This window comes from Sphingomonas sp. CFBP9019 (assembly GCF_034045155.1).
Lineage (GTDB): Bacteria > Pseudomonadota > Alphaproteobacteria > Sphingomonadales > Sphingomonadaceae > Sphingomonas > Sphingomonas aerolata.
Genome location: NZ_JAXCWK010000004.1, coordinates 390,862 through 445,733 on the forward strand (window position 1 = coordinate 390,862; position 54,872 = coordinate 445,733).

The following is a 54,872-nucleotide window of genomic DNA, read 5'->3' on the forward strand; positions in this document are numbered from 1 at the left end:
GCGTCGCGATCGACGGATTCACCGATTCGCGCGGGTCCGATGCGCATAACCAGGACCTGTCCGAGCGCCGCGCGGCGAGCGTCCGCCAGGCATTCGACGACATGGACGTCGTCCGCGCACGCTTCAGCGTCGTCGGCCACGGCGAACGCCAGCCGGTCGCGACGAACGGGACCGCCGCCGGCATGCGCCTCAACCGCCGGGTCGAAGTCACCCTGCTCGGCCAGCGCGTCGACCACTTCTGAGCGCAAGCTCCCTCTCCCCCGGGGCGAGAGGGAAGGGCCAGGCTCCTCCCCGGCGAAGGCCGGGGCCCAGGTGGGGGACGTCTCTGACGGAAGGGGTCGCTGCGTTACGACCACCTTTCCAACTGGGCCCCGGCCTCCGCCGGGGAGGCGACGTGTTTGGAGCGAGGCTAGAGCCGAACGCTGTCCTACGCCTCACGACCCGACCCCCGGCACTACAGGCCATTTCGCTTCCGTTTCGGGCGTGCGATGCCTATATGCTGGGCATGGCATCCAACCCTGAATCCAACAATCCCAACCTGCCCAACCAGGGCGACTATGGCGCAGACTCGATCAAGGTCCTCAAGGGCCTCGACGCGGTCCGCAAGCGCCCCGGCATGTATATCGGCGACACCGACGACGGGTCGGGCCTCCACCACATGGTGTTCGAGGTCAGCGACAACGCGATCGACGAGGCGCTTGCCGGGCATTGCGACCGGATCGACATCGTCCTGAACGCCGACGGTTCGGTCAGCGTCACCGACAATGGCCGCGGCATCCCGACCGGCATCCATACCGAGGAAGGCGTGTCCGCAGCCGAGGTCATCATGACCCAGCTCCACGCCGGCGGTAAGTTCGAGAACACCAGTGACGAGAACGCCTATAAGGTCTCGGGTGGCCTGCACGGCGTCGGCGTCTCGGTCGTCAACGCGCTCAGCGAATGGCTTGACCTGACGATCTGGCGCGACGGCAAGGAGCATTACATGCGCTTCGCGTTCGGCGACGCGGTGCTCCCGCTGAAGATCGTCGGCGACGCGGCCGAGGGCCAGAAGGGCACGCGCGTCACCTTCTTCCCGTCGCCCGCCACCTTCAAGATCACCGATTTCGACTTCGACAAGCTCGAACATCGCTACCGCGAACTCGCCTTCCTTAATTCGGGCGTGCGCCTGTTCCTGACCGACGCACGGCATGAGGAACTGAAGACCGTCGAGCTCTATTACGAAGGCGGGATCGCCGCGTTCGTGAAGTATCTCGATCGCGCCAAGCTGCCGCTGATGCCCGAGCCGGTCGCGATTTCGGGCACGCGCGACGACGTCACGATGGACGTCGCGCTCCAGTGGAACGATTCCTATTACGAGAACGTCCTCGCCTTCACGAACAACATCCCGCAGCGCGACGGCGGCACGCACATGGCCGCGTTCCGCGCCGCGCTGACGCGCACGCTCAACAACTATGCCGAGAAGTCGGGCCTGTTGAAGAAGGAAAAGGTCCAGCTCACCGGCGAGGACATGCGCGAGGGTCTGACCGCGATCGTCTCGGTCAAGCTGCCCGATCCGAAGTTCAGCAGCCAGACCAAGGACAAGCTCGTCTCGTCCGAAGTCCGCCAGCCCTTGGAAAGCCTGATGGCCGACAAGATGGCCGAATGGCTCGAGGAGAACCCCGCGCACGGCAAGGCGATCGTCGCCAAGATCATCGACGCCGCCGCCGCGCGCGAAGCCGCCAAACGCGCGCGCGAACTGACGCGCCGCAAGGGCGTGATGGACATCGCCTCGCTGCCCGGCAAGCTCGCCGACTGCCAGGAGCGCGATCCCGCCAAGTCCGAGCTGTTCCTGGTCGAGGGTGACTCGGCCGGCGGTTCGGCCAAGCAGGGCCGCGATCGCCATTTCCAGGCGATCCTCCCGTTGCGCGGCAAGATCCTGAACACCGAGCGCGCGCGCGAGGATCGCATGTTGTCGAGCCGCGAGATCGGCACGCTCATCACCGCGATGGGCACCGGCATCCGCGACGACTTCAACGCGGACAAGCTGCGCTACCACAAGATCGTGATCATGACCGACGCAGACGTCGATGGCGCGCACATCCGCACGCTGTTGCTGACGCTGTTCTACCGTCACATGCCCAAGATCATCGAGGGCGGCTATCTCTACATCGCGCAGCCGCCGCTCTACAAGGCGACCAAGGGCCGGTCCGAGATGTACCTGAAGGACGATGCCGCGCTCGACGAATATCTGGTCGATGCGGGCGTCGGGTCGATGGTCCTCGAAGGGCCCGGCGGCGCCCGCTCGGGTCGCGACCTAAAGGATCTGGTCGATCACGCGCGGCGGATGCGCACGCTGATGCGCTACGTCCCCAAGCGCTATGACGCGGGCATGATCGAGGCGCTGGCGCTGGGCGGCGTGTTCGATCCCGAGGCGTCGGTCGCGGACCGCACGTCGCGGCTCGAGATCGTCACGCGGCGGCTCGAACTCGACGACGGCGATGCGCGCTGGACCGCCGAGCTGACGCAGGATGGCGGCATCCATTTCCAGCGCGCGTGGCGCGGGGTGACCGATCACCACATCATCGAGGCGAGCTTCCTCGTCTCGGCCGAGGCGCGCAAGCTGCACGCTTTGTCGGCCGAGCAGTCGGACAGCTATGCGCGCACCTCGAACCTCGTCCCCGCGAGCAAGGCAGCGCACGCCGACGAGCCCGAGGCGGAAGACGCCGCAGAGACCGGTGCCGGCGTGATCGGGTCCGCCACCGCGGTCGCGACGCGCGGCTCGACGCAGGTGTCGCGCCCGAGCCATCTGCTCGACGCGATCCTCGCCGCGGGCCGCAAGGGCCTCGCGATCCAGCGCTACAAGGGGCTGGGCGAGATGAACGCGGAACAGCTGTGGGAAACCACGCTCGATCCGTCGGTCCGCTCGATGCTGCGCGTCACCGCGGTCAATGCCGAGAGCGCGAACGAGATCTTCACGCAGCTGATGGGCGAAGTCGTCGAACCGCGGCGCGAGTTCATCCAGGACAACGCGCTCAACGTCGCCAATCTCGACGTCTAGGGCGCGTTTCGCTTCCGCGGACCGACGCGCAGGGATCGTCCGATCCGGGTGCGTCAGTCCGGTTTGGCAAGGCGTGGCGCGTCGGTTTTGCGGATGATCGCGCCGAAATGCGTCTGGCCGTCCTCGCGCCACATCGACAGCGACAGGGTGACGGCCAGTTTCGACCCGCCGCGGTGCGTCGCCTCGAGGGTGACGGTCGTCCCGACCAGATGCGCAGCGCCGCGGGCCGCGAGTTGCTGAAGGCTCAGGGCGTTACCTCGTTCTCGCGGATCGATGATGGCGATCGTCTGACCCAGCGCCTGGTCGGTGCTGAAACCGAACAGCGTCTCACATGCCGCGTTCCAGACGATGATCCGGCCGTCATGATCCGCACATAGAATGCCATCGGGAGAGGTCGCGGCGAAATTGTCGAAGCGGGACCGGCCCGGGTCGGGCAGCTGTGGCACGTGGTTCGTCAGCGGCGACCCCTCACGCAGGCTGCGCGCGAGTTCGGGCGTGTCGAGCCAGCGTTCGCGGGGCGCAAGCCCGCCATCGACCGCGACATAGACCATCTCCGCCACGCTGCTGACGTTCAGCTTGCGCAGCGCCTGTGCGCGGTGCCCCTCGACCGTGCGCGGGCTGATCGCCATCGCCTGCGCGATCGCCTTGTTGGTCTGGCCGACGATCATCGCGCGCACGACATTGCGCTCGCGCTCGGTCAGCAGGTCGAGACGCGCGCGCGCCGCGCCGCGCTGCAGCGTCCAGTTCACCAGCGTCGCGACCCGTTCGAACGCGCGGTCCAGCGCGGCCGCCAGCGTTTCGGGCTCGAGCGGCATGTCGAGCACCTCGGTCGCGCCCAGTTTCATCGCCTCGACGGTGACCGTCGCATCGGTCCGCGCCGTGATCGCGATCGCCGGCCAGCGGATGTCGCGTTGTGCCAGCGCGGAGAGCAGCCCCAGGCCGTGCGCCGGCGGCGTCCGCAGCTCGATCAGGATCGGCGCAGGCTTGAGCGTGGGCAATTGCTCGAGGAACAGGTCGGCATGGGCAAAGGGCCAGACCGTGATGCCCGACGGCTTCAGACAGGCCTGCAGATGCCGCCGCGTGCCGCTGTCGTCGTCGATGACGTATAGGATCATGGCTGCTCCGGTCGGTGGCGGTGCCAGGGGCCCGAGGATGGTGCCGCGGCCGGGACGATGAAATTCGGCGTTACACGGTAAAGTCCAAGAGTTCGAGGGGGCTGTCGCGCGCGTTCAATAGGTGATGCTGACCCAGAGGATGTCGCTGTAGGATCCCGGCTTCAGCTGCGTCTGGCGGGCCGGTGCGCGCGCATAGACGGGAATCGCGGTGCTGGTCGCGACCGCGGTGCTGCTGACGGTGCTGCTGCCATTGGTGCCGTCACCCCAGACTCGGGAGTGCGCAGGATCCATATAGAGATTGTAGAGCAGCGCCTGGGCGCCGCCGGTCATGGTGCGCGCGCCATAGTCGCCATTGCCCGGGCCGATCGCGATGACGACGCTGGTTTCGACGTCGCAGCTGATCGCGATGCTGGTGACGGCATCCTGTGGCGCCGATGCGAACGGATCATAGTGGCCCAGACTCAGTTGCTGCGGACTGACGCTGCAACTGGCTGCCGCTGCCGGTGCCGCGGTCGCGAGTAGCGCGAAGACAAACGCGGCGGCGATCGCGCTGCGACCGATCATGAGGTGCATGTGAAGGTTCCGAGATCGGGTTGGGTCTGTCCGGCGGGGACGAAGTCGAAGGCGAAAGCGCACCCGCCGCCGGCAAAGGTGGCGGACACGCGATTGCGCGTGGCCAGCCCGGTCAGATAGGCGTCGCCGCCGGGCGCCAGCAGAAAGGCTTCGCCCGCGCCGTTCAGGTGAAGCACGGTGCCGGCGGGAAGCGGGTTGCCGTCCGCACCGACCACCCGGAGCCGCGCATCGCTTGCCGCGCGTGCGCCGAACCGTACCGCGACGCCGCTGCGATCATAGGGCCGCACCGTACGCTTGGTCTCGTCGATGATCGCGTCGAGCGGCAGGTCCTCGGCCTCGATCCGGATATGATTGTCCTGAAACGGCAGCAGCCGCGGGATGACCAGCACGCCCGCCGCGTTCGTGCGGCCGACCAGCTGGTTGTCCGAATAGACGCGGACATTGGCGTAGGGGCCGACGCGCACGGTCCCGAAGCTCTGCTCGATCCGACGCGCGGCGAACACCGCGCCATCGACCGTCGCGACCGATCCGACCAGCTGCAGCCGCCCGCCCGACGCACCGTTCAGCCGGGTCACCTGCGCATCGATACGGCCGATGCCGCTCTGGGCATTGACCTCTGCATCAAGCCGCTCGATCGCCCCGGTTTCCGCCTGCAGCCGGTATCCGACGCCGTCTCCATAAGGGAGGTTGCGTTGCAGCGTCGTCGTCGCGCCGAGCTCGCCGTCGCGCAGCTGCACGCCGGCGGTGGCGCTGGTCCGCTGGCCGAACGGGACGGTGAGGCGGAACTGCACCGTCGTGTCACGCGCGCCGGCAAAGCTCCGGCTCGCATTGAGGCTGAGCGCGCCGATCCGGCGGAGCCGCATCGACGCATTGGCATTGCCCGACAGGATATCGCCCCGCTGGTCACGGCTGCGGCGCCACAGGAGAGAAGCTGTGACCGACCCATAGGGCGTGGGCGTGCCGATAAAGCCGGTCACCGTGCTGCGCGCGCGCCGATAGGCGGTCGAATCGCCGACCGTCGCATAGTCCGCGGTGGTGATCTCGCCATTGCCGCCCAGCGACAGGCCGCGCGTCTGGCGTTCGAACCCGATTCCGAACAGGCCGCCGCCGCCCCGGTCCGAATGGCTGCCCGCGGCCGAGAGCGAGAAGATCCCGACCGCGGGCCACAAGGCGCTGACCTGCATGCTGGTCGCCTGCATCCTGCGGGTGGTTTCGCCATGCGCCTCGACCGTCAGCCGCTCGGTCACACCATAGCGATGCGTCGCCGACAGGATCGGCGTGCCATAGTCGAAGCTCGCCCGCGTGAAATTGCGCCGCAACACGCCGATCTCGTACGAGAAATCATGCAGGCCCCGGCGCAGGATCTGCGGCGCGGCATAATAGGATTGCGTCACCCGCGTCTCGCGACCCAGCGCATCGCGCACCACCAGCTGGATATCGCCGCTGCCATTGACCACCGGGACGTCGGTCAGCGCGAACGGTCCGGACGCGACGCTCTGGCGGTTCTGGAGGATGTTGTTGACATAAAGGTCGACGACCGAGGGGACGGCGGCGCTGCCGTTCAGCGTCGGCAGCGCCATCGTCAGATAGCCCGGCTGCGTCGCGAAATTGGTCGCGAGCTGAAGGCCCGCGAACCGCAGCGCACCGGTCCCGGTGCTGCCGCGAGTCACGCCGTCACCGATCCGCAGCGATCGCAGCCGCGCCGGGTCGTCGATCGTCCAGTTGGTATCCAGCCTGACGAGGCTGCGTCGCCCGTCGCCACTGTTCCCCGTGCCGGCGATGAAGCCCGTCCCCATCGTCCCCGCGCCGCTGAACGCGCCCAGCTCGAACAGGCCGTCGAGCGAGGACGCGCCGGACGCGGTCTGTGCGGACAGGTCGTAATTGAGGAAGCCGCCGATCCCGCTGCGCGTCATCGGCCCGTCGGTCCGGCCCGACAGCAGCGCGCTCGACGGCATGAACAATGCCGCCGGCGCGGTGATCGACAATGTCTGCGTCGCATCGTCGAGGCCGGCGACAAGCCCTTCCGCCGTGTCGAGCCGAAGATAGGTCTCGCCCTCGAACAGCCGCGTATCGTCCTCTTTCAGCACCAGCCGCCACGCGCGTGCCGCGTCTCCGGTGACGTACAGCGCGTCCGCATCGTACAGCACCCAGACCGGATCGGGCTGATCGATGCCGTTGATCCGGATCGCGAGCAACGCCAGACGCAGGTCCGCCGGCGCCGCAGCCTGCCCCGCCGCCGGGATGGGCGCGGGGTCGGCTGCGATGCCGGGCGAACCCGCGGCCAGAAGCACGATTGCCAGACTAGCGCGCGGCCAGATTCGCCGTGACTTCGTGCTCGCCATCGGCGGTGCGGATCGCGAGCGTCAGCGGCGTCCCGTTCGGGAGTTCGGGATGCTTGCCGATCTCCCATTGGCGCATGCTCTGCGGCAGGACGACGCCCATCGCGTTGCTCAGCACGGTCGATGTGCCGCCCGTCCCCATCCCCGTCCCCGCCCGATGTGCGATGCCGGTGACCTGCGCGATCGCGCCGCCGGTGTTGCGCGCTTCGAGGACGATATTCCCGGCCGGGCGCCGCCAGGCGGTCCAGGCGACGGCGGCCTTGGCGGCCGGATCGGCGACGATATAGAGCGGCAGGTTCAGCTTGACCGCGATGCGCACGCCGTTCGCCGTCGCCGGCCCGGGGATCTCCTGCAGCATCACGCGATAGGCGGCATTGGGCATGCGGTGCCGCACGCCGATGCGGACGAGTTGCGGTGCCCGCGTCGCAGCGGTGAAGATGGGTGGCGACGCGATCAGGTCGTCGGTCGGCGTATAGACGTCCTTGCCGTCGACCTGGGTCCAGCGAAAGGCGGACACCCGGATCGATACCGGTACATCCTCGCCATTGGTGATGGTCAGCGATCCGATCGGGCGGTTGGCGGGCAGGGTGAGCGTGACCGGGCTGACGCGGAAGTTGCTCGCGACCGCATCGCCGGGCAGGGCGATGGCGGCGGCCATGCAAAGACCGGCCGCCGTGAGGCGACCGGTCTGCAAGAGGCTCATAAAGCGCATTGCTTGAAGAGCTTAGTAGTTAACCGTGACCTGGACGACATCCGCATAGGTTCCTGCTGGTATGCCCGTCTGGCCAGCCGGGATGCTGCCGGCCAGCACGATCGGCACAATGGCGCCGGTGCCGGTGCCGGTGATCGGCAAGGTGCCGCCCGTGCCATCACCCCATGGGCTGGTCGTGGTGTTGTCATTGTACAGGACGTAGTTCAGCGGCTGGCCGCCCCCGGCGGTCGAGGTCATCCCGCGCAAGGCTATTGTTGCGCCGGTGCCGGTGCCGATATCTGCCGTTGCGGTCCATCCTGTGTCCATCGTGCACATGACGTTCAGACCACCGGTGCCCGCATGCGCGGCGCCATCGGTCACATCGGCGCCGCCGAACTGCAGCGCGGTCGAGGTGACCACGCAGCTCTCGGTGACTTCGGCGTTGGCGGCGATCGTCGTGCCGGTGGTCTGCGCCGATGCCGGAAGGCCGACGAAAGCGGTCAGGCCGAGCGCGGACGCCAGCGCGAATTGGACGCGCATGTTGTTGATAGCCATTGGTAATTCCCAGGACTGGGCGCAGCAGGACATACCTTGCGCCACTCATGTCGAGCCGTATCTGTCATCAAGAGGCTTCTTGAAAACATGCCGCCTCATCGATGCAGTTCTACGCCAATGGCATTGCGAAGACCTGAACAAATGTACAATATCTCCCACGTAGATCTACGTGGACATGCATGGTCTTGACTTGGGATGGTCGTCGATCATTGCCGTACATCATGACGAATCATGGTAAACGGAATGAGTTTCGATGGTTAATACTAGGTGAAAGACTGAATGCTGGCAAGGCGTGCAGTGCGCAGGGGCGTCACATGCCCCGGGATTGTGAAGATCGCGGCCCGGGCACCGGCTCATCGGGCTGGCTATCACTGTCGCGTGGCCATTCCTATAGCGCCAACGCCCCCTATATCCCGTCGGCACCCTGCTGACCGGACGCAGCTTTCGCGCATCCCGGCCGGCCAACCGACGCGGATCGCCGCGTGAGAGGACAGCATGACAGAGTATAAGAAGACCGACGCCGCGCTCGCCAAGCTGACGCCCGAGCAATATTACGTCACGCAGGAAAGCGGCACCGAGCGGCCAGGGACGGGATCCTATCTCAACACCCGCGAACCCGGGCTCTATGTCGACATCGTGTCGGGCGAACCGCTGTTCGCGTCGGCCGACAAATTCGACTCGCACTGCGGCTGGCCGAGCTTCACCAAGCCGATCACCCCCGCGCATGTCGCCGAGCTGCATGACCGCAGCCACGGCATGGTCCGCACCGAGGTCCGCTCGGCGGGCGCGGACAGCCATCTGGGGCATGTCTTCGAGGATGGGCCGCGCGACCGCGGCGGGCTGCGCTACTGCATCAACTCGGCCGCACTCCGCTTCGTCCCGCGCGACGCGATGGAAGCCGAGGGGTATGCGGACTATCTCGACCAGGTCGACGCCGCAGGCGCGTGACGGAACGGCCGGCCGCTCGCGCGGCCGGCCACCCCGTGGGTCAGGCGAGCGTCAGCCCGACATCGACATTGCCGCGCGTGGCGTTCGAATAGGGGCAGATCTGGTGCGCGGTATCGACCAGCTTCTGCGCCTGCTCGCGGTCGAGACCCGGCAGCGCGACGGTCAGATCGGTGGTGATGCCGAACCCGCCCGCATCGCGCGGACCGATGCCGACCTTGGCCGTCACCGACACATCGTCGGGCAGCTTCATCTTCAGCTGCTGTCCGGCGACCTTCAGCGCGCCGATGAAGCAGGCCGAATAGCCCGCCGCGAACAGCTGTTCCGGGTTGCTCCCGTCACCACCTGCGCCACCAAGCTCCTTGGGCGTCGACAGGGCCACCGCGAACCGGCCGTCCTCCGACCGTGCCTGACCGTCACGACCGCCGGTGGCGGTTGCCGTGGTGCTGTATTTCACATCGACCGACATGCTGAATCTCCTATCTGTTTATCGCGATAACTAAATAGGAGTGCGTGTCGGCGCTGTCCAGAGCCGCGCGCTCTGACCAGCATCGACAATCCTGCTCGTAACTGATGGAGGTCAGCGCACCTCGGCGCGGAGCGTCGCGCGAACGCCGCGATGCGCGCGGTCATATTCGACGATCGAATGCAAGCTCTGCGCCATCGCGCGGATCAGCTTGGTGCCGAGCCCCGTACCCCGCGGCGTGGCGTCGGCGGGCATGCCGCAGCCATCATCCTCGACCGCCAGTAGGAACTGGCCGTCATCGGTCTGCGACAGCGTCACGCGGACCTCGCCCGATCCCGCGGGATAGGCGTATTTGCAGGCATTGGTGACGAGTTCGGTGACGATCACGCCCAGCGACACCGCGCGGTCGGTCGCCAGCCGGATCGGTTCGGCGACCAGCCGCAATGCGCGTGGCAGCGCCTCGCTCGACCAGGTCTCCGCCAGTTCGTCGACCAGCGCGCCGAGATATTCGCGCATGTCGACGCTCTCGACATCGTTGCTCGTATACAGGCGGCGATGGACCTGCGCGATCGCCTGGATCCGCCGCTGCGTATCCTCGAGCGCCTCGCGCGCGGCCGGGTCGGTCAGCGCCCCCGCCTGCAGGCTGACCATCGCCGAGACCAGCTGCAGCGAATTGGCCACGCGGTGGTTCACCTCGCCGAGCAGCGCCTCGAGCCGTGCGTTGGTCGCGCGCAGATCGGCCTCGACGACGGCCTTGGCCTGTTGCAGCACCGACCGCGCGCCGACCTGTTCGAACGCCGCATCGAGCAGCTCGAAAAACTCCTCGCCGACGGTCTTCACGACATAGTCGGCCGCGCCCGCCTTCAGCGCGGCGACCGCGATCCGTCCCTCGTCTGACCCGGTGACATAGACGACGGGGGGCGCATCGGGCAGCGCGCGCAGCACGTTGAGCGTCTCGAGCCCGTCCATCCCGGGCATGTAATGGTCGACCGCGATCAGGTCATACGGTTCGGCGCGCACCATCGCGATGCCGTCCGCGCCCGACTCGGCCAGCGTCATATGGTACCCGCGACGCTCCATCGCGCGCCCAACCAGCCGCCGGATACCCGCATCGTCATCGATATAGAGAACGCGTTTGCCGGTCATTCAACTCTCGGCCGAGGGGACCTGGATCACCGACAGGAACAGGCCGAGCTGGCGGATCGCCTGGGCAAAGCTCTCATAATTCACCGGCTTGGTGATATAGACGTTGCAGCCGAGATCATAGCAGCGCTGGATCTCGACCTTGTCGTCGGTGGTCGTCAGCACAACGACGGGCGCGCGTCGCAACGGGCTGCCCTCCGCCTTGATCCGCGCGAGGATGTCGGTGCCGCTCATGTCGGGCAGGTTGAGGTCGAGCAGGATCAGCGCGGGGCCGCTCTTCGCCGGACCGTCGGCCGCATCGAACAGGAAGTCGAGCGCGGTCGTGCCATCGGTGAAATGGCGGATATCGTTGAGGATGCCCGCACGGCGGATGTTCTTCTCGATAAGGCGCGCATGGCCCTCGTCGTCCTCGATCATCACGATGCCGACGGATTTGTGATCGTTCATGCCACGGGATCCTGTAACCTGAGGTCGAAGGGGAGATTGAGCCGGAAGGTCGCGCCTTCGCCGAGCGTCGAGACCACGTCGATCGTCCCGCCCAGCCGATAGGCCAGCGCGCGGACATGCGCGAGGCCGATGCCCTCGCCGGGCTGGTCCTGCGGCCCGGCACGCCGGAACAGGTCGAAGACGCGCTGGTGATCGCCCGGCGCGATCCCGCGGCCATTGTCGATGACCGACAGGATCACGCGGTTGCGCTCGCGCGTGCCGGCAAGCCGGATCACGCCCGGCCGTCCGGGCTGGAGATATTTGGTCGCATTCTCGATCAGGTTCGACAGGATCTGTTCGAGCGCGAGCCGGTCGGTGACGAGTGCGGGCAGCGGGCGGTCGATCGTGACGGTCGCGCCGCGATCGTCGATCAGATGCTGGATCGACGCGACGATCGCGTCCCCGACGGCGGCCGGGTCGACCGGTTCGGGGGTGATCGACCGCCGCCCCTCGCGCGACAGCTTCAGGATCGCGTTGATCAGCCGGTCCATCTTCTGCGTCGAGGCGCGGATGAAGCCGATCGCCTCGGGCAGATCCTCCCGCGCGGCGATCCGCGCCTCGGGCGTGACGATCTCCGGGGCGATCGCCTCCGCACGGTCGATCAGTGCGGCCAGCGGCGCGGCGGCCTCGGCCAGCTCCGCGGTAAAGCCCATCACGTTGACGAGCGGCGAGCGCAGGTCGTGGCTGACGATATAGGCGAAACGCTGGATCTCGTCATTCGCCCGGCTGAGATCCGCGGTCCGTTCGACTACCTGATCCTCGAGCGTCTCGTTGAGCAGGTGCAACCGGTCGCGCGACGCACCGAGATCGGCGGTGTAGCGCCGGATCACCAGGATCGCGAGGATCGCCACGACGAGGAGGAGCAGCGCTGCGAGGCCCGCCACCGACAGGAACAGCATGTTCGACCGCTGCTGGCGGTCACTGCGGATCTCGAGCAGGCGAACTTCCTCGGCAGCCATCGCCCGCAGCCGGTAGCGGATGCTGCGCATCAGCGGGACGCTCGCATCGACCGCGAACCGGCGTTGCGCCTCGCCGATCCGGCCCGCGTCGACCAGCGCGATCGACTGGGTCCGCAGGCTGCGCAACTGGCCCACCCGCGGTTCGATCAGGTCGAGCCGCGCGGTCTGGCGTGGATTGTCGTGGGTCGAGGAGCGCAGCGCCGTCAGCGCCGGCGCGAGCCGTTGGGCCGTCGTCTCATAGGCCGTCGAGAACAGGGGCAGGCCGGTGAGAAGATAGCCGCGCCGCGCGGTTTCCGACTGCTCCATCTCGACCTGCAACGTGGCGATCGCCTGGCGGACGTCCTGCGTATGAAGAATATCGGCGGTGTAGCGCGCGTTACGCACCGTGATCCAGCCGATCGCGACCGCGGCAGCGGCCAGCGCGACGAAGCCGAGCGTCATGAACGCGACCAGCCAGCGGGCGATGCGCCCTTCCGACTGGGGAAGTTTCAAGCTGATACGCGCCATATGCGACCCGTCTAGGATACCGCCTATCGTTACGCCAGCGATACTGACGGACGGCGGCCGGAGAGGGTGGATACCGGCGGCTGCGCGACGGCGATTGCGAGGATCGGGGCGTCTGGCCGCGCCGGATGGGCATCGACACCGGCCCGCCAGGGTGGGGCCGGCGCCAGCGCCGACCCCGTTATGTCTTAGTTGCTGTCGGAGTTGTTGTCGTCGTCGATCGCGAGATACAGCGCGCCGCCCACGGCGACGGCAGCGACGGCGACGATGACCAGACCGGCACCGGCAACCTTGTTCTTCTTGGCAGTCGGCGATGCAGCGCGCACCGACTTGGCGACCGACAGCGACGCTGCGGAATTTGCAGCAGCATTTGCCGCGACGGGCATGGCCGAGACGGCAACGGCAGCAGCCGTGAGAAGGATCTTACGCATGAGAACAACTCCGTAACTTTATGAGAAGAGCGCACAGTATAGGCGTTTGTATTAAAAATGAAGCAACGTCTAAACCGATCGGGGGCAATTATCGGTCGCCGACCGTGACCCTAGGGCAACAGTTTTCGGGTGCTGGCCTTGCCAACGCGGCGGTCGCCACTGTGCCGCATCGATCGCGGGATTGGCCGAGACCCGGAGATCGCAATCGCGATCGGTCGGGATGGCCATCAAGATCACGGATCATCATGACCCGGTGATATCGTCGTCATGGTTCGACTTTGGCAGGGCCTCTAACCCGCCCGACAAGGCGAGACCGCTGCCGTTCGAGCGGATGACATCGCTACGCCGTTCGTTTGCTCAGTTGCTGTCCGAATCCTCGTCGTCGCTCGAGGCGAGCAGAATGGCGCCGCCCACGATGACAACCGTTGCGAGCAGGGGGACGATCAGGCTCGGACCGGCAAGCTTGGTCTTCCTGACGGTCTGCGTCGATACACGCACCGACTTGGCGACAGACAATGGCACCGCTGCGTTGGTGGCTGCATTCGCGGTGGCCGGCATCGTAGCGATTGCAAATGCTGCAGCAATGATGATGAACTTGCGCATGAAGGGGTCTCCACTTCACCGAAGGAGACACGATCATAGTTCAATTCACGAATAATATAAACGCGCGCAATGTTTTGGTACGTATTATATGTATCCGCCGCGAAGTCGCTCTAGAGCAACAGTTCCTGCGCGCTCGCCTTGCCGACACGGCCGCCACCACTTCGCCGATCCATCTCGTGATTGGCGGTGAAGCGGATATCGGGATCGCGATCGGTCAGGAACGCCATCAGGGTCTCATGATCCAGTTCGGACCATTCCTTGCCGCGGTCGGGGCCATAGCGCACGCGCGGGATCAGGCCGGGATCACGCGACCATTCGATCAGCTGCGCCAGGCTCGCCTCGTTGAGCATGTCGCGCAGATGGAAGGCGGTGACATAGGCGTCGGGGAAGGCGCGATGCGCGGGCAGGCCGCGCTCATGCTCCATCCCCGCGGGCTTGCGCCAATAGCGCAGCACCTGGTTCGAGAAGCTCGGCGAATCGGGCCACAGCCGAAGCGCGCATTTCCAGGTACAGATCCATTCGGCATCGCGGGTCAGCGCGGGGGTGCAGAATTTCTGTTCGAAATCGGCACGGTGCGCCGCCAGCGCGAGCCGTCGCGGCCAGGGATCGAGCACCTGACGCGCGCAATCATGCCACCAGGGCGCATCGGCGACATGCTCGTCGAGAATATGGTGGATCGCCTGCGTTACCGGCGGAATCAGCCGGCCCGGATTGACCAGCAGACTGCCGCCCTCGCCGTAGATTTCCCAGCGCCCGTCCTCACCCAGCGCGACGTCCTGCCAGCCGATCTCGCACACGCCATGCGCGGGGGGAGCCGATCCGGTGGTCTCGAGGTCGATGACCCGGATCATCTGCGGCTGGGGTTTGGGCTTTGCATAAGATGGCGCCATGACTGCCATGTGGGGACAAAAGCGCGGCTAATCCAGCGCGTATGCACCATCCCGGTCGATATCGACCTCGCGCACGCCGCGCCGCTGGCGCGCACGGTCGACGAGCGTGCGCAGCCCTTCGCGCCGGTCGCGCGCCATCGGCACGTCGCGCAGGACGAATTCGCCGCCGCCGGTCGTGCGATCGGTCGACGTCAGCACGATCGTGCCGATGTCGGTCATCTGGTTGAGCAGCGAATAGCCGAGCCGGACGTCCTTGATCCGGTAGAGCTCGATCTCGTCGATCGTCTTGAACAGGATGCCGCGCTTCACGATCAGCCGCTGGTCGGTGATCTCGAAGGTCGTGCTCCGGTTCCGGAGCCAGCGCAGCCCGATCAGCACGAAACCCACGCCGACCAGGCAGGTCAGCAGCGTTCCCCAGCCGGCAAAGCTGCCGAGCAGCCAGCGGCGCGTGCTGGACCGGAATTCGTCGATGGGTCGCTCCACGCGGCACTCCTTGGGATGATGGCGGAGGGTAGGGTAGCCCGGCCCCGAGTCAATCGCCGCGCGCGGGGCGGCACGCGGATCAGGCTCGCGTCACCCCGCAGGCCGCGAGGTGCGCATCGACCGCGGCGAGCAGGCTGGCCAGCGCGTCGTCGGTGCGTGCCTCGGCGCGCACCGTCAGCATCGCCTGCGTGTTCGACGCGCGCAGCAGCCACCAGCCATCGGGCGTGGTGACGCGCGCGCCGTCGGTCAGGTCGACCACCGCGCCCTCGCGCGCCAGCCGTGCGACGACCGCGTCCACCACCGCGAATTTCTCCGCATCGTCGACCGGGAAGCGCAGATCGGGCGTCGCGACCAGCGCCGGCATCGCATCGTGCAGCGCGGTCAGCGACTGTCCCGACAGATGCACCGCGCGAATGAGGCGGACCGCGGCATAGGCGGCGTCGTCGAACCCGTAATAGTCACCGGCGAAGAACAGGTGCCCGCTCAGCTCGCCGCCGAGCGGGGCGCCGGTGCGCGTCATCGCCGTCTTCATCAAACTGTGCCCGGTCGGCGCCATCACCGCCTTGCCGCCAAGCGCGGTGATCCGGTCGAACAGCGCCTGGGACGACTTCACGTCCGCGACGATCGATGCACCGGGATGCTCGCGCAGCGCGGGCTCGACCAAGATGGACAGGATCTGATCCCCCCAGATCACCCGCCCGAGCGCGTCGACCGCGCCGATCCGGTCGCCATCGCCGTCAAAGGCCAGTCCGAAGTCGAGGTTGTTTTCCGTGACGAGCCGCTTCAGATCGGCAAGGTTCGATTCTTCGGTAGGATCTGGATGATGATTGGGAAAATTGCCGTCGACTTCGGCGAAGATCACATGATGCTCACCCGGGAGGAGCTTGACCAGCGCCTCGATCACCGGGCCCGCGGCGCCGTTGCCGGTATCCCAGCCGATTCGGTACGCGCCGCCGGCATAGCCCGCCATCAGCCGGCCGACATAGGCGTCGCGCAGGTCGACGGTGGTAACCACGCCGGCGCCTTCGCTCCACGCGCCCGACGCGGCAAGCGCGGCAAGATCCTGGATGTCGTCACCGAAAAATGGGGCGTGACGCAATACCATCTTGAAGCCGTTATACTCGGCGGGATTATGGCTGCCGGTTACGTGGATGCCGCCATCCACTTCTAGCGTCGCCTCGGCATAATAGAGCATCGGCGACGGGCCGAGACCGATCCGGACGACGTCGACCCCGCCCGCGACCAGCCCGGCGACCAGCGCCGCCTCGAGCGCGGGGGAGGACAGGCGACCGTCATAGCCGACCGCCACGCGGGTGCCGCCGACGCTGCGGACGCGCGTCGCGAACCCCCGGCCGATCGCGGTGGCATCTGCAGGACCGAGGCTTTTGCCGACGATCCCGCGAACGTCATATTCGCGCAGCGCGCTGGGGTCGAACTGGTGCGTCATACGTCTCTGTGTCGGCTTATCGCGTGCGTTTGAGCAGCAGGTCGCGCGCGGCATTCACCCGCCGCGTCAGGTCGGTCGAGCCGCCGCGGTCGGGATGGACCGAGGCGATCAGCCGCCGGTGCGCGCTGCGGACCGCGTCGGCATCCGCACGCGCGTCGATCCCCAGGATCGCGCGCGCCTCCGCCTCGTCGGTCACCACCCGCTGTTTCGGCTTGGGGCGCAGATACCGCCAGGCCAGCCAGATCAGCAGTGCGGTGGCGATCCACGTCACGCCGCGGCCCTGCGGCGGACCGTGGTGCGGTCCGTCATGCAGCGACATCCGACACGGGGCCGGGCGACGCCGGCGCAGCGGCGCGCGGCGCGGTTTCGGCGACCAGCTCGGGCAGCTGCAGCGCCGCCATCATCTCGCGCAGTTCCTGGCGCGCGGCGACGTGTGCCAGCCCCATGCCGCCGAATTCCTTCGCATCGATCATCGTCAGCCCGGCGGGGAACATCTCACGGTAGATGACGCGCTCGCCGAGCCCCGGAATGATCCGGAATCCGACCCGCTTCGACAGCTGGACCAGCGCATCCGAGACGCGGCGCATGTTGCGCGCCTCGATATGCTGGAGGCGGTTGCGCAGCACGACCCAGTCGATCGTCGTCCCGTCCGCGCGGGCGCGCTGCTTGCGCGCATCCCAGATCAGCTCGGAATAGAAACTCGGCCGCGTCACCTGGAAGGTTTCGGGATCGACCTGCCCGATCAGATCGAAATCGACGAAGCTGTCGTTCATCGGCGTGACCAGCGTGTTCGAGAGCGCGGCGGCGGTGCGCGCAAACGGATCGTCGCGGCCGGGCGTGTCGACGACGAGGAAATCCGAGTCCGCGCACAGCGAATGCCACAGATCCTCGAACTGGTCCTCGGTCTGCGCCGACAGCGTCGCGTGACGCGGCATCGGCAGCGCGGAGCCGGTGCGCTTGATCGTCTCGGCGCGGTTGTCGAGATAGCGGCCGACGGTGCGCTGGCGGTGGTCGAGGTCGAGACAGGCGACGCGCGCGCCCCTGGCGGCCAGCGCGATCGCGACATGGACCGCGGTCGTCGATTTGCCCGTGCCGCCCTTCTCGTTGGCGAACACGATGACGTGCGTCGAAGCGTGAGGGGAATCCGGGCCCGTGGCCAACGCGCGTTTCCTTATTGATCGTGAGTGACGCCCTTCATAGAAGCCGCGACCGTACTTATCGAGTGGGAGTTTCACGTGGACACCGTCAGGGACCTGAATATGCTGCGCGAAAGCGTCGCCGCGTTCCGCGCGGCCGGCCAGCGCGTTGCGCTCGTCCCGACGATGGGGGCGCTCCACGCCGGCCATGTCGCGCTGATCGAGGCGGCGAAACGCCCAGGCACGAAGGTCGTCGCGTCGATCTTCGTGAACCCCAAACAGTTCGGCCCGAACGAGGATCTCGCGCGCTATCCGCGGCGCGAGATGGCCGACATCAGGCTGCTGAACGAGGTCGGCTGCGACCTGCTCTGGGCGCCGGGCGTCGAGGTCATGTATCCCGAAGGCTTTGCCACCAACGTCAGCGTCGCCGGGGTGAGCGAGGGCTTTGACGGGGCCGCGCGCCCCGGCCATTTCGACGGCGTCGCGACCGTCGTCGCCAAGCTGTTCAACCAGGTCGGCGCGGATGCCGCCTATTTCGGTGAAAAGGACTTCCAGCAGCTCGCCGTCATCCGCCGGATGGTCACAGATCTCGACTTCGCGATCGAGATCGTCGGCGTCCCGACGCAGCGCGACGATGACGGCCTCGCCATGTCGTCGCGCAACATCTATCTCGACGACGACCAGCGCCGGCAGGCGGTCGCGCTGCCGCGTGCGCTCGGCGTCGCCGCGCGTGCGATCGCCCGCGGCGAGGATGTCGCCGCCGTGCTCGACGACGCCCGGACCGCGCTGGTCGGCGCGGGCTTCGCGATCGACTATGTCGCGCTCGCGGATGCCGAGACTCTCGTCGAGCAGACGGGTGCGGAACAGCCCGGCGCGGCCCGCCCCCGGCGGCTGCTCGCGGCCGCGCGGATGGGCACGACCCGGCTGATCGACAACATCGCGGTCGACTAGGCAATCCTACGGAATGCCCCGTTAACCATTGAGCAGGCCGAGTCGGTCCAGTCTGTCGGCAGGAACAGCGGGGACCGACAATGGCTGGCAGGCTCAAGACCAAGAATTTCCTGATCGAACGGCGCCTCGCCGATGCCGCGCGCGGCGACGAGCGCGCCTGCTACGAACTCGGGATGGTGTATTCGACCGGCACCGCGGGCGTCGTGCTCGACCTGATCGAGGCGCATAAATGGTTCAACCTGGCGGCGGTGTCGGGCAATCACGCGGCGCAGGAATGCCGCGCGCAGATCGCCGAGGACATGAGCCCGCGCGACATTGCGGTGGCGCAGCGCGCCGCGCGCGACTGGATGCAGTTGACGCAACGCCGCGCGGCGTAAGCCTTCTGTCTGTATCCTCCCCCCTGACGGGGGAGGATCAGGGCGTCATTCCGCTGCGGCCTTCTTCTTCGGCGCTGCCTTTTTCGCAGGCGCCTTCTTGGCCGGAGCCTTCTTAACCGGCGCCGCCGTCGCCTCCCCGTCCTTGGCCGCCGCGGCCTTGGCCGGTGCCTTCTTCGCCGCGGGCTTCTTGGCGGGCGCCTTCTTCTTCTTCGTCGCAGGCGCCGCCGCGGCCCGCGCGTCGACCAGCGACGCGGCTTCCTCCAGCGTCAGCTGGTCCTTCTCGATCGACTTGGGCAGGGTCGCATTGGTCGTGCCGTCGGTGACATAGGGACCGTAACGCCCCTCCATCAGCTTGATCTCCGCCTCGGTGCGCGGATGGTTGCCGAGCACCTTGAGCGGCGCCTGCGCCCCGCGCGCGGTGCGACCGCCGCCGGCCGCCGCTTCGGCCAGCTTCACGACCGCCGCGTTCATGCCCGTCTCGAACACGTCCGCGGTCGTGGTGAGACGCGCATATTTGCCCTGATGCTTCAGATACGGCCCGAACTTGCCGATCGTCGCGATGATCGGCTCGCCGGTCTCGGGATGATTGCCGACCGTCCGCGGGAGCGAGAGCAGCTTGACCGCCCATTCGAGGTTGAGCTCGCCGATGTCCTTCGGGATCGACGCCATCTTGCGATCCTCGCCCTCGCCGATCTGCAGATACGGGCCGAAGCGTCCCGACTTGCGCTCGATCGGCTGGCCGGTGTCGGGATGCGTGCCGAGCGTCGACGGACCCGCATCCGTCTCGGCGTCACCGCCGGGCTGCGCGAAGCGGCGGGTGTATTTGCACTCGGGATAGTTGGAGCAGGCGATGAACGCGCCGAACTTGCCGCCACGCAGCGCGAGCTGCCCCTCGCCGCAATTCGGGCAGAGCCGCGGATCGCCTCCATCCGCCTTGGCGGGGAACAGGTACGGCGCGAGGAAGGTGTCGAGCTCGGCGGTGATCGCGCTGGGCTGCTGCTCCATCACCTCGGACGTGCGCGGCTTGAAATCGCGCCAAAACGCGTCGAGCACCGACTGCCACTGCGCGCGGCCGCCCGACACGTCGTCGAGCTCCTCCTCGAGTTCGGCGGTATAGTCGTAGCCGACATATTTCTCGAAGAAGCGTTCGAGGAACGCCGTCACCAGCCGCCCGCTCTCCTCGGCGAAGAAGCGGTTCTTCTCGATCCGGACGTACGCGCGGTCCTTCAGCGTCTTGATGATCGAGGCATAGGTGGACGGGCGACCGATGCCCAGCTCCTCCATCCGCTTGACGAGGCTGGCCTCCGAGAAGCGCGGCGGCGGCTGCGTGAAGTGCTGCTCGGCGTCGACCTTCTTCTTGGCGGGCGCATCGCCCTCCTTCATCCGCGGCAGGCGGCGTGCGTCCTCGTCCTGCGTGTCGTCGGCGCCTTCCTCGTACAAGGCGAGATAGCCGGGGAAGAGCACGACCTGACCGGTTGCGCGCAGGATGTTGCGACCCGTGCCGTCGGCCATCTCGACCGTCGTGCGTTCCATCCGCGCCGACGCCATCTGGCTGGCGAGCGCGCGCTTGAAGATCAGGTCGTAGAGGCGCGCATGATCGCCGCCGCCGGCCTTGTCCTTGGAAAAGTCCGTGGGGCGGATCGCCTCATGCGCTTCCTGCGCGTTCTTCGCCTTCGACTGGTACTGGCGCGGCTTGTCGGGGACGTAGCTCGCGTCGAAGCGGTTCGCGACCGCGAGGCGCGCGGCTGAAATCGCGCTGCCGTCCATCTGCACGCCGTCGGTACGCATATAGGTGATCGCGCCGTCCTCGTAGAGGCCTTGCGCGATCCGCATCGTGTGATCGGCGGAGAAGCCGAGCTTGCGCGACGCTTCCTGCTGGAGCGTCGAGGTCGTGAACGGCGGCGGCGGGTTGCGCGTGGCGGGCTTGGTCTCGACCGTCTGGACCGAGAAATTGCCGTCGAGCACCGCCTGCTTGGCCCGCAGCGCGTCGCCCTCGTTCCCGATCGACAGCCGGTCGAGCTTGTTGCCCTCGAACTGCGTCAGGCGCGCCTGGAACGCGGTGCCGTCATGCTCCATCTCGGCGGTGACGGACCAGTATTCCTGCGGCTTGAACACGTCGATCTCGCGCTCGCGCTGGACGATCAGGCGGAGCGAGACCGACTGGACGCGGCCGGCGGACTTGGCGCCGGGCAGCTTGCGCCACAGCACCGGCGAAAGCGTGAAGCCGACGAGGTAATCGAGCGCGCGGCGGGCGCGGTAGGCGTCGATCAGGTCGTCGTCGAGCTCGCGCGGGTTCTTCATCGCCTCGGTGACGGTGGCCTTGGTGATCGCGTTGAAGGTGACGCGCTCGACCTCCTTCGGCAGTGCTTTCCGCGCACGCAGCACTTCGCGGACGTGCCACGAAATCGCCTCGCCCTCGCGATCCGGATCGGTCGCGAGGATCAGGCGGTCGGCCGTCTTGGCGAGGTCGGTGATCGCTTTCAGCTGCTTCGACTTGTCGGCGTAATTCTCCCACGTCATCGCGAACTGGTCGTCGGGATCCACCGAGCCGTCCTTGGGCGGCAGGTCGCGGACATGGCCGTAGCTGGCCAGCACGCGATAGTCGCTGCCGAGATACTTCTCGATGGTTTTGGCCTTGGCAGGCGATTCGACGATGACAAGCTGCATGGGGAAACCGGGATCCTTACGTGTACGCGTACGAGGGTGACGGCGTTCGGGTGGTGCCGTCAAGCAGGCGCTTGGTCGGCATGAATGCGCCAGATAGGGCGCCCGCGCCCGTTTGTCAGAGGCAGGGCGGGCGCGGTGGCAGCATCGCGGTGCGCGATCGCGGGCGCGCATCGTGCAGACCGGATGGCGTCCCCGCCCGGGACGGATCGAAGTGATGTCGATAGAGCATATGCTGGATAGTTGATCCAAATCAGGTTAATTGTTGGTGTAAGATCGCATCGATCGGCGCTCATTTCGGCGGATTGCATGACATATCAGGGCCCTCTGCCACGCTGCACCGCCCCCGACCGGGAAAGCGCGTCCTGTCGCGCCGGGACGTCGATCACTGTCCGGGTGGATCCGGCGGGTGTCGCATGACCCCCGCGGCACTCGTCCTCGCGCAACGCAAATGCACGGTGCTGGCGCGACGGATCGCGACGCTGCGCCGGGCCGCGCTGCGCACGACCACGCCGCTCCTGATCGAGGACGATCAGCGCGAGCTCGACGGATTGATCGCGACGATCGAGCGGGCCTGCGACGATGCGGACGCGCTCGCCCGGAAACAGCGTGCGGCGATCGCGCTGGCGCTGGCGACCACCGGCGTTGCGCCTAGCCGGCGGGCCCGGCCCAGATCAGGCTGACCCGCCCGCCCGCATGCCGTTCCAGCCGGCCGGCCAGTTCGAGCTCGAGCAGGATCAGCTGGACGATCGCCGGCGCCCGGTGCGACTGGCGGACGAGTTCGTCGATCCCGACGGGGACGGGGCCGAGCAGGTCGGCAACCGCGCGCCGGTCGGCCTCGCTCGCATCGTCCGGATACCCACCGCCGGTGTCCTGCCCGGTATAGGCGTCGACGGGGGAACGGACCGAGCGGCTGTCGAACGGACGGATCTGTTCGAGAATGTCCGCGGCCGACTGGACGAGCGTCGCCCCCTCGCGGATCAGCAGGTTGCACCCCTGCGCACGCGGATCGAGCGGGCTGCCGGGCACCGCCATCACTTCGCGTCCCTGCTCGGCGGCGAGCCGCGCGGTGATGAGCGAGCCCGATTTGGGCACCGCCTCGACCACCACCGTCCCGATCGAGAGCCCTGCGATGATGCGGTTGCGCGACGGGAAGTTGCGCGCCTTGGGTTCGGTCCCGGGCGGCTGTTCGGCGAGCAACAGCCCGTGCGTGGCGATCGCGTCCTGCAGCGCAGCGTTGTCGGGCGGGTAGGCGATGTCGATACCACTCGCGATGACGCCGATCGTGCCGCCGGATCCGGTTCCCGTGCCGTTCTTCCCGAGCGCACCGACATGTGCGGCGGTGTCGATCCCGCGGGCGACGCCCGACACGACCGTCGTGCCCGCCTCGGCGAGCGCATGCGCGAGTTCGCGCGCGAAGCGGCACGCGGCGGCAGAGGCGTTGCGCGCGCCGACCATCGCGATGCACGGCCGGGTTGCATGCGCGATGTCGCCGCGCAGGATCAGCACCGGCGGCGCGGTCTCGGTCTCGGCCAGCAGGCGGGGGTAATCGGGGTCGTCGACAAAGAGGTAGCGGGCGCCGAGCCGCGCCGTCACCGCCATCTCGCGGTCGACCAGCGTCCGGTCCGCGACCCGCGGGACGCGCCCGCCGCCGCGTGCGGCCAGCGTCGGCAGCGCGTCGATCGCGGCCTGCGCACTGCCGAAGCGGGCGATCAGCTGGCGATAGGTGACCGGTCCGATCCCGGTCGTACGGATGAGCCGAAGTCTGGCGACCGCGGTGTCAGCCACCACGCGGCCGGCTGGTGCCACCGATCCGCGGCTCGGTCCCGGCGAGCAACCGCTGGACATTCTCACGGTGTTTCCACCCGACGATCAGCGCAAGCGCGAGGAGCAGCAGGACCAGATCCATGCGCCCGAACAGCGCGGCGGCGAGCGGTGCGCTGAACGCCGCGGCGATGCCCGCGACCGACGAGATCCGCAACGTGCCGAGCAGGCCGAGCCACACCGCCGCATAGACCAGCCCGAGCGGCCAGTGGAGCGCGACGACGATTCCCATCAGCGTCGCGACGCCCTTGCCGCCGCGGAACCGCAGCCAGACCGGGTAGCAATGGCCGATAAAGGCGCCGGCCGCCGCGAGCAGCGCGTTGCCGGGGAACAGATGCGCCACCAGCAGCACCGCGACCAGACCCTTGGCCATGTCGAGCAGCAGCGTCGCCGCGGCGAGGCCCTTGCGCCCGGTCCGCAGCACGTTGGTCGCGCCGATATTGCCCGATCCGATCGTCCGCAGATCGCCCGCGCCGCCCAGCCGCGTGAGGATGACGCCGAACGGGATCGACCCCAGCAGGTAGCCGAGCGCCAGCGACAGCGTCGGCGCGACCCAGAATATGTCCGTCTGCAAGAAAGCTCCCCCGTTCCGCCCCGCTATAAACGACCCGGGGCGGACGGCAAATGCCGCGTCCGTGGGCGTCGCGGGGCGCGCCCGGGCACCTCCACCCCGTCATCCTGACGAAAGTCAGGATCCAGAGCCAGGTAGGACGACGCTCGCAACTCTGGATCCTGACTTTCGTCAGGATGACGGAAGAAGGGGGGGCGGATACCGTAAGGCGCGGGCGGCGGAAGCGCCGTGCGGGCGACGGGCGACACCCCTGCCAACCTTCGGCCCTCCCGGCAGGCTGTCACCCGCCATCGATACCGCCTAAGGCGCGGTGATGGACGTTCGCCCCATCCTGTTCTTCGATTCCGGCGTCGGCGGCTTGTCGATCGTCGGCCCCGCGCGCGCTGCCCTGCCGGACGCGCCGTTCGTCTATGCCGCCGACTCGGCCGGCTTTCCCTATGGCACCAAGAGCGAGGCGGAGATCGCCGCGCGCGTGCCGGTGCTGCTCGGGCGGCTGGCGGAGCGGTATCGGCCGCGGCTGATCGTGATCGCGTGCAACACCGCGTCGACGATCGCGCTGCCGGTGGTGCGCGCCGCGCTCGATCTGCCGGTGGTCGGCACGGTCCCCGCGATCAAGCCCGCCGCCGCGCTGTCGGTGACGCGGACGATCGGCGTGCTCGGCACCGAGGCGACGGTGCGCCAGGCCTATGTCGACGATCTCGCGGCGCGGTTCGCGGCCGACTGCACCGTCCTGCGCCACGGCTCGGCGGCGCTGGTCGAGATGGCGGAGGCCAAGCTCCACGGCCGCGCGGTCGCGCCCGACCGCTATGCCGCCGTCCTCGACGGCCTGTTTGCGCAACCCGGCGGCGAGGCGATCGACGTGATCGTCAACGCCTGCACGCATTTTCCGCTGGTCGCCCCCGAGCTGGCCGCCGCCGCCGGGACGCGGGACATCCGCTTCGTCGATGGCGGCCCCGGCATCGCGCGCCGGATCGTCCACCTGATGCAAGGGGAGTCTTGGGCCGGTGGCGGCGAAGGGGTCGCGGTCTTCACGCGACTCGGCCCCGACGAACAGGCGCTCGCCCCCGCACTCGCCCGGCACGGGTTCACCCGGATGGAGCAGCTCTGACGCAAGGCTTGGGACAATATGCCCGCTTGCGTCATGCGCGCAGCATGGCAATGTTCTACAAGGACGAGGAAAGCGATCACCGTAACAACGGTATTGCGCTGGATTAGACGGAAAGCGAGGCGTAGTGCCCCAGGTCATGATTACGGATGTCTCCACGACGGCCGACGGCATTGCGGGCCCACGAGTCGATTATTCGCGCGTCTTCACGCAGGCGATCGACCGCCTCCATGCCGAGGGCCGCTACCGCGTCTTCATCGATATCCTGCGCAACAAGGGCGCGTTTCCGAACGCGCGCTGCTTCGCCGGACATAACGGCCCCAAGCCGATCACCGTCTGGTGCTCGAACGATTATCTCGCCATGGGTCAGCACCCCAAGGTGATCGCGGCGATGGAAGAGGCGCTGCACGATGTCGGTGCGGGCTCGGGCGGCACGCGCAACATCGGCGGCAACACGCATTACCATGTCGACCTCGAGGGCGAACTCGCCGACCTGCACGGCAAGGAAGCGGCGTTGCTGTTCACCAGCGGCTATGTCTCGAACGAGGCGACGCTGGCGACGCTCGCCAAGGTCCTGCCGGGCTGCATCATCTTTTCGGACGAGCTGAACCACGCGTCGATGATCGCGGGCATTCGCAATTCGGGCTGCGAGAAGCGCGTGTTCCGGCACAACGACCTCGCGCATCTCGAGGAGCTGCTCGCCGCCGAGGATCCGAGCGCACCGAAGCTGATCGCGTTCGAGAGCGTCTATTCGATGGAAGGCGACATCGCGCCGATCTCGGCGATCTGCGATCTCGCCGATCGCTACAACGCGCTGACCTATTGCGACGAAGTCCATGCGGTCGGCATGTACGGCGCGCGCGGCGGCGGCATTTCCGAACGTGATCAGGTCGCGCACCGGATCACGATCCTCGAGGGCACGCTCGGCAAGGCGTTCGGCGTGATGGGGGGCTATATCGCCGCTGATCGCACGATCGTCGACGTGATCCGCAGCTATGCGCCGGGGTTCATCTTCACGACCTCGCTGTCGCCGGTGCTCGTCGCGGGCGTGCTCGCCAGCGTCCGGCATCTCAAGGCGTCGAGCGTCGAGCGCGACGGGCAGCAGGCGTCGGCGGCGATGCTGAAGGCGATGCTGAAGGATGCCGGGCTGCCGGTGATGATCGGCGACACGCATATCGTGCCCTTGATGGTCGGCGATCCGGTCAAGGCGAAGAAGATCAGCGACGTGCTGCTCGCCGAATACGGCGTGTACGTCCAGCCGATCAACTATCCGACCGTGCCGCGCGGTACCGAGCGGCTGCGCTTCACGCCCGGCCCCGCGCATACCGAGGCGATGATGCGCGAACTGACCGACGCGCTGGTCGAGATCTGGAGCCGTCTGGACCTGCGCAAGGCGGCCTGAGCCGGACCGGCCTATAGTGCCGCCGCCGTGAGGGTCAGGACACCGAGCCCCAGCGACAGCGGCACGCGCAGCGCCATCCACCCCGGTGGCGCGATGCCGGCGCGGACCAGCGCCCGATCGACGAGCAGCGCGCCGATCAGGCTGATTCCGAGCACCACCAGCGACGGCCCCGGCCAGCGCAGCCCGACCATCCACGGCCAGGCGGTCACCAGTGCGATCAGCGACGGTGCCACGCTCGCGAACCACAGCCAGCGCGGCGCCCCCTCGGTGCGCGCGGCCAGCCCCCACCACAGCCCGCCGAGAAAGCTGAGGATCAGCGCGGCATAGGCATAGGCGACCGCCAGCGCGGAAAATCGGCTCGCAGGGTCGTTGCCGAGCAGCAGCGCGACCGCGCCGATCTGCGGCAACAGCCCCGACAGCCCGAGCAGCCGCGCGATCGGCGGAATGCCACCGGAGGGCGCAGGCGCGGGCGCCATCAGACGCGCGCGACCACGCCGGTCGCGACGACCGGACCGGTCGGCAGCCCGGTCGGCGAGCCGCCCAGCGGTTCGATCGAGATCGCCAGCGTCGCGCCCGGCGCGATCCGGCCGCGATCCGCGCCCCGCGGCGCCAGCACCGTCGGCCGCGCGGCAAGCAGCCCGAGCGAATGCGGCACGCCGTCGCCGCCGATCACCCAGAGCTGCGCGACACGCGCATCGGGCACACCCGGCCCGGCCGCGACGCGCAGCGCCCCGGTCGCGGGGTCGTACACCGCGGCGACGGGCGACTTGGCATCGCCCAGCATCGCGACCAGCACGCTGCTCGGCCGCGCCGCCGGGATCGGCTGCGACACCGGTGGCGCCGACCGCGGCTCGACCGCGATGAACAGCAGCAGGCAGGCGGCGACCGCGCTGCTCGCCGCCGCCAGCCACGGCCAGGGCGACCGCGCCCCGCTGCGGAGCGTGGTCACGCCGTCGGCCGTGCGACCCGATTGGCGGGTGAGGGCGTCGAGACTCGTCTCGACCCGCGCCGCGAGCTGCGGTGGCGCGTCATGCTCGGGCCACAGGTCGAACAGCGCCGCGAACTGCGTGCGCCACCATTCCACATCGGCGGCGAAACCGGGTTCGGCGAGCAGGCGGCGCACCGCCGCCGCCCGCTCGTCGCCCTCGAGCAGGCCCAGGGCGAATTCGCCCGCAAGCGGATCACGATCAGCCACCGAGGCAATCCTTCAATCGGGCCAGCCCGCGCCGCACCCAGCTCTTCATCGTCCCGAGCGGCACCGCGCGACGCAGCGCGAGCTCGGCATAGGTCACGCCATCGAAGAACGCGGTCCGGATCACGTCGCGCTGCTGCTGCTCCAGACCCTCGAGACAGGCGTGCAACCGCCGCGTCGCCTCGTCGTCGAGCAGCAAGGCCTCGGCGCTCGGCTGCGGGTCGGCAATGTCCGGTGCATCGTCGATCGGCGAGGCGCGGCGGACGCCCTGTGCGCGCTGCCAGTCGATCGCACGATTGCGCGCGATCGTCGCCAGCCAGGTGATCGGGCTCGCACGACCGGGTTCCCAGCCGCCGGCGCGCTTCCAGATCGTGAGATAGACGTCGTGCAGCACATCCTCCGCGGCTTGAGCATTGCCACAGATACGCAGGGTGATCCCGAAAAGCTTCGCCTGGGTCAGCGCATAAAGCTCGCGAAAGGCGTCACGGTCTTCCTCGCCGGTCCGGATCAGGACACTCGAGAGATGGGCGCGGGCGGCATCCGCCTGGGGCTTGGACAGGGTCACGCGACCGACACTAGCGCGTTGATCCGCGGCGACAATAGCCTTCGCCCGTCTTGACCGTCAGGCAGTCGGTCTTGCCGGCCAGATATTTCAGACCCGTCGCGTCGCCGTTCGTCGGCCGCAGGATCTCGCGCACCCCGTCGCGCGTGAAGACGATCGTGTCGCCGACCGCGCGCGCATCGAACACCCCCTTGTGGTCGAGATCCCACTGCATCGCGAGCCGGAACTGCCCCGGTTCACCCGCCGGCGTCACGTCGAGGACCATGCCCTCGACGCCGATCCACCGCCCCGACAGGTCGCGCGTCGGTTCTGCGACGACCTTTTCGGGGCGCGTCGTCTCGGTTGCGCCCGCCGACGTCATGCTCGCATCGCCGCGCGTCTCGGGTGCCGGTCCGGAACAGGCGGCGAGGACGAGGGCGGCAAGGGCGGCGGTTAGGGCGAGAGCTTTCATGGGGATCTCTTTGCAGGCGGCAGGGCGGTCATTGCAATCCTCCCCCTGGCGGCGGGGGATCGTCAGGCTCTATGCGCCGCCTTCGCGAACAGGTGTGGCAAATCCCGGCTCGGCTCGGTAAAGGGCTGGGCACCCGATCCCGATCACAGGAATACGCCAGGTGCGCATCGCCATCGCGTCCGACCATGCCGCCGTTTCGTTGAAAGCGGTGCTGACCGCGTGGCTGCGCGAGGCCGGGCACGACGTGCTCGATCTCGGCCCCGAGGGCACCGCGAGCGTCGATTATCCCGATTACGGCTATGCGCTGGCCGCCGCGATCGACGACGGTCGCGCCGAGCGCGGCATTGCGCTGTGCGGCTCGGGCATCGGCATCTCGATCGCCGCCAATCGCAATCCCGCCTGCCGCTGCGCGCTCGTCTCCGAGCCGCTGTCGGCGAGCCTCGCGCGGATCCACAACGACGCCAATGCCATCGCGATGGGCGCCCGCCTGATCGGCGAGGAAATGGCAAAAGCGTGCGTAGACGCCTTCCTGTCCGCCGATTTCGCCGGCGGCCGTCATCAACACCGTGTCGACAAGCTCTCCGCCGTCGACCGGACTTCCGCAAAGGTCCCCGCATGAGCACCCAGCCCAACACGCTCCATGACGTCCAGCCGGACGGCTTCTTCACCCGCGGCCTCGCCGATGCCGATGCCGCCGTCTTCGCCGGCGTCGAGGCGGAGCTCGAGCGCGAGCAGACCCAGATCGAGCTGATCGCATCCGAGAACATCGTCTCCAAGGCGGTGCTCGAGGCGCAGGGCTCGGTCTTCACCAACAAATATGCCGAAGGCTATCCGGGCAAGCGCTATTACCAGGGCTGCGCGCCGTCGGACACGGTCGAGACGCTCGCGATCGAGCGCGCCAAGCAGATCTTCGGTTGCGGCTTTGTCAACGTCCAGCCGCATTCGGGCGCGCAGGCGAACGGCGCGGTGATGCTCGCTTTGGTCAAGCCCGGCGACACGATCCTCGGCATGAGCCTCGACGCCGGCGGCCACCTGACCCACGGCGCCAAGCCCGCCCAGTCGGGCAAGTGGTTCAACGCGATTCAGTACGGCGTCGACGCCACCACGCACCTGATCGACTATGACCAGGTCGAGGCGCTGGCGGTCGAGCATCAGCCGAAGCTGATCATCGCGGGCGGCTCGGCCTATCCGCGCGTCATCGATTTCGCCCGTTTCCGCGCCATCGCGGACAAGGTCGGCGCCTATTTCATGGTCGACATGGCGCATTTCGCAGGCATCGTCGCGGCGGGGCTTCACCCGACGCCGTTCGGCCATGCGCATGTCGTGACCACGACCACGCACAAGACGCTGCGCGGTCCGCGCGGCGGCATGATCATGACCAACGACGAGGCCATCGCGAAGAAGATCAACTCGGCGGTGTTCCCGGGGCTTCAGGGCGGGCCGCTGATGCACGTGATCGCAGCCAAGGCGGTCGCGTTCGGCGAGGCGCTCCAGCCCGACTTCAAGAGCTATATCGCCGCCGTCGTCGAGAATGCGAAGGTGCTGGCGGCGACGCTCAAGGAGCGCGGCTCGGACGTCGTCTCAGGCGGCACCGACACGCATCTCGCGCTGATCGACCTCACCCCGCTCGGCATCACCGGTCGCGACGCGGACGAGGCGCTCGAGCGTGCAGGGATCACCTGCAACAAGAACGGCATCCCCAACGATCCGCTCCCGCCGATGAAGACCAGCGGCATCCGCGTCGGCACCCCTGCCGGCACGACGCGCGGCTTCGGTCCGGCCGAATTCCGCGAGATCGGCAACATGGTCGCCGACGTGCTGGACGGGCTCGCGAAAAAGGGCGAGCATGGGGACCCGCAGGTCGAGGCGGACGTTCGGGCACGTGTTCGCACGCTGTGCGCGCGCTTCCCCATCTATCAAGGATAACGAGCATGTCGAAGATCGATGACATCCAGAACGACATCAAGGCGACCCCCGGCCTCGGCAAGAGCATGGCCAAGTGGAGCGCGCTCGGCGCGGTCGTCGCGATTCCGGTGCCGGTGATCGGCCCGATCTTCGGCGCGCTCGCGGGCGCGGGCTATGCCTATTACAAGGGCAAGAAGAAGGTCTGAATGCGCTGCCCCTTTTGCGGACATGAAGACAGCCAGGTCAAGGACAGCCGCCCCACCGAAGACGGGGCGGCAATCCGGCGCCGGCGCCAATGCGAAGGCTGCGCCGCGCGTTTCACGACGTTCGAGCGCATCCAGCTGCGCGAGTTGTTCGTGCTGAAAAGCGAGGGGCGCCGGGAGCCGTTCGACCGCGAGAAGCTGCTCCGCTCGCTCTCGATCGCGACGCGCAAACGCGCGATCGAGCCGGGACGGATCGACAAGCTCGTCAGCGGGATCCAGCGCCGGCTCGAGACGCTCGGCGAGAACGACGTCACGTCGAAGCGGATTGGCGAGATGGTGATGGACGGGCTCAAGGGGCTCGATTCGGTCGCGTATATCCGGTTCGCTAGCGTGTACCGCGACTTCAGCGAGGCGAAGGACTTCGAGGCATTTGCCGGGAGTGTCGAGGAGGTCGGGCGGGCGGAGTGATCTGACCGTCGGTCGTTTCCCTGGCGGGGGCCCTTCGACTTCGCTCAGGGCGAACGGAAGGGGGCGAGGTCCTGCGGGCCACCCGGCCCCGAGAGCCCGCGCGCTCGTCGAGACGCGCACCACCCCCACCCCGTTCGTCCTGAGCGAAGTCGAAGGACTTGTTTGACCACCACGCCACCGCGTAAGCCCCGGCCATGACATTCTGGGCCTATATGGTGCGCTGCGCCGACGACAGTTATTACACCGGACATACGGACGATCTCGAACGCCGGATCGGCCAGCACAACCTCGGCGAGGTGGCTGGCTACACGCAGACGCGCCGCCCCGTGACGCTGATGTGGAGCCAGGACTTCCCGTCCCGACACGAGGCCCTCGCGGCCGAGTTCCAGGTCAAGGGCTGGTCGCGGCGCAAGAAGGAAGCGCTCTCGCGTGGCGATTGGGCGGATCTGCACGATGCGGCGATCCCCCCGCGGGAGCGTGCCCTTCGACTTCGCTCAGGGCGAACGGAGGAAGAGGAGGGTGCCGCACCACCCTCCGCCGTTGATGCCTCACTCCCTCCCCCCGTTCGTGCTGAGCGAAGTCGAAGCACCGTGGCGGACCCAACCCCACCCCCCGTCATAATCCTAGTCCGCCCCCAGCTCGGCGAAAACATCGGCAAGGCCGCGCGCGCGATGCTCAACTTCGGGCTCGTCGAGATGCGCCTCGTCTCCCCGCGCGACGGCTGGCCCAACCCGTCGGCCGGCCCCGCCGCCAGCGGCGCCGACATCGTCCTGCAGAACGCCAAGGTCTATGACAGCGTCGCCGCCGCCACCGCCGACTGCGCACAGGTCTTCGCGACAACGGTCCGCAAGCGCGGCGTCACCAAGCCTGTCGTGACCCCCGAACAGGCCGCGACCGAGATCCACGCCGCGCCCGGCCGCTCCGCCATCCTGTTCGGACCCGAGCGCTCAGGGCTCGAAACCGACGACGTCGCGGTCGCGCGGACGATCATCACCGTGCCGATCAACCCCGAATTCGGCTCGCTCAACCTCGCCCAGGCGGTGATCCTGGTCGCCTATGAATGGTCGAAGGGGCTGACCGCGGAGCGCGAGCTCAGCCAGCCCTCGATCAACCCGATCATGCCGCCCGCGCCGCAGGAGGAGCTTGACGGGATGATCGGCCAGCTCGACACAATGCTGATGGGCGCGGGCTTCTTCTATCCGCCCGACAAGATCCAGACGACGCGCCGCACGCTGCGCACGCTGCTGACCAAGCCCGGCTGGTCGAGCCAGGAAATCCGCACGATGCGCGGCGTGCTGTCGTCGCTGGCGGGGAAGAAGCCGCGGGGGTGAGGGGAGCAGGCGCGCCTACCCGAATTCCGTCATCCCCGCGAAGGCGGGGATCCATACTGGCGAACGCTGGCGCTCAATGGGCCAAACTTTGCCACTATGGGTTCCCGCCTCCGCGGGAATGACGGACTTGGTTAAAGGCAGGCCTGTTCTTCTAGCGCCGGTCGAACGCCGCCAGCTCATACGCGATCGACGCCTCGACCAGCCCCTCCCACAGATCCGCGATCGCCGCGTCCGGCAACCCCAGCCGCGCGGCCTCGGCCCGCGCATTCTGGATCACCTGAGTCTTGCGCGCCTCGTCGCGGACATGGCCGCGCTCGGGCTTGATGCGCGCGGCGGCGTCCATATAGGCAAAGCGTCTGGCCAGCAGCGCGACGAGCTCGCGGTCGAGCGCGTCGACGCCCGCGCGGACCTCGGTCATGGTGGTACAGTCGGGGCCGGATAGGATGGTCATGCCGCCTCTTGCCGAGCAGCCCGCACGCTGTCCAGCTTGACTCTGGCAGGCGCGGCGTCTAGGCGCCCGCCTTCGCAATGGCCCTGCACCCCGGTGAAGCGGTGGCCCTGCCTTGTCCGGACCCTCGGGTCCTATGACGACCAGCAGAGCGATACCGGGACCAACGTTGTTTGCATTTGCAAAGGTTATACTATGTCGAAGCGTCAGAGCGCAAAGTACAAACTCGATCGCCGTATGGGCGAGAACATCTGGGGTCGCCCCAAGTCGCCGGTCAACAAGCGTGAATACGGCCCCGGCCAGCACGGCCAGCGCCGCAAGGGCAAGGTCAGCGACTTCGGTATCCAGCTGCGCGCCAAGCAGAAGCTCAAGGGCTATTACGGCGACGTGACCGAGAAGCAGTTCCGCGCCTGCTATTTCGAAGCCGCACGCATGAAGGGCGATACCAGCCAGAACCTGATCGGCCTGCTCGAGCAGCGTCTCGACATGATCGTCTACCGCGCCAAGTTCGCGCCGACGATCTTCGCGGCCCGCCAGATCGTTTCGCACGGCCACATCCGCGTCAACGGCGTGAAGTGCAACGTCGCATCGCGTCGCTGCTTCGTCGGTGACGAGATCACGCTGGGCACCAAGGCGCAGGAGATGGCGCTGGTGATGGAAGCACAGACCCTCGCCGAGCGCGAGATCCCCGACTATGTCGCCACCGACGGCGCCGCCAAGGTCACCTTCACGCGCGTGCCCACGCTCGACGAAGTGCCCTACCCGGTGAAGATGGAACCGAACCTCGTCGTCGAGTTCTATTCGCGCTAAGTCGAGCGACGCGAGACCGGCCGGCGTCGCGCAGGCGACGTCCGACGACGTGGCCCCGCCACGGCGCGGTTCGAAAAAGGAAAAGGGCGGTCCTCCGGGGCCGCCCTTTTTCGTTGCGCTACATCCCCATCGCGTTGCGGAGAAATGCATCCGCCTTGGCAAGCATCAGGGTACGCGCACCATCGTCGTCCAGCTGGTGATCGAGACCGGGGAATTCGACGAGCTCGACCTTGCCGCCCGCCCCCTTCAGCCTCGATGCCATCAGCCGCGATTCGTCGATGCCGACATTTCGGTCGCGGTCGCCGTGGAACATCAGGACGGGCGCGGTGATCCGGTCGGCATGGCGCGCGGGTGATCCCGCCTGAACGTGCGGACCGTGACCAATAAAGGCGTCGACCACCGTATAACTGGTAAACCCGCGCGCTTCCTCGCGAAATGCATCGAGATCGGTCACCGGCGCGACCGCGACGATCGCCTTGAACAGCCCGGGTTCGGTGACCGCCGATTGCAGCGCGGCATAGCCGCCATAGGACCAGCCGACGATCGCCAGCGTGGCGGGCGCGGCAATTCCCTGTGTCACCAGCCAACGGCCGGCATCGTCGACATCGCCGATCGCGGTGCGCCACGACTGGAAGCCGTTTTTCTGGAACCAGGCCGAGCCATAGCCGGTCGAGCCGCGGAAATTGGGCTGAAGCACGGCAAAGCCGCGCGCGGCGAAGAATTGCGGGAGCCAGTCGAACCCCCATTCGTCGCGCGCACCCGGCCCGCCATGCGGCATCACGATCGCGGGCAACCCCTTGCCGCTGCTGCCGGCGGGAAGCGTCAGATAGCCCGGGATCATTGTCCCGTCGGCCGCGCGAAAGCTGATCGGCTTGACGCTGCCGAGCGGGATGCCGGCGAGCTGCGCGCGCGCCGGCATCACCTCGCCCATTTTCCGGGTCTTGCGGTCGAGCAGGTAATAGCGGCCGGGATCGACGTCGCTGCCCGCGAACAGCAGCAGCGTGTTCTCATCCGCACTGGCATCGATGAACGTCACGATCGGCTTCCCCGGCAGCGCCGCGTTGAGCGACGCCGCCAGCGCGCGCAGCGCAGGGTCGAAGAACGCCACCTCGCGCCGATCGGTCGCATAGGTGGCGCCGACCACGCGGCTCTGCCGGCCGATGCGGATCAGGCCGTCGACATCGACATCGGGGTGGGCCAGCACGAGCTCGCGCTTGAGCGTGCCGTCCAGCGCGACCTTGAACAGCGCCTGGCGGCCATCCTTGTCGTCAAAGCCATAGGCGATGTTGAGCGCCGGATCGACGGCATAGGGATTGAACCCGGTACCGTTCTGATCGCCCTCCAGCCGGCTCAGCGGCAACCAGGCGCGATCGCCGGGCTTCCGGTACAGATAGTCGGTCCGCCCGGTTTCGTAGCCGGAGTTGCTTCGGCTGCGCAGCCCCATGATCCGCACCATGCCGCGACCGTCGCTGATATACTCGTCCGCCGTCCCGCGCGGCGCCTCGATCGTCCGCCGTGCGAGCGTGACGCTGTCGATCCGTTCGACTCCCAGGCCCTCGCCGCTGCTCGCAGTCTGCATCCCGGTCGTCATCTCGGGCACGAAGCTGCGCGTCATCAGCACAGCGCCGGCGACGCCGTCGGCGGTCCAGTCGATCACGCTGCCGCCGTCCTGCATCATGCCGAGCGAACGGTCGTTGGTGCGGGCGCTGAGCATCTTCATCGCGCTGCCGTCGCGATTGATCGCGACCGTCCGGCTGAAGCCGATCAGCCCGAAACTGCTCTTCGACGCGGTCCGGATCTGGCAGATCACGCGGATGTCGGTGGCCCATCGACAGGAGGTCAGCGTTTCGGGATCCCCCGCCGCGGACAGGATCGGCTGTGCCACTTCGCCCGTGGTCATGTTCGCGATCCGCAGCGCGGCACCGTGCCCGCGAACGGGTACGATCATCGCGACATGCGTCCCGTCGGGCGACAGGCTCATCTGCTGGACCGCCTCGCGCGCGCCGAACGCCGCCGCCATCGGCCCGGCCGGGTCCGCGGCGCCCGCCGTCGTTGAAATCCCCACGCACAGCGCCATGCCCGCGCGCACGCGCATCATCGATCGCAACCGCATTCTTATCCCCCGAACCAAGCCCCGCTACGTAACCTAGCAACGCCGCGCGCGATGACAAACGCGCACTTTCGTCCAATTTGCACCAGACCGGGGGCGGGGACCGAGGCGACCACCGCGGGGGTGGCGCATGCCTTGCGCGGCGGGGGGCACGCTGCCAGAACGCGCGGCACTTACTCGGGAGATCCCTATGCGCGCTGCCCTTCTGCCCTTGCTCCTTCTCGGCACCGCCGCCTCGGCGCAGACCGCGCCCGCCATCTCGGTCGAAACGCTCAAGACCGTCACCCAGACGCTGTCATCGGACGCCTATGAAGGCCGCGCGCCGACCACGCCGGGCGAGGCGAAGACGGTCGCCTATCTCGTCGCGCAGATGGAGGCCGCGGGGCTGAAACCCGGCAACAAAGGCAGCTGGACCCAGGACGTGCCGATGGTCGAGATCACCGCCAAGGACGTCCGGCCGTTCGTCTTCACCGGCGGCACCGCTCCCGTCAGCCTCGCCTATCGCACCGACATGGTCGCCGGCACCTACCGCGTCGCGCCGACGTCGACCGTGACGAACAGCGACGTCGTGTTCGTCGGCTACGGGATCACCGCGCCCGAAAAGGGCTGGGACGATTATGCCGGCGTCGACGTGAAGGGGAAGACCGTCGTCATCCTCATCAACGACGCCGACTGGCAGACAATGGGCCGCGAAGGCCCGTTCGAGGGCCGCGCGATGACCTGGTATGGTCGTTGGCCGTACAAGTTCGAGAATGCGGCCAAGCACGGCGCGGCCGCGGCGATCATCGTCCACGACACCGAACCCGCAGCCTATCCCTGGGCGGTGGTGCAGTCGTCCTGGACCGGGCCGCAGCTCGAGCTTGACGAGAAGGGCGATCATCTCGACCAGTCGCAGGTCATCGGCTGGATGCAGAAGCCTGCCGCCGAACGCGTCTTTGCGAGTGCGGGCAAGGACTATGCCGCGCTCGCCGCGGCCGCCAAGGTGAAGGGCTTCAAGGCGGTACCGCTCGGCCTCAAGCTGTCGACGGGCTTTGCCAACACGATCCGTCGCCAGGCGTCGAAGAACGTCATCGGCGTGCTGCCGGGGACGACCGCACCGGAAGATTACGTGCTGTATTCGGCGCATTGGGATCATCTCGGCCGCTGCGACACGGTGGGTGGCGATGACATCTGCAACGGTGCCGCGGACAATGCGACGGGCACCGCGGGGCTGATCGCGCTCGCACGGGCGCATGTGAAGGCCGGCCCGGCGAAGCGCTCGCTCGCGTTCCTCGCGGTGACCGCGGAGGAATCGGGGCTGCTCGGCTCGCGTTATTATGCCGAGCATCCCATCTATCCGCTCGCGCGGACGGTCGGCGGCGTGAACATGGACGTGCTGAACGTCGACGGCCGCGTGAAGGACTTCGTGCTGACGGGGGCAGGCAAGTCGGAGATCGAGGATCTGGTCAAGCCGTTCGTCGCCGCGCAGGGCCGCGTGATCGGCGTCGAGGCCAACCCCGAACGCGGCGGCTATTATCGCTCGGACCATTTCAGCTTCGCCAAGCTCGGCGTGCCGATGCTTGACGGCGGCAGCGGCGAGGACCTCGTCGTCGGCGGCACCGCGGCGGGTCATGCCGCGCGCGAGGACTATGTCGCCAACCGCTATCACAAGCCCGCGGACGAATATGACGCCAATTGGGACTGGTCGGGTGCAGTCGAGGATCTGACGATCTATTACGGGCTCGGCCGCAAGCTCGCCGACGACACCGGGCTGTGGCCCAACTGGTACAAGACCGCCGAATTCCGCAACATCCGCGACAAAGATCGCGCAGGAGCCAAGTAAGTGACGACACTCCCCCCGCCCGCCGAATGGGCGCATCACAAGGCCGTGTGGATCGGCTTTCCGAGCCATGCCGATCTGTGGCTCGACGATCTCGAACCCGCGCGTGACGAGGTCGTCGCCTTTGCCTCCGCAGTCCATGCCGACGGCTGCGGCGAGACGGTGATCCTGGTCGCCGCGGACGAGGGCTCGGCGCGGACCGCACGCCGGCTCGCGCCGTTCGCCGAGGTCGTGGTCGAGCCGTTCGGCGATATCTGGCTGCGCGACACCGCGCCGATCATCGTCGGCGACGGCACCGCGCACCAGTTCGTGTTCAACGGCTGGGGCGGCAAATACGACCTGCCCGGCGACGACACGATCGGCCGCCGTCTGGCCGAGAGCCGCGGCAAGACGCTCGCGGCGTTCGACTGGGTGCTCGAAGGCGGCGCGGTCGATGGCGACGGCACCGGCGTGGTCGTCACGACCGAGCAGTGCCTGCTCAACCGCAACCGCAACCCCGACCTCGACAAGGCGGGGATCGAGGCGCGGCTGAAGTCCGACCTCGGCTTCAGCCAAGTCGTGTGGCTCGGCGACGGGCTCGTCAACGACCATACCGACGGCCATGTCGACAACCTCGCACGCTTCGTCGGCGAGGGCCGCGTGGCGATCCCCGAGGCAGCCGAGAACGACCCCAACTGGCAGGTCTATCAGCTGGCGAAGCGCGATGCGGAACGTGCCGGCCTGACCGTGGTCAGCATCCCGTCGCCCGGCCGCGTGCTGCGCGACGAGGAGATCGTGCCCGCCAGCTACATGAACTTCTACATCGGCAATGCCGCCGTCGTCGTGCCGCTCTACGGCGCGGAGAATGACGACGCCGCGGTCGCGGCAATCCAGGCGATCTTCCCCGATCGTCAGGTCGTCGGGCAGCGTGCGGACCATATCCTGACCGGCGGCGGCAGCTTCCACTGCATCAGCCAGCAAATCCCCGGCTGATGCTCGCCTTCGCGGTCCGCGCGGTCCTGTCCGGGATCATCGTCGCGCTGATCGCGCTGGTTGCCCGGCGTAGTCCGGCGGCAGGGGCACTCGTCGCGTCGCTGCCGCTGCTGTCGGTGCTCGGCATGATCTGGCTGTGGCACGACACCGGCGACCGCGTCCGGCTGGCCGCGCATGCCGAGGCGACCTTCTGGTACGTGCTGCCCTCGCTGCCGATGTTCCTGCTGATCCCGGTGCTGTTGCGGCACGGCGTCGGCTTCTGGCTTTCGCTCGCTGCCGGTTGCGTCCTGACGATCCTTCTCTATCTCGCGGTCGTCGCAATCGCGGCGCGCTTCGGCGTGACGCTATAGGAATTCGCATGACCGAGATCACCGTCGCCGCGCTTCAGCTCGGCTTCACTGCCGATATCGACAAGAACATCGCCAACGTCTCGCGCCTTGTCCGCGAGGCCGCGGCGCGTGGTGCGCAGGTGATCCTGCCGCCCGAATTGTTCGAGGGCGAATATTTCTGCCGTGTCGAGGACGAGGGCCTGTTCGCCAACGCCGCCCCCGTCGGCGAGCACAAGGCGGTGCTCGCGATGCAGGCGCTCGCCGAGGCGCTCAAGGTCACCATCCCGACCAGCTTCTTCGAGGCCGATGGCCCGCATCACTATAACAGCCTCGCGATGATCGGCCCCGACGGCGAGGTGCAGGGCGTCTATCGCAAGAGCCACATCCCCGACGGCCCGGGCTATGAGGAAAAATTCTATTTCCGCCCCGGCAATACCGGCTTCAAGGTCTGGCCGCATGCCGCGGCGCAGGGCCGCTCGACGCTCGGCGTCGGCGTCTGCTGGGACCAATGGTATCCCGAGACCGCGCGCGCGATGATGCTGATGGGCGCCGAAGTCCTGTTCTACCCGACCGCGATCGGCAGCGAGCCGCACGACACCAGCCTCGACACCGCGCGGCTGTGGCGGCGTGCGATGGTCGGGCATGCGGTCAGCAACGTCGTCCCGATCGTCGCCGCCAACCGCGTCGGTGTCGAGCATGGCCAGACCTTCTACGGCACCAGCTTCATCGCCGACGAGCGCGGCGACATTCTGGCGGAACTCGGTCGCGACGACGAAGGCGTGATCACCGCGACGATCGACCTCGACATCGTCAAGCGCCACCGCGCCGCCTTCGGCTTCTTCCGCGACCGCCGCCCCGATCTTTACGGGCGGCTCGTCGCGGACGTCTGACGCAGCTTATGCTGCGGCGATGCTGCGCCGCAATTCCAGCGCCCGTGCGAAGACTGCCTCGAACATCTCGGGGGTCAGGACGCGGGTGTTCTGGTTGTAGCGTGAGCAGTGGTAGCTATCGATCAGGATGCGGCCGTCGGGCATGACATGCTCGGCGAGATGGCCGAACTTCGCCTTGGGCAGGCGTCCGCCGAGCAGCTTGACGCTGGTCTGGTGCGCGATCTGGCCGAGTGCGATGAAGATCCGCGCCTTGGGCAGCTCGGCAAGCTGCGATTCGACGAACGGGCGGCAGGTGCGGATTTCCTCGGGGGTCGGCTTGTTCTGTGGCGGCAGGCACTTGACCGCGTTGATGATGATCGCGCCGTTGAGCTTCAGCCCGTCATCGGGTTTCGCCGCGAAGACGCCGTCTGCCAGCCCGAACTTGCCGAGCGTGTCGTAGAGCAATTGCCCCGCGAAATCGCCGGTGAACGGGCGGCCGGTGCGGTTGGCGCCGTGCTTGCCGGGGGCGAGGCCGATGATGCCGAGCCACGCGTCGGGATCGCCGAAGGCGGGGACGGGCGCGTTCCACCAGGTCGGGAATTCGGCGCGCAGTTCGTTGCGGAAGGCGACGAGGCGCGGGCAATTGGGACAGTCGTGCGGCGGCTCGGTTTCGGGCAGCGGGGAGGGTGCGAAGTTCATCGCGGTGCGTTAGGCGGGTCGGATGGAGCGGACAACCTATGCGATCGCGCTCGGCTCGAATCGGCGCGGGATCCACGGCGCGCCCGCCGCGACGATCCGCGCCGCGCTGGCCGCGGTCGGCGGTGTCGTCGCCGTGTCGCCGATCATCGCGAGCGCACCGCTCGGGCCGTCGATCCGGCGCTATGCCAATGCGGTCGCGCTGATCGAGACGCGCGACTCGCCGCCTGTGCTGCTCGCGCGGCTAAAGCGAATCGAGACCGCGTTCGGGCGGCGGCGCGGGCGCCGCTGGGGATCGCGGGTGATCGATCTCGACATCATCCTGTGGTCGGGGGGCGTTTGGCGGGGGCCGGGGCTGACCGTGCCGCACGCCGCCTACCGGGACCGCGGCTTCGTGCTGGCACCGCTCGCGCGTATCGCGCCGCGCTGGCGCGACCCTCTGACCGGGCAAAGCGTCCGCCATCTCGCGCACAAGGTTGACCGACCGCGGCTGCGCCCCTAGTGGCTCGCAGCCGATGTACGGGTCCGTAGCTCAGTTGGTAGAGCAAGCGACTTTTAATCGAGAGGTCCCGGGTTCGAGCCCCGGCGGACCCACCATCGGCACCTCCTCCTCTCGCAAGCCCCCGATTCGCCCCCCCCATTCGCACTGCTTGATCGGCCGCGCCGGCGCGCGCATCGTCGCGCGATGGACGAAATCACCACCTCGATCGTCGGCATCGACTTCCCCAATGCGGACAAGACCCGGAGCAACCGGCGGATGGAAATCCTGCTCTGTGCGCCGGGCGACCGCGTCACGTTGCGCCGCGAACCGAAGAATCCGCATGATTCGAATGCGGTCGGCGTGTGGAGCGAGCGCGACATCCAGCTCGGCTATATCAGTGCCGAACGCGCGCCGATGATCGGCCGGCGGCTGCAGGCCGAGGAGACGAGCGCGCTGTTCCAGGCGATGCATCAGGGCGGTGCCTATATCCGCATCCGCTTCGGCGGGGGTGAACCTTCGCTGCCGCCGCCGATCGCGGATCCCGGCCCCGCGCCACCCCCGCCCGAACCCGACCGCGACGACGGCTTCTACCGCGACGAGGACGGGCCCGAATGGGGCGCCTGATCGCCGGGCGTGGTGAAACACCGCAACGTGGACCTTTCCCGGATCGAAGGCCGGGCTCACGGGTTATCGCTGCCTGACCTACCCTGTATCGGCGAAGCGCAAAACGCGTTTTACCGGCTTGCCCTGCACGAGGGGCGAGGGCAGGGACGATCGCGTAACCCCGGGAGTTCAAGACATGGCCAGCAGCCTCGTAATCGACCAGAACAGCCTTACCGACAACGACCGCGAGCGGCAGGTCGAGTTCACCGCCGAGATCGACGGCGACGACCGTGATTTCGCGGTGAAATATGCCGTACTGAAGGAACTCAGCGGCGACGAGCCCGAGGACGACGCGCTCGAGCTGTTCGAGCGTTTCAGCGACGAGATCGTCGACGTCTGCGCCGAAGCCGCGATGAAGAAGCCGTCCGCGTCGCTGATCGTCATCGACGAGGGCGATCTGGAATAATTCCGCATGACGGCGTCGGCCGGCCGTGGCGACGGTGATCGCAGCGTGACGCCCGGCGTCGCCACCCCGGGCGAGGCGCATCGCCGTCGCCTGCCGGTGGTGCTTGCGGGCGCATCGGTCGGCGCGGTCGCGATCGCGCTCGTCCTGCTGATCGGTCTCGCGGTCGGTCACTGGCCGTTCGATTTCGACCGCGCGATCATCCTCAACCTGCGCGCCTGGGGCGGGCCGTCCTGGCTGCCCAAGGTCGCCGCCGACGTCACCGCGCTCGGCGGCGGCGTCGTGCTGACGATCATCGTGGTGCTGGCGGCGGGGCTGCTCGCGGTCCAGCGGCTCTGGCTCAGCGCGGCGGCGACGCTCGCCGCCAGTATCAGCGGCGGGATGGTCGTCGCGCTGGTCAAGACCGAGGTCGCCCGGCCGCGACCCGACATCGTCGACCATCTGGTCCAGGTCTCGAACATGAGTTTTCCGAGCGGGCATTCGGCGAACAGCGCGATCGTCTATCTCACGCTCGCCGGGCTCGCGTCGCAGGTCACCGTGTCGAATGCAGCGCGGGGCTACATCCTCGTCATGGCGATCGTGATGGTCGGCGCGATCGGATGCAGCCGCGTCTATCTCGGCGTCCACTGGCCGAGCGACGTGCTCGCCGGCTGGAGCTTCGGAACGCTGTGGGCGCTCGGCTGGTGGCTCGCCACGGCGCGCGCCCGGGCGGCGATCGGCGGCGAGCGCCACGCCTTTGGCCGCCCGCCCGCCGACGCCTGATCGGGCCCGTCTTTAGCGCTGTCGCTCGGCGAGCGTGCGTTCCCAGGCCAGCGCATCGCGGACGATCCCGTCGAGATCGGCGTGGCGCGGCTGCCAGTCGAGCGTCGAAAGGATCGCGCTGTTGTCCGAGATCAGCATCGCCGGATCGCCCGCGCGACGCCCCTCGAGACGGCGGTCGATCGTCATGTTCGTGACCTTGTCGACCGCATCGAGCACCTCGAGTACCGAGAAGCCGGTGCCATAGCCCGCGTTGAGCGTGTGGCTCTTGGCCGGCTCGGCGACCAGCAGGTCGAGCGCGGCGACATGCGCGGCGGCGAGGTCGCTGACATGGATATAGTCGCGCACGCCGGTGCCGTCGGGGGTGGCGAAATCGGTGCCATAGACGCCGACATGGCTGCGCTTGCCCGTCGCCGCCTCGACCGCGATCTTGATCAGGTGAGTCGCGCCGACCGTCGACTGGCCGCTGCGCCCTTGCGGATCCGCGCCCGCGACGTTGAAATAGCGCAGCGCGGCATAGTTGATCGGGTGCGCCGCCGCGACGTCGCGCAGCATCGCCTCGGTCATCAGCTTCGACATGCCGTAGGGATTGATCGGCACGGTCGGATCGCCCTCGGCGACCGGCACCTTCTCGGGCGTGCCATAGGTCGCCGCGGTCGACGAGAAGATGAAGTGCGGCACGCCTTCGGCCACCGCGCTCTCGATCAGCGACCGGCTGGCGGCGGTGTTGTTGCGGTAATATTTGAGCGGGTCGCTGACCGATTCGGGCACCACGACCGAGCCTGCGAAATGCATGATCGCACGGACCTTGTGATCGCGGATCGCCGCGCGGACCTTCGCATCGTCGGCGACGTTCGCCTCGACCAAAGTCGCGCGGGGATCGACCGCCCAGTCGAAGCCGGTGACCAGATTGTCGACCACGACCACCTCATGCCCCGCGTCGAGCAGCGCCAGGACCGCATGGCTGCCGATATAGCCGGCGCCGCCCGTTACCATCACCCTGCCATCAAGCCTTGCACCGTCGATCACATGCGTCTCCTCTTTGTTGCGGGGTAGCGGCTTCCTATCTTGGCGGAAAGGAGATCGTGATGACGGATTATGTAACGCTGGCGGGCGGGTGCTTCTGGTGCACCGAGGCCGTGTTCAAGGACGTGATCGGCGTCGAGAGCGCCGAGAGCGGCTATATCGGCGGGCATGTGCCTGATCCGACCTACAAACAGGTGTGCGGCGGCGATACCGGCCATGCCGAGGCGATCCGGATCGGCTTCGATCCTGAACAGCTGAAGCTCGGCGACCTGCTCGATATCTTCTTCGCGACGCATGACGCGACGACGCTCAACCGGCAGGGCAACGACGTCGGTACGCAATATCGTTCGGCAATGTTCCCCGCCGACGACGCGCAGAAGGCCGAGATGCAGGCCGCGCTCGAGCGTGCGCAGGCGGACAGCGCCAAGCCGATCGTCACGACGATCGAGCCGATGACCACCTGGTACGAGGCCGAAGGCTATCACCAGGACTATTGGGAAACCTCGGGCCGTTCCAACCCCTATTGCATGGCGGTGATTCCCCCCAAGCTGCAAAAGCTCCGCAAGAGCTTCGCCGCGCGGTCGAAGGCGGCAGTCAGCGCGTAACGATGCCGTTCCCCCGCGGATGCGGGGGTCCAGCTAAATACCGGATGCCAACGCGACTCCTGGACCCCCGCCTGCGCGGGGGTACAGGTCAGCGGTGCGCGGCGCGGCGGAGGCGGTCGTTGATCGCCTCGCCGATGCCTTCGGACGGAATGGGTGCGACGGCGATCCTCGGACGGTCGTTCGCATCGGCAGCGTGGAGCAGGTCGAACAGCTTCGCGGCTGCTTCGACGAGGCTGCCTGACGTCGACAGCGAGACATCCCCTGCAACCGCCCCGAACCCGATCAGCCACTCGTCGGCCTCGGCATCGAGCGCGTTCAACCGAAGCGCCTTGCTCGGCGCATAATGGCTTTCAAGCTGCCCGGGCGCCGTAACCGCACGCCCCCCCGGCGAAGGCCGGGGCCCAGTTGGGGGACGATCGTGAGGCCCGTCGTCCTCCGTTACAGCGACCTTTCCACCTGGGCCCCGGCCTCCGCCGGGGAGGTGGTCGAGCAGAGCCGCGCGGGTCACCGGCCCCGGCCGCAGCACCGTCCGCCCCGCCACGATCGTCGATTCGAGCCCCGCCTCGGTCGCGCCATCGTCGAGGATCAGCGGCACGTTCCCCCCCAGACTCGCCGCGACATGCGCCGCGGTCGTCGGCGAGATCCCCCCGCTCGCATTGGCTGACGGTGCCGCGAGCGGCCGCCCCGATGCTGCGATCAGCGCCTGCATCGCGCGGTGTCGCGGTACCCGGATCGCGATCGTGTCGAGCCCCGCGGTCACCAGCGCGGCAATCCCCGAATCGCTGCGCACCGGCAGCACCAGCGTCAGCGGCCCCGGCCAGAACGCCGCGGCCAGCGCGCGCGCATCCGCATCGAACACCGCGATCCGTTCGGCCGCGGCGAGATCGGCGACATGCACGATCAGCGGGTTGAAGCTCGGCCGTCCCTTGGCGGCATAGATGCCCGCCACCGCCTGCGCGTCGGTCGCGTCCGCGGCGAGTCCGTAGACCGTCTCGGTCGGCACCGCGACGAGTCCGCCGGCGCGAATCACCGCCGCCGCCTGCGCGACCGCCGCTGTGCCGTAGGGTAAAATCAGGGGGTGTGGACGCGTCATTCTGAAGGCCTATAGCGGGCGCAAAGCATAGCGATAAGAGGATGCCATGGCCTTCACCCCAGCAACCACCGAACAGCGTTTCGTGCTCGATCACGTCGTGCGGATCGGCGAACTCGCCGCCACCGACCGGTTCGCCGCCGCCAGCGACGACGTCGTCGACGCGGTGCTCGAAGGCGTGGGACAATTCGCCGCGGGCGAATGGGCGCCGCTCAACCGCGCAGGGGACACCGTCGGCGCGAAATGGACCCCCGACGGCGTCGTCATGCCCGACGGCTTCGCGCAGGCGTACAAGGACTATGTCGAGGGCGGCTGGGGCACGATCGGCGTCGAGGAGGAATGGGGCGGGCAGGGCCTGCCCTTTGCGATCCAGACCGCGGTGCTCGATACGCTCGGCTCGGCGAACATGGGCTTCGCGCTCTGCCCGACGCTGACTGTTGGCGCGATCGAGGCGCTCGCGCATCACGGCAGCCCCGAGCAGCAGGCGCTCTATCTCCCGCATCTCGCGACCGGCGAATGGACCGGCACGATGAACCTGACCGAGCCGCAGGCCGGCTCCGACGTCGGCGCGCTGCGCGCCACCGCCACCCCGCTGGGTGACGGCAAATGGTCGATCAAGGGCACCAAGATCTACATCTCGTTCGGCGATCACGACATGGCGCCGAACATCGTCCACCTCGTCCTCGCGCGGACGCCCGGCGCGCCCGCGGGTACCAAGGGCATCTCGCTCTTCCTCGTGCCGAAATACCGTCTGAACGACGACGGCACGCCCGGCGACTTCAACGACGTCCGCGTCGTCTCGATCGAGCACAAGATGGGGCTTCACGCCTCGCCGACCTGCGTGCTGAGCTTCGGCGATAATGACGACTGCGTCGGCGAGCTGATCGGTGCGGAACTCGGCGGCATCCGCGCGATGTTCACGATGATGAACAATGCGCGGCTGAATGTCGGGCTCCAGGGCGTGCAGGTCGCCGAGGGCGCCACCCAGGGTGCGGTCGCCTATGCGCTCGACCGGGTCCAGTCGGCGCGCGCGGGCTCGCCGAACAAGGAGTCGGTCAAGATCGTCGAGCATCCCGACGTTCGCCGCATGCTGCTGCGGATGAAGGCGCAGACCCAGGCGGCGCGCGCGCTCGTCTATTATGCCGCCGGGCAGGTCGACCGCGCCAATATGGGCGACGCCGCGGCGCGCAACCGCCTCGAACTCGTCACCCCGCTGGCCAAGGCGCACGGCACCGACATCGGCAACGAAGTCGCCTCGCTCGGCATCCAGGTGCACGGCGGCATGGGCTATGTCGAGGAAACCGGTGCCGCGCAGTATTTCCGCGATGCGCGCATCACGCCGATCTACGAAGGCACCAACGGCATCCAGGCCGCCGATCTGGTCGGCCGCAAGCTCGCGCTCGACAATGGCGGCGCGTTCGCCACGCTGATCGCCGACATCCGCGCGGAAGCCAGGGACGAACGGCTGCTCGCGCTCGTCGACGCCTGCGACGCGATCGGCCGCCGCCTCGCCACCGCGGACGCCGACGACAAGCTCGCCGCGAGCTACCCCTTCCTAACGATGCTGTCGGTCGCGACCTGCGGCTGGCTGATGGAGCGCCAGGGCGCGGTCGCCGGCACCGACGATTTCGGACGGATGAAGGCGGCCTCGGTGCGCTTCTACCTCGAACAGATCGTCCCCGAAGCCATGGGCCTCGCCGCCGCCGCCAGCGCCAGCGCGGCGGTGCTCTACGCGATCGAACCGGCGCTGTTCGCGGCGTAAGCCCCCCTCCCGTCATCCTGACGAAAGTCAGGATCCAGAGCCACGCATGCGGGCGTCCGTGGCTTTGGATCCTGGGTCGAGCCCAGGATGACGGAGGGGGCTGGTGCGCACACCCACCCCGTTCGCCCGCTTCCATTCGCCCCATTCCCAAACACCCCACCCCCATTCGCCCTGAGCGCAGTCGAAGGGCCGCCCCAAGCCCAGGTGCTTCGACTTCGCTCAGCACGAACGGCGGGGGCGAGGGGCGAGGGGTGAGGGACGGGACGGCGACGGAGGCGCGGGGCGGGGGCGGGACCTAGGCGCACGCCCGCCCCAAAACCGCGGCCATGCCCCCCAACAGCCCCCACCCGCCCTTCAGCACTCGACGGCCGCGCCACACGCACGGTAAGGGCAAACCCAAACGAGGACCCCCCGACCGATGTTCGATCTCGACGCCTATCTGACCCGTGTCGCCATGCCCGCGCGGCCCACGCTTGATTCGATCGGCCTCGGCCGGTTGCAGCTGGCGCACCGGCTCGCCATCCCGTTCGAGGATCTCGATGTCGTGCTCGGCCGCGGCATCGCGATCGACAGTGCCTCGGTGTTCGCCAAGCTCGTGACCGCGCGCCGCGGCGGCTATTGCTTCGAGCATAACCGGCTGTTCCTCGATGCGCTCGCCGAACTGGGCTTTGCCGCCCGCCCGGTGCTGGCGCGCGTCTGGATCGCCGCGACCGAAGTGCCGCCGCTCACGCACACCTTCGCGCTGGTGACGATCGACGGCCAGGCCTGGATCGCCGACACCGGCTTCGGCGGCAGCTACACCCCCGTGCTCCCGCTCGCCGACGGGGCCGAGGCGACCGCACCCGATGGCGCGCGCTTCCGGCTCGAGGCGACCAGCCGCGATCACGGCGAACAGGGTTGGATGCTACTGCGCGACGGGGATCCGATGACCACCGACGGACGCGGCGCGAGCGGCGGGTTCCAGCCGCAATACAGCTTCACGCTCGCCGAGGTGTTCGACGCCGACCTGCTGCTCGGCAATCACTGGACGTCGACCGCCCCCGCGAGCCGCTTCACCCAGACCGCGATCGCCAGCATCGTCCTGCCCAACGGCTTCGCCTCGCTGATGGGGCGCACCTATCGCCGACGGTCGGGCACCGATACGGCGGCGGGCGAGATCACCGACCCGCGCGTCTACCGGATCCGCATGAGTCTGTTGTTCGGGATCGACCTGAGCGTCGAGGACATCGCCGCGCTGAAGCTGTTCTGAGTCACCCGCCGCGCGGGATCACCCCGCGGGGCGGCTCAGGCCCGCTCGTGCGCCAGCAGGTCGCGCGCGTCGAGACCGAGCAGGTCGATATGCCCGAGGATGCGCGGCCAGTGCGTGGTGACGAACGTCTCGCGTTCCGCCACGCGCAGGGCCTCCGCAGCACCCGGCAGGACGAACATGCCGACGCCGCGCCGGACCTCGACATAGCCGTCGTCCTGGAACGTCTGATAGGCCTTGGCGACGGTCAGCGGGTTGGCGCCATGCTCGGCGGCAAAGGCGCGGACCGAGGGCAGCTGGTCGCCCGCGCGATAGTCGCCGCGTAATATCCCGGCGGCGATCGTGGCGCGGAGGCGGAGATATACGGGGCTGTCTTCGCTGCTGAGCGCTGTCATGCTGCCTTAATACAGCAATTGGCCATTTCGTCGAGTCCTAGGGCCGCCAGCGCGAGACGACACGTTCCATATCGGGGCGGGGCCGTTCGTCGAGCGGCCGCGACGGTGTGCCGACGAACAGGAACCCGGCGATCCGCTCATGGCCTTCGCCGAACGCATCGCGCACCGTGTCCGAATAGCTCGGCCAGCCGGTCAGCCAGCCGCCCGCAAAGCCCAGCGCGTGGACCGCGTGGAGCAGGTTCATGCACGCCGCCCCGGTCGACAATTCCTGTTCGAACACGGGGATATGGCTCGGCTTGGGTGACGACAGCACGACGACCAGCGCGGGGGCCTGGTGCGCGAACTGGTCGAGCGCCTCGATCTCGGTCCGCGACGCGGTCGGCCGCTCGACGCGGTACGCATCGATGATCAGCGCGGCGAGCGCGGTGCGCTGGTCCTGGCCGACCACCACGAAGCGCCAAGGCGCCAGCTTGCCATGATCGGGAGTGCGCGCCGCGATCGCCAGGATCTGCGCGAGCTGGTCGGCATCGGGACCGGGCGCGACAAGGTCGCGCGGCTTGCCCGAACGGCGGGTCGCGAGCAGCGAAAGCGGGCTGGAAGTGTCGTTGAACATTGCCCCGCAGATAGGCACGGGGCGCGGCAATTTACAGCCGCATCCGCGATTTAGCAGGCGGTCCCGCGGCCACCGATATTTACAGTCCCGGCTTTGCCGCTAGGTAAGGCCGCAATGAAGCCGCCGCGTTCGACGGCGGCCCAGCGTTTCAGGGAGCGTAAAAGATGGTGGACACCCCGACCGCGGATACGCCGCGAGAGCCGGATATCACCCATGTGAACCCCGCCAGCGGGGAGACGTGGTTCGGCCATCCCCGCCAGCTCGCGCGACTGTTCACCACCGAAATGTGGGAGCGTTTCGGCTATTACGGCATGCGCGCGCTGCTCACGCTGTACCTCACCAAGCATTTCGTGTTCGGCGACCGCGAGGCGACCGGGCTGTACGGCGGCTATACCGCTCTGGTGTATCTGACGCCGCTGGTCGGCGGTTATCTCGCCGACCAGTATCTGGGTTCGAAGCGCGCGGTGAAGTTCGGCGCGATCATTATGGCGCTCGGCTATCTGCTGCTCTGCTTCGGCGGCGAGACCGCCAAGCCCTATGCGACGATCGCCAACCAGCGCTACGAGATCCAGGTCGTCGAACAGGCCGACAGCGAGGTCCGCTACCTCGTCGACGGCGCGAACACGCTGAAGATCAAGGGCAATGACGACGGCACCGTCTCGCTGCTCGCCGCCGACGGCGCGGTCGCGCGCACCGTCGAAAAGGGCGGGTTCGAGTCGGGCGCAGAACGCAGCAGCTTCTACGTCACGATCATGCTGCTCGCGCTGTGCATGATCTCGGTCGGCAACGGCTTCTTCAAGCCCAACATCTCGACGATGGTCGGCGAGCTCTACGCGCAGGGCGACAAGCGCCGCGATGCCGGGTTCACGATCTTCTACATGGGGATCAACCTCGGCTCGCTGTTCTCGCAGCTGCTCTGCCCGTTCCTCGCGGTCGCGTTCGGCTGGTGGGCCGGCTTCGGGCTGGCGGCGATCGGCATGCTGTTCTCGTGGACGCTGATCCAGTTCGATGGCGGCAAACTCAACGGCTACGGCGAGCCGCCGGTGCGCAGCGGTCCCGATCGCGCGCTCGGCATCTATGCGCTCGCGCTGCTCGGCATCCCGATCTTCTACCTGCTGTTCGTCAACCTGATGAACGCCGAGCCGCCGGTGCCGGGTTCCGGGATCATCGGCTACATCGTCTCGCTGTCGCTGATGGGCAAATTGCTGTTCGGCACGTTCCTGGTCGCGGTGCCGGGCATCCTGATCTGGTCGTTCGTCAATGGCGAGCGGCGCGAGTTCCAGATGATGCTCGCGGCGATGGTGCTGATCGTCTTCAACGTCGTGTTCTGGACGCTGTTCGAGCAGGCGGGCTCGAGCCTCACGCTGTTCGCGGATCGCAACACCGATCTCAGCGTGTTCGGGCTGTTCAGCATCTCGGCTGGGCAGACCCAGTTCTTCAACGCGTTCTTCATCGTCGCGCTGGCGCCGGTGATGTCGATCCTGTGGACCAAGCTGGCCGCCCGGGGCATCGAGCCGTCGATCCCGGTCAAGTTCGGCATCGCGCTGATCGGCGTCGGCGTCGGCTTCCTGTTCCTCGTCTGGGGCGCGAGCATGGTCGGGCCGACGTTCAAGGTCGCGATCTGGTGGCTCGCCGGGCTCTACTTCATCCACTCGTTCGCCGAGCTCTGCATCTCGCCGGTCGGGCTCAGCATGATCACCAAGCTGTCGATCGCGCGCGTCGTCGGGCTGATGATGGGCGTGTGGTTCCTGTCGATCTCGGTCGCGCAATATGTCGCGGGCATCGTCGCGCAGGTCGCCAGCGTCGAGACGGTCGGCGGTCAGGTGACCAATCTGAAGGTCAGCCTCGACACCTATGCCGGCGTGTTCTGGACGATCGGGCTGGTCTCGGCGGGGATCGGCGTGCTGCTGCTGCTGATCTCGCCGCTGATCAAGAAGTGGATGCACGGGGTCCAGTAAGGCCGCTGGACCGCCGGCAAATCATTCCCTCAATCCGTCATCCCCGCGAAGGCGGGGATCCAGACACTCTGCGGTTCGTAAGAGACCACGGTTCGCCAGTCCGGATCCCCGCCTGCGCGGGGATGACGATTATAAAAGGGTAGGACCCGGTCAGATCCGCGTCATCGACAGCGCCTTCTCACCGTAGCGCGGCCCCGCCGTGCCACCCCTCGGCGCCGCCGCATCGAGTTTCGCCAGATCGTCCGCCGACAGCGTGACGTCGGCCGCCTTCATGCTGTCCTCCAGCGTGACGCGACGCTTCGACCCCGGGATCGGTACGATGTCGTCCCCCTGCGCCAGCAGCCACGCCAGCGCGACCTGCGCCGGACTCGCCCCATGCGTATCGGCGATACCCTTCACCACCGCGACCATCTCCATGTTCTTGGCGAAGTTTGCGTCCGAATAGCGCGGGTCGTTGCGGCGGTAATCGCCCTCGGGCAGGTCCGATCGCGCAGTGATCTGCCCGGTCAGGAACCCGCGCCCCAGCGGCGAATAGGGCACGAACCCGATTCCCAGCTCACGGCACAGCGGCAGGATCGCGTCCTCGACCCCGCGCTCCCACAGCGAATATTCGCTCTGCAGCGCCGCGATCGGATGCGTCGCCGCCGCGCGCCGGATCGTGTCGAGCCCGGCCTCCGACAGCCCCAGATGCCGCACCTTGCCCTCGCGGACGAGCTCCGCCATCGCGCCCACCGTCTCCTCGATCGGCACGCCCGGATCGACGCGGTGCTGGTAGAGCAGGTCGATCGTCTCGACGCCGAGCCGCTTCAGCGACCCCTCGCACGCACGCCGCACATTGGCAGGCGTGCTGTCGACGCCGGTCATGCCGTTCTCGTCATAGCGGAAGCCGAACTTGGTCGCGATCACGACGCCGTCGCGCTTCCCCCGGATCGCCTTGCCGAGCAGCTCCTCGTTGATCAGCGGGCCATAGATTTCGGCGGTGTCGAACAGCGTCACGCCCAGCTCGATCGCGCGGTGGATCGTCGCGATGCTCTCGTCGGCGGGGGCGCTGCCGTACATGTCCTTGCCGACGCCGGCCATCGGCATGCAGCCGAGACCCAGCGCGGAAACCTCGAAATCAGGGCCGAGCGTGCGATATTTCATGCGGAATCTCCTCGGCGCCGCCGCCGTGATCGGACCGCGCCGCGACGGAGATAGTGACGGCGGTGTCCATCGTCACGTTCCCGACCGTGCGAAACAGGTCGGGAATGGTCTCCACCGCGATGAGCAGACCGAGCACCTCGAGCGGGATGCCCATCGCCAGCGCGACGGGCGCGACCGAGGCGACGAAGCTGATCGTGCCGGGCAGCGAGATCGATCCCATCGTCGTGATCGCCGCGGTCGCGACGCCCGCGGCCATCTGCCCCGGCCCGATCGGCAGCCCCAGCCAGTGCGCGACGTACAGCGCGACCGCGAGGTTCATCGCCGGGCTGGTCGCGCGGAACACCGCGACCGACAGCGGCAGGACGATCCCGGCGGTGGCGGGCGACGCGCCGAGCTCGGTCGAGGCCTTCAGCATCGCCGGCAGCGAGGCGAGCGACGACTGGGTGCTGATCGCGACCGCCTGCGCCGGCGCGACCGCACGCGCGAACCGGCGCAGGCTGACCCGGCCGCCGATCATGCCGATCGGATAGGCGCTCAGCAGGACGATGAAGCCGATCGCCGAGACGCAGACGATATAGTGCAGCAGCGCGCCGAACGCCGCCGTCCCGGTGCGCGCACCGACCCCGTAGGCGAGCGCGAAGATGCCGATCGGCGCGAGCTTCAGCACCCATTTGATGATGATCAGCAGCGCGTCGACGACCGCCTGGAAGAAACCGGTTAGCACGCGGCGGCGATCGTCGGGCAGTTTCGTGACGGCAAAGGCGAACGTCAGCGCGAAGACGGTGAGCGGCAGGAACGAATCGCTCGATGCCGCGGCGACGATGTTGGTCGGCACGATCGTGTCGAAGAACGCGCCGATCCCCGGCACCGGCCCGACCGGGGCGGCACCGGTCAGCGCGGCGCGCAGAGCGGCGCCGAGCCCGCGTGGCAGCGGGAAGGCATCGAGGATCAACGGCATGACCAGCGCGGACATGATCGTCGAACTCCACAGGATGACGACGATCATCACCATCGCCCGCATCGTGATCCGCCCGGCGCGTGCCGCCTCGGTCGTCGCGCCGATTCCGGTGACGAGCAGCCCGACGACGAGCGGCACGATCACCATCTGCAACCCGTGCAGCCAGGCCGCGCCGATCGGCTGGGTCACCGCCGTCGCCGCGAGCGCGTGGGCCGGCGACCAGGCGGCCGCGGCGATGCCGATCCCGATGCCGCCGAACAGCGCTGCGAGTATCCGTGTAGTCTGCGACATGCTCGCCCTTCGTGTTCCACCGCGCTATCAGCGATGCCAGAGAGCGATACCGGACGGAAAGCATTGACGATGGCAAGGAAATATTTTGGCACCGACGGCATTCGCGGTGCCACCAACGCATCGCCGATGACCGCGGAGATGGCGATGAAGGTCGGCATGGCGGCGGGCGCCTATTTCCTGCGCGGCGATCATCGCCACCGCGTCGTGATCGGCAAGGACACGCGGCTGTCGGGCTATATGCTCGAATCCGCGCTCGTTGCGGGCTTTACCAGCGTCGGCATGGACGTGGTGATGGTCGGGCCGATGCCGACGCCTGCGGTCGCGATGCTGACCCAGTCGATGCGTGCGGATATCGGCGTGATGATCTCCGCCAGCCACAACCCCTATGCCGATAACGGTATCAAGCTGTTCGGCCCCGACGGCTTCAAGCTGTCCGACGAGGCCGAGACCGCGATCGAGGCGCTGATCGACGGCGACGTGCCGCTGGTCGCGTCGAGCAAGATCGGCCGCGCGCGCCGGATCGACGATGCGCAGGGGCGCTACATCCATTTCGCCAAGTCGACCTTCCCGGAAAATCTGCGGCTCGACGGGATGCGGATCGTGCTCGATTGCGCGAA

At 67.9% G+C, this 54,872-nt stretch carries 59 protein-coding genes and 1 tRNA gene (2 of these 60 only partly in view); 28 read left to right on the forward strand and 32 right to left on the reverse strand.

Features of this window, described 5'->3' with window-relative positions; translation table 11 throughout:
• Both SOM18_RS13540 and gyrB read left to right on the forward strand, forming a co-directional pair.
• On the forward strand, positions 1–242 hold the final stretch of the coding sequence (locus SOM18_RS13540) for an OmpA family protein (RefSeq protein ID WP_414712118.1). 553 nt of this gene lie to the left of the window's left edge; only the last 242 of its 795 coding nucleotides appear in the window; its start codon lies beyond the left edge, outside the window; its stop codon occupies positions 240–242.
• A 263-nt stretch (positions 243–505) separates the two neighbouring features.
• Entirely contained in the window at positions 506–3,037 is a 2,532-nt protein-coding gene (gyrB, locus tag SOM18_RS13545; protein WP_031440465.1) for a DNA topoisomerase (ATP-hydrolyzing) subunit B, read from the forward strand.
• 53 nt (positions 3,038–3,090) lie between these two features.
• Here gyrB and SOM18_RS13550 read toward each other — a convergent pair whose 3' ends face one another.
• The 5 genes from SOM18_RS13550 to SOM18_RS13570 all read right to left on the reverse strand — a co-directional run bounded on the left by SOM18_RS13550 (position 3,091) and on the right by SOM18_RS13570 (position 8,310).
• Positions 3,091–4,152 carry a LuxR C-terminal-related transcriptional regulator gene (locus tag SOM18_RS13550; protein ID WP_031440466.1) on the reverse strand — a complete coding sequence of 354 codons (1,062 nt, stop codon included), beginning with the start codon at positions 4,150–4,152 and terminating at the stop codon, positions 3,091–3,093.
• A gap of 114 nt (positions 4,153–4,266) precedes the next feature.
• Positions 4,267–4,725 carry a spore coat U domain-containing protein gene (locus SOM18_RS13555; protein ID WP_320481819.1) on the reverse strand — a complete coding sequence of 153 codons (459 nt, stop codon included), beginning with the start codon at positions 4,723–4,725 and terminating at the stop codon, positions 4,267–4,269.
• Entirely contained in the window at positions 4,713–7,016 is a 2,304-nt protein-coding gene (locus SOM18_RS13560) for a fimbria/pilus outer membrane usher protein (protein WP_160172630.1), read from the reverse strand. Before SOM18_RS13560 ends, SOM18_RS13555 begins: the two co-directional genes overlap by 13 nt.
• 10 nt (positions 7,017–7,026) lie before the next feature.
• A complete protein-coding gene (locus SOM18_RS13565) occupies positions 7,027–7,767 on the reverse strand; it encodes a fimbrial biogenesis chaperone (RefSeq protein ID WP_320481820.1) in 741 nt (246 codons plus the stop codon).
• 21 nt (positions 7,768–7,788) lie between these two features.
• A complete protein-coding gene (locus SOM18_RS13570) occupies positions 7,789–8,310 on the reverse strand; it encodes a Csu type fimbrial protein (protein WP_320481821.1) in 522 nt (173 codons plus the stop codon).
• Positions 8,311–8,805: 495 nt separating this feature from the next.
• On the opposite strand from SOM18_RS13570, the gene msrB reads away from it, so the two are divergent.
• Complete coding sequence (gene msrB / locus SOM18_RS13575; protein WP_031440471.1) at positions 8,806–9,258, forward strand: peptide-methionine (R)-S-oxide reductase MsrB; 453 nt, start codon at positions 8,806–8,808, stop codon at positions 9,256–9,258.
• Positions 9,259–9,298: 40 nt separating this feature from the next.
• On the opposite strand, the gene SOM18_RS13580 is transcribed toward msrB, so the two are convergent.
• The 11 genes from SOM18_RS13580 to SOM18_RS13630 all read right to left on the reverse strand — a co-directional run bounded on the left by SOM18_RS13580 (position 9,299) and on the right by SOM18_RS13630 (position 17,827).
• Positions 9,299–9,724: an organic hydroperoxide resistance protein gene (locus tag SOM18_RS13580; protein ID WP_031440472.1), complete on the reverse strand. Its 426-nt coding sequence runs from the start codon at positions 9,722–9,724 to the stop codon at positions 9,299–9,301.
• Positions 9,725–9,835: 111 nt separating this feature from the next.
• Positions 9,836–10,867 carry a sensor histidine kinase gene (locus tag SOM18_RS13585; RefSeq protein WP_320481822.1) on the reverse strand — a complete coding sequence of 344 codons (1,032 nt, stop codon included), beginning with the start codon at positions 10,865–10,867 and terminating at the stop codon, positions 9,836–9,838.
• A complete protein-coding gene (locus tag SOM18_RS13590; RefSeq protein WP_031394819.1) occupies positions 10,868–11,311 on the reverse strand; it encodes a response regulator in 444 nt (147 codons plus the stop codon).
• Positions 11,308–12,816 carry a sensor histidine kinase gene (locus SOM18_RS13595; RefSeq protein ID WP_056673510.1) on the reverse strand — a complete coding sequence of 503 codons (1,509 nt, stop codon included), beginning with the start codon at positions 12,814–12,816 and terminating at the stop codon, positions 11,308–11,310. Before SOM18_RS13595 ends, SOM18_RS13590 begins: the two co-directional genes overlap by 4 nt.
• Positions 12,817–13,001: 185 nt before the next feature.
• Positions 13,002–13,244 carry a hypothetical protein gene (locus SOM18_RS13600; RefSeq protein WP_031394821.1) on the reverse strand — a complete coding sequence of 81 codons (243 nt, stop codon included), beginning with the start codon at positions 13,242–13,244 and terminating at the stop codon, positions 13,002–13,004.
• A 357-nt stretch (positions 13,245–13,601) separates the two neighbouring features.
• On the reverse strand, positions 13,602–13,847 hold the full coding sequence (locus tag SOM18_RS13605; RefSeq protein ID WP_031440475.1) for a hypothetical protein: 246 nt from the start codon (positions 13,845–13,847) through the stop codon (positions 13,602–13,604).
• A gap of 110 nt (positions 13,848–13,957) precedes the next feature.
• Positions 13,958–14,737 (reverse strand): exonuclease domain-containing protein, encoded by a 780-nt coding sequence (locus SOM18_RS13610; protein WP_042467016.1) that lies wholly within the window; start codon positions 14,735–14,737, stop codon positions 13,958–13,960.
• 27 nt (positions 14,738–14,764) lie between these two features.
• Positions 14,765–15,220: a PH domain-containing protein gene (locus tag SOM18_RS13615; RefSeq protein WP_031440476.1), complete on the reverse strand. Its 456-nt coding sequence runs from the start codon at positions 15,218–15,220 to the stop codon at positions 14,765–14,767.
• 79 nt (positions 15,221–15,299) lie between these two features.
• Positions 15,300–16,667 carry a phosphoglucomutase/phosphomannomutase PgmG gene (gene pgmG / locus SOM18_RS13620; protein WP_031440477.1) on the reverse strand — a complete coding sequence of 456 codons (1,368 nt, stop codon included), beginning with the start codon at positions 16,665–16,667 and terminating at the stop codon, positions 15,300–15,302.
• Between the two features lie 16 nt (positions 16,668–16,683).
• Positions 16,684–16,938 carry a molecular chaperone DnaJ gene (locus SOM18_RS13625; protein ID WP_031440478.1) on the reverse strand — a complete coding sequence of 85 codons (255 nt, stop codon included), beginning with the start codon at positions 16,936–16,938 and terminating at the stop codon, positions 16,684–16,686.
• A 34-nt stretch (positions 16,939–16,972) separates the two neighbouring features.
• Complete coding sequence (locus SOM18_RS13630) at positions 16,973–17,827, reverse strand: division plane positioning ATPase MipZ (protein WP_042467017.1); 855 nt, start codon at positions 17,825–17,827, stop codon at positions 16,973–16,975.
• 75 nt (positions 17,828–17,902) lie between these two features.
• Here SOM18_RS13630 and panC point away from each other — a divergent pair, with 75 nt between their 5' ends.
• Together panC and SOM18_RS13640 are read left to right on the forward strand one after the other, a co-directional pair.
• Positions 17,903–18,754, forward strand: coding sequence for a pantoate--beta-alanine ligase (gene panC / locus SOM18_RS13635; RefSeq protein WP_031440480.1), 852 nt, complete (start codon positions 17,903–17,905; stop codon positions 18,752–18,754).
• 80 nt (positions 18,755–18,834) lie between these two features.
• Positions 18,835–19,131 carry a sel1 repeat family protein gene (locus tag SOM18_RS13640; RefSeq protein ID WP_031440481.1) on the forward strand — a complete coding sequence of 99 codons (297 nt, stop codon included), beginning with the start codon at positions 18,835–18,837 and terminating at the stop codon, positions 19,129–19,131.
• 45 nt (positions 19,132–19,176) lie between these two features.
• Here the strand turns inward: SOM18_RS13640 and topA are convergent, their stop codons facing one another.
• Entirely contained in the window at positions 19,177–21,798 is a 2,622-nt protein-coding gene (topA, locus tag SOM18_RS13645) for a type I DNA topoisomerase (RefSeq protein ID WP_320481824.1), read from the reverse strand.
• Positions 21,799–22,211: 413 nt separating this feature from the next.
• Here topA and SOM18_RS13650 point away from each other — a divergent pair, with 413 nt between their 5' ends.
• Positions 22,212–22,478, forward strand: coding sequence for a hypothetical protein (locus SOM18_RS13650; RefSeq protein WP_031440483.1), 267 nt, complete (start codon positions 22,212–22,214; stop codon positions 22,476–22,478).
• Here SOM18_RS13650 and dprA read toward each other — a convergent pair.
• Positions 22,447–23,583 (reverse strand): DNA-processing protein DprA, encoded by a 1,137-nt coding sequence (gene dprA, locus SOM18_RS13655; protein WP_320481825.1) that lies wholly within the window; start codon positions 23,581–23,583, stop codon positions 22,447–22,449. The two genes, SOM18_RS13650 and dprA, sit on opposite strands and share 32 nt — an antisense overlap.
• The gene (gene plsY, locus SOM18_RS13660; protein ID WP_320481826.1) at positions 23,576–24,193 is read right to left on the reverse strand and encodes a glycerol-3-phosphate 1-O-acyltransferase PlsY; all 618 of its coding nucleotides are present in this window, start codon (positions 24,191–24,193) and stop codon (positions 23,576–23,578) included. The genes dprA and plsY overlap by 8 nt, the downstream gene beginning before the upstream one ends.
• Positions 24,194–24,503: 310 nt before the next feature.
• Between plsY and murI the strand changes: the two genes are divergently transcribed.
• Together murI and hemA are read left to right on the forward strand one after the other, a co-directional pair.
• Positions 24,504–25,298 carry a glutamate racemase gene (gene murI / locus SOM18_RS13665; RefSeq protein WP_031440102.1) on the forward strand — a complete coding sequence of 265 codons (795 nt, stop codon included), beginning with the start codon at positions 24,504–24,506 and terminating at the stop codon, positions 25,296–25,298.
• 136 nt (positions 25,299–25,434) lie between these two features.
• A complete protein-coding gene (hemA, locus tag SOM18_RS13670) occupies positions 25,435–26,697 on the forward strand; it encodes a 5-aminolevulinate synthase (RefSeq protein WP_042466797.1) in 1,263 nt (420 codons plus the stop codon).
• 11 nt (positions 26,698–26,708) lie between these two features.
• Here the strand turns inward: hemA and SOM18_RS13675 are convergent, their stop codons facing one another.
• From SOM18_RS13675 to SOM18_RS13690, 4 genes are read right to left on the reverse strand one after another with little or no spacing between them, the layout of a single operon-like run.
• Positions 26,709–27,173 carry a DUF3429 domain-containing protein gene (locus SOM18_RS13675; RefSeq protein WP_031440101.1) on the reverse strand — a complete coding sequence of 155 codons (465 nt, stop codon included), beginning with the start codon at positions 27,171–27,173 and terminating at the stop codon, positions 26,709–26,711.
• Entirely contained in the window at positions 27,173–27,892 is a 720-nt protein-coding gene (locus SOM18_RS13680) for an anti-sigma factor (RefSeq protein ID WP_320481827.1), read from the reverse strand. Before SOM18_RS13680 ends, SOM18_RS13675 begins: the two co-directional genes overlap by 1 nt.
• The gene (locus SOM18_RS13685; protein WP_031441039.1) at positions 27,885–28,454 is read right to left on the reverse strand and encodes a sigma-70 family RNA polymerase sigma factor; all 570 of its coding nucleotides are present in this window, start codon (positions 28,452–28,454) and stop codon (positions 27,885–27,887) included. Before SOM18_RS13685 ends, SOM18_RS13680 begins: the two co-directional genes overlap by 8 nt.
• Positions 28,455–28,464: 10 nt before the next feature.
• Positions 28,465–28,902 carry a hypothetical protein gene (locus SOM18_RS13690; RefSeq protein WP_042467299.1) on the reverse strand — a complete coding sequence of 146 codons (438 nt, stop codon included), beginning with the start codon at positions 28,900–28,902 and terminating at the stop codon, positions 28,465–28,467.
• Between the two features lie 160 nt (positions 28,903–29,062).
• Between SOM18_RS13690 and rpiB the strand changes: the two genes are divergently transcribed.
• The 5 genes from rpiB (at position 29,063) to SOM18_RS13715 (ending at position 32,809) form a co-directional block, all read left to right on the forward strand.
• On the forward strand, positions 29,063–29,521 hold the full coding sequence (rpiB, locus tag SOM18_RS13695) for a ribose 5-phosphate isomerase B (protein WP_031441041.1): 459 nt from the start codon (positions 29,063–29,065) through the stop codon (positions 29,519–29,521).
• On the forward strand, positions 29,518–30,828 hold the full coding sequence (locus tag SOM18_RS13700) for a serine hydroxymethyltransferase (protein WP_031441042.1): 1,311 nt from the start codon (positions 29,518–29,520) through the stop codon (positions 30,826–30,828). Before rpiB ends, SOM18_RS13700 begins: the two co-directional genes overlap by 4 nt.
• Positions 30,829–30,833: 5 nt before the next feature.
• The gene (locus tag SOM18_RS13705; RefSeq protein WP_031394946.1) at positions 30,834–31,013 is read left to right on the forward strand and encodes a hypothetical protein; all 180 of its coding nucleotides are present in this window, start codon (positions 30,834–30,836) and stop codon (positions 31,011–31,013) included.
• Positions 31,014–31,478 carry a transcriptional regulator NrdR gene (gene nrdR / locus SOM18_RS13710; protein ID WP_031394945.1) on the forward strand — a complete coding sequence of 155 codons (465 nt, stop codon included), beginning with the start codon at positions 31,014–31,016 and terminating at the stop codon, positions 31,476–31,478.
• 194 nt (positions 31,479–31,672) lie between these two features.
• Positions 31,673–32,809 carry a TrmH family RNA methyltransferase gene (locus SOM18_RS13715; RefSeq protein ID WP_081874324.1) on the forward strand — a complete coding sequence of 379 codons (1,137 nt, stop codon included), beginning with the start codon at positions 31,673–31,675 and terminating at the stop codon, positions 32,807–32,809.
• A 151-nt stretch (positions 32,810–32,960) separates the two neighbouring features.
• Here the strand turns inward: SOM18_RS13715 and SOM18_RS13720 are convergent, their stop codons facing one another.
• Positions 32,961–33,260, reverse strand: coding sequence for a chorismate mutase (locus SOM18_RS13720; RefSeq protein WP_031441044.1), 300 nt, complete (start codon positions 33,258–33,260; stop codon positions 32,961–32,963).
• Positions 33,261–33,452: 192 nt separating this feature from the next.
• Here SOM18_RS13720 and rpsD point away from each other — a divergent pair, with 192 nt between their 5' ends.
• Positions 33,453–34,067 (forward strand): 30S ribosomal protein S4, encoded by a 615-nt coding sequence (gene rpsD / locus SOM18_RS13725; protein WP_031394942.1) that lies wholly within the window; start codon positions 33,453–33,455, stop codon positions 34,065–34,067.
• 118 nt (positions 34,068–34,185) lie between these two features.
• Here the strand turns inward: rpsD and SOM18_RS13730 are convergent, their stop codons facing one another.
• Positions 34,186–36,180 (reverse strand): alpha/beta hydrolase family protein, encoded by a 1,995-nt coding sequence (locus tag SOM18_RS13730; protein WP_249403232.1) that lies wholly within the window; start codon positions 36,178–36,180, stop codon positions 34,186–34,188.
• Between the two features lie 187 nt (positions 36,181–36,367).
• Here SOM18_RS13730 and SOM18_RS13735 point away from each other — a divergent pair, with 187 nt between their 5' ends.
• From SOM18_RS13735 to aguB, 4 genes are read left to right on the forward strand one after another with little or no spacing between them, the layout of a single operon-like run.
• The gene (locus SOM18_RS13735; protein ID WP_031441046.1) at positions 36,368–37,999 is read left to right on the forward strand and encodes a M28 family peptidase; all 1,632 of its coding nucleotides are present in this window, start codon (positions 36,368–36,370) and stop codon (positions 37,997–37,999) included.
• Positions 38,000–38,968 carry an agmatine deiminase family protein gene (locus tag SOM18_RS13740; RefSeq protein WP_320481828.1) on the forward strand — a complete coding sequence of 323 codons (969 nt, stop codon included), beginning with the start codon at positions 38,000–38,002 and terminating at the stop codon, positions 38,966–38,968.
• Positions 38,968–39,318 (forward strand): DUF3147 family protein, encoded by a 351-nt coding sequence (locus SOM18_RS13745; protein ID WP_031441049.1) that lies wholly within the window; start codon positions 38,968–38,970, stop codon positions 39,316–39,318. Before SOM18_RS13740 ends, SOM18_RS13745 begins: the two co-directional genes overlap by 1 nt.
• 8 nt (positions 39,319–39,326) lie before the next feature.
• A complete protein-coding gene (gene aguB / locus SOM18_RS13750) occupies positions 39,327–40,187 on the forward strand; it encodes an N-carbamoylputrescine amidase (RefSeq protein WP_031395228.1) in 861 nt (286 codons plus the stop codon).
• A gap of 6 nt (positions 40,188–40,193) precedes the next feature.
• On the opposite strand, the gene SOM18_RS13755 is transcribed toward aguB, so the two are convergent.
• On the reverse strand, positions 40,194–40,865 hold the full coding sequence (locus SOM18_RS13755; RefSeq protein WP_031441050.1) for a uracil-DNA glycosylase: 672 nt from the start codon (positions 40,863–40,865) through the stop codon (positions 40,194–40,196).
• 22 nt (positions 40,866–40,887) lie between these two features.
• Here SOM18_RS13755 and folK point away from each other — a divergent pair, with 22 nt between their 5' ends.
• The 5 genes from folK (at position 40,888) to SOM18_RS13780 (ending at position 43,171) form a co-directional block, all read left to right on the forward strand.
• Positions 40,888–41,364 (forward strand): 2-amino-4-hydroxy-6-hydroxymethyldihydropteridine diphosphokinase, encoded by a 477-nt coding sequence (gene folK / locus SOM18_RS13760; protein ID WP_031441051.1) that lies wholly within the window; start codon positions 40,888–40,890, stop codon positions 41,362–41,364.
• Between the two features lie 19 nt (positions 41,365–41,383).
• A tRNA-Lys gene (locus SOM18_RS13765) sits at positions 41,384–41,459 on the forward strand.
• 88 nt (positions 41,460–41,547) lie between these two features.
• Positions 41,548–41,967: an HIRAN domain-containing protein gene (locus tag SOM18_RS13770; protein WP_320481829.1), complete on the forward strand. Its 420-nt coding sequence runs from the start codon at positions 41,548–41,550 to the stop codon at positions 41,965–41,967.
• A gap of 175 nt (positions 41,968–42,142) precedes the next feature.
• Positions 42,143–42,412, forward strand: a complete 270-nt coding sequence (locus SOM18_RS13775) for a DUF1488 family protein (RefSeq protein ID WP_031395725.1) — start codon at positions 42,143–42,145, stop codon at positions 42,410–42,412.
• Positions 42,413–42,418: 6 nt separating this feature from the next.
• Positions 42,419–43,171: a phosphatase PAP2 family protein gene (locus SOM18_RS13780; RefSeq protein ID WP_320481830.1), complete on the forward strand. Its 753-nt coding sequence runs from the start codon at positions 42,419–42,421 to the stop codon at positions 43,169–43,171.
• 12 nt (positions 43,172–43,183) lie between these two features.
• Here the strand turns inward: SOM18_RS13780 and galE are convergent, their stop codons facing one another.
• Positions 43,184–44,164, reverse strand: coding sequence for a UDP-glucose 4-epimerase GalE (gene galE / locus SOM18_RS13785; protein WP_031438854.1), 981 nt, complete (start codon positions 44,162–44,164; stop codon positions 43,184–43,186).
• Between the two features lie 92 nt (positions 44,165–44,256).
• Here galE and msrA point away from each other — a divergent pair, with 92 nt between their 5' ends.
• Positions 44,257–44,799 (forward strand): peptide-methionine (S)-S-oxide reductase MsrA, encoded by a 543-nt coding sequence (msrA, locus tag SOM18_RS13790; RefSeq protein ID WP_031395728.1) that lies wholly within the window; start codon positions 44,257–44,259, stop codon positions 44,797–44,799.
• Positions 44,800–44,887: 88 nt separating this feature from the next.
• On the opposite strand, the gene SOM18_RS13795 is transcribed toward msrA, so the two are convergent.
• The gene (locus SOM18_RS13795) at positions 44,888–45,892 is read right to left on the reverse strand and encodes an L-threonylcarbamoyladenylate synthase (protein WP_031438853.1); all 1,005 of its coding nucleotides are present in this window, start codon (positions 45,890–45,892) and stop codon (positions 44,888–44,890) included.
• Positions 45,893–45,938: 46 nt separating this feature from the next.
• Here SOM18_RS13795 and SOM18_RS13800 point away from each other — a divergent pair, with 46 nt between their 5' ends.
• On the forward strand, positions 45,939–47,651 hold the full coding sequence (locus SOM18_RS13800; protein WP_031438852.1) for an acyl-CoA dehydrogenase: 1,713 nt from the start codon (positions 45,939–45,941) through the stop codon (positions 47,649–47,651).
• 418 nt (positions 47,652–48,069) lie between these two features.
• Positions 48,070–48,900 (forward strand): arylamine N-acetyltransferase family protein, encoded by an 831-nt coding sequence (locus tag SOM18_RS13805; protein ID WP_031439769.1) that lies wholly within the window; start codon positions 48,070–48,072, stop codon positions 48,898–48,900.
• Between the two features lie 35 nt (positions 48,901–48,935).
• On the opposite strand, the gene SOM18_RS13810 is transcribed toward SOM18_RS13805, so the two are convergent.
• Complete coding sequence (locus tag SOM18_RS13810; protein WP_031394568.1) at positions 48,936–49,292, reverse strand: GntR family transcriptional regulator; 357 nt, start codon at positions 49,290–49,292, stop codon at positions 48,936–48,938.
• A 37-nt stretch (positions 49,293–49,329) separates the two neighbouring features.
• Positions 49,330–49,905: a nitroreductase family protein gene (locus tag SOM18_RS13815; protein ID WP_031394567.1), complete on the reverse strand. Its 576-nt coding sequence runs from the start codon at positions 49,903–49,905 to the stop codon at positions 49,330–49,332.
• A 164-nt stretch (positions 49,906–50,069) separates the two neighbouring features.
• Here SOM18_RS13815 and SOM18_RS13820 point away from each other — a divergent pair, with 164 nt between their 5' ends.
• The gene (locus SOM18_RS13820; protein ID WP_031439767.1) at positions 50,070–51,863 is read left to right on the forward strand and encodes a peptide MFS transporter; all 1,794 of its coding nucleotides are present in this window, start codon (positions 50,070–50,072) and stop codon (positions 51,861–51,863) included.
• Between the two features lie 150 nt (positions 51,864–52,013).
• Here SOM18_RS13820 and SOM18_RS13825 read toward each other — a convergent pair whose 3' ends face one another.
• Both SOM18_RS13825 and SOM18_RS13830 read right to left on the reverse strand, forming a co-directional pair.
• The gene (locus SOM18_RS13825; protein WP_031439766.1) at positions 52,014–53,006 is read right to left on the reverse strand and encodes an aldo/keto reductase; all 993 of its coding nucleotides are present in this window, start codon (positions 53,004–53,006) and stop codon (positions 52,014–52,016) included.
• Complete coding sequence (locus SOM18_RS13830; protein ID WP_320481831.1) at positions 52,981–54,255, reverse strand: dicarboxylate/amino acid:cation symporter; 1,275 nt, start codon at positions 54,253–54,255, stop codon at positions 52,981–52,983. The genes SOM18_RS13825 and SOM18_RS13830 overlap by 26 nt, the downstream gene beginning before the upstream one ends.
• 69 nt (positions 54,256–54,324) lie before the next feature.
• Between SOM18_RS13830 and glmM the strand changes: the two genes are divergently transcribed.
• Positions 54,325–54,872, forward strand: partial view of a phosphoglucosamine mutase gene (glmM, locus tag SOM18_RS13835; RefSeq protein ID WP_031439764.1) — the beginning only. 793 nt of this gene lie beyond the right edge of the window; 548 of the gene's 1,341 nt are visible here — the first part of the coding sequence; it begins with the start codon at positions 54,325–54,327; its stop codon lies off the right edge, out of view.

What these genes read in the sequence shown, in the direction of transcription:
- gyrB (WP_031440465.1), top strand. Translation starts at nt 506, where the DNA reads ATGGCATCCAACCCTGAATCCAACAATCCCAACCTGCCCAACCAGGGC.
- SOM18_RS13550 (WP_031440466.1), bottom strand. Translation starts at nt 4,152, where the DNA reads ATGATCCTATACGTCATCGACGACGACAGCGGCACGCGGCGGCATCTG.
- SOM18_RS13555 (WP_320481819.1), bottom strand. Translation starts at nt 4,725, where the DNA reads ATGCACCTCATGATCGGTCGCAGCGCGATCGCCGCCGCGTTTGTCTTC.
- SOM18_RS13565 (WP_320481820.1), bottom strand. Translation starts at nt 7,767, where the DNA reads ATGAGCCTCTTGCAGACCGGTCGCCTCACGGCGGCCGGTCTTTGCATG.
- SOM18_RS13570 (WP_320481821.1), bottom strand. Translation starts at nt 8,310, where the DNA reads ATGGCTATCAACAACATGCGCGTCCAATTCGCGCTGGCGTCCGCGCTC.
- msrB (WP_031440471.1), top strand. Translation starts at nt 8,806, where the DNA reads ATGACAGAGTATAAGAAGACCGACGCCGCGCTCGCCAAGCTGACGCCC.
- SOM18_RS13580 (WP_031440472.1), bottom strand. Translation starts at nt 9,724, where the DNA reads ATGTCGGTCGATGTGAAATACAGCACCACGGCAACCGCCACCGGCGGT.
- SOM18_RS13585 (WP_320481822.1), bottom strand. Translation starts at nt 10,867, where the DNA reads ATGACCGGCAAACGCGTTCTCTATATCGATGACGATGCGGGTATCCGG.
- SOM18_RS13590 (WP_031394819.1), bottom strand. Translation starts at nt 11,311, where the DNA reads ATGAACGATCACAAATCCGTCGGCATCGTGATGATCGAGGACGACGAG.
- SOM18_RS13595 (WP_056673510.1), bottom strand. Translation starts at nt 12,816, where the DNA reads ATGGCGCGTATCAGCTTGAAACTTCCCCAGTCGGAAGGGCGCATCGCC.
- SOM18_RS13600 (WP_031394821.1), bottom strand. Translation starts at nt 13,244, where the DNA reads ATGCGTAAGATCCTTCTCACGGCTGCTGCCGTTGCCGTCTCGGCCATG.
- SOM18_RS13605 (WP_031440475.1), bottom strand. Translation starts at nt 13,847, where the DNA reads ATGCGCAAGTTCATCATCATTGCTGCAGCATTTGCAATCGCTACGATG.
- SOM18_RS13610 (WP_042467016.1), bottom strand. Translation starts at nt 14,737, where the DNA reads ATGGCGCCATCTTATGCAAAGCCCAAACCCCAGCCGCAGATGATCCGG.
- pgmG (WP_031440477.1), bottom strand. Translation starts at nt 16,667, where the DNA reads ATGACGCACCAGTTCGACCCCAGCGCGCTGCGCGAATATGACGTTCGC.
- SOM18_RS13640 (WP_031440481.1), top strand. Translation starts at nt 18,835, where the DNA reads ATGGCTGGCAGGCTCAAGACCAAGAATTTCCTGATCGAACGGCGCCTC.
- topA (WP_320481824.1), bottom strand. Translation starts at nt 21,798, where the DNA reads ATGCAGCTTGTCATCGTCGAATCGCCTGCCAAGGCCAAAACCATCGAG.
- SOM18_RS13650 (WP_031440483.1), top strand. Translation starts at nt 22,212, where the DNA reads ATGACCCCCGCGGCACTCGTCCTCGCGCAACGCAAATGCACGGTGCTG.
- murI (WP_031440102.1), top strand. Translation starts at nt 24,504, where the DNA reads ATGGACGTTCGCCCCATCCTGTTCTTCGATTCCGGCGTCGGCGGCTTG.
- hemA (WP_042466797.1), top strand. Translation starts at nt 25,435, where the DNA reads ATGATTACGGATGTCTCCACGACGGCCGACGGCATTGCGGGCCCACGA.
- SOM18_RS13675 (WP_031440101.1), bottom strand. Translation starts at nt 27,173, where the DNA reads ATGGCGCCCGCGCCTGCGCCCTCCGGTGGCATTCCGCCGATCGCGCGG.
- SOM18_RS13690 (WP_042467299.1), bottom strand. Translation starts at nt 28,902, where the DNA reads ATGAAAGCTCTCGCCCTAACCGCCGCCCTTGCCGCCCTCGTCCTCGCC.
- SOM18_RS13700 (WP_031441042.1), top strand. Translation starts at nt 29,518, where the DNA reads ATGAGCACCCAGCCCAACACGCTCCATGACGTCCAGCCGGACGGCTTC.
- SOM18_RS13705 (WP_031394946.1), top strand. Translation starts at nt 30,834, where the DNA reads ATGTCGAAGATCGATGACATCCAGAACGACATCAAGGCGACCCCCGGC.
- nrdR (WP_031394945.1), top strand. Translation starts at nt 31,014, where the DNA reads ATGCGCTGCCCCTTTTGCGGACATGAAGACAGCCAGGTCAAGGACAGC.
- SOM18_RS13715 (WP_081874324.1), top strand. Translation starts at nt 31,673, where the DNA reads ATGACATTCTGGGCCTATATGGTGCGCTGCGCCGACGACAGTTATTAC.
- SOM18_RS13720 (WP_031441044.1), bottom strand. Translation starts at nt 33,260, where the DNA reads ATGACCATCCTATCCGGCCCCGACTGTACCACCATGACCGAGGTCCGC.
- rpsD (WP_031394942.1), top strand. Translation starts at nt 33,453, where the DNA reads ATGTCGAAGCGTCAGAGCGCAAAGTACAAACTCGATCGCCGTATGGGC.
- SOM18_RS13730 (WP_249403232.1), bottom strand. Translation starts at nt 36,180, where the DNA reads ATGCGGTTGCGATCGATGATGCGCGTGCGCGCGGGCATGGCGCTGTGC.
- SOM18_RS13735 (WP_031441046.1), top strand. Translation starts at nt 36,368, where the DNA reads ATGCGCGCTGCCCTTCTGCCCTTGCTCCTTCTCGGCACCGCCGCCTCG.
- SOM18_RS13745 (WP_031441049.1), top strand. Translation starts at nt 38,968, where the DNA reads ATGCTCGCCTTCGCGGTCCGCGCGGTCCTGTCCGGGATCATCGTCGCG.
- aguB (WP_031395228.1), top strand. Translation starts at nt 39,327, where the DNA reads ATGACCGAGATCACCGTCGCCGCGCTTCAGCTCGGCTTCACTGCCGAT.
- SOM18_RS13755 (WP_031441050.1), bottom strand. Translation starts at nt 40,865, where the DNA reads ATGAACTTCGCACCCTCCCCGCTGCCCGAAACCGAGCCGCCGCACGAC.
- folK (WP_031441051.1), top strand. Translation starts at nt 40,888, where the DNA reads ATGGAGCGGACAACCTATGCGATCGCGCTCGGCTCGAATCGGCGCGGG.
- SOM18_RS13770 (WP_320481829.1), top strand. Translation starts at nt 41,548, where the DNA reads ATGGACGAAATCACCACCTCGATCGTCGGCATCGACTTCCCCAATGCG.
- SOM18_RS13775 (WP_031395725.1), top strand. Translation starts at nt 42,143, where the DNA reads ATGGCCAGCAGCCTCGTAATCGACCAGAACAGCCTTACCGACAACGAC.
- SOM18_RS13780 (WP_320481830.1), top strand. Translation starts at nt 42,419, where the DNA reads ATGACGGCGTCGGCCGGCCGTGGCGACGGTGATCGCAGCGTGACGCCC.
- galE (WP_031438854.1), bottom strand. Translation starts at nt 44,164, where the DNA reads ATGGTAACGGGCGGCGCCGGCTATATCGGCAGCCATGCGGTCCTGGCG.
- msrA (WP_031395728.1), top strand. Translation starts at nt 44,257, where the DNA reads ATGACGGATTATGTAACGCTGGCGGGCGGGTGCTTCTGGTGCACCGAG.
- SOM18_RS13795 (WP_031438853.1), bottom strand. Translation starts at nt 45,892, where the DNA reads ATGACGCGTCCACACCCCCTGATTTTACCCTACGGCACAGCGGCGGTC.
- SOM18_RS13800 (WP_031438852.1), top strand. Translation starts at nt 45,939, where the DNA reads ATGGCCTTCACCCCAGCAACCACCGAACAGCGTTTCGTGCTCGATCAC.
- SOM18_RS13805 (WP_031439769.1), top strand. Translation starts at nt 48,070, where the DNA reads ATGTTCGATCTCGACGCCTATCTGACCCGTGTCGCCATGCCCGCGCGG.
- SOM18_RS13810 (WP_031394568.1), bottom strand. Translation starts at nt 49,292, where the DNA reads ATGACAGCGCTCAGCAGCGAAGACAGCCCCGTATATCTCCGCCTCCGC.
- SOM18_RS13815 (WP_031394567.1), bottom strand. Translation starts at nt 49,905, where the DNA reads ATGTTCAACGACACTTCCAGCCCGCTTTCGCTGCTCGCGACCCGCCGT.
- SOM18_RS13820 (WP_031439767.1), top strand. Translation starts at nt 50,070, where the DNA reads ATGGTGGACACCCCGACCGCGGATACGCCGCGAGAGCCGGATATCACC.
- SOM18_RS13825 (WP_031439766.1), bottom strand. Translation starts at nt 53,006, where the DNA reads ATGAAATATCGCACGCTCGGCCCTGATTTCGAGGTTTCCGCGCTGGGT.
- SOM18_RS13830 (WP_320481831.1), bottom strand. Translation starts at nt 54,255, where the DNA reads ATGTCGCAGACTACACGGATACTCGCAGCGCTGTTCGGCGGCATCGGG.